44 protein-coding genes (2 of these 44 running past the window's edge) are annotated in these 57,671 nt (G+C 45.9%); 35 read left to right on the top strand and 9 right to left on the bottom strand.

What is annotated here, in order from left to right:
* On the top strand, positions 1–194 hold the 3' portion of the coding sequence (locus tag AAIH57_RS07705; RefSeq protein ID WP_430021166.1) for an MFS transporter. Its footprint begins 1,069 nt before the window's first position; 194 of the gene's 1,263 nt are visible here — the last part of the coding sequence; its start codon lies beyond the left edge, outside the window; it ends in the stop codon at positions 192–194.
* Between the two features lie 188 nt (positions 195–382).
* Entirely contained in the window at positions 383–1,663 is a 1,281-nt protein-coding gene (locus AAIH57_RS07700; protein ID WP_430021165.1) for a diguanylate cyclase domain-containing protein, read from the top strand.
* Positions 1,664–1,759: 96 nt separating this feature from the next.
* Here the strand turns inward: AAIH57_RS07700 and AAIH57_RS07695 are convergent, their stop codons facing one another.
* From AAIH57_RS07695 to AAIH57_RS07685, 3 genes are read right to left on the bottom strand one after another with little or no spacing between them, the layout of a single operon-like run.
* On the bottom strand, positions 1,760–2,797 hold the full coding sequence (locus AAIH57_RS07695; RefSeq protein ID WP_175399160.1) for a sensor histidine kinase: 1,038 nt from the start codon (positions 2,795–2,797) through the stop codon (positions 1,760–1,762).
* 55 nt (positions 2,798–2,852) lie between these two features.
* Positions 2,853–3,533 (bottom strand): response regulator transcription factor, encoded by a 681-nt coding sequence (locus AAIH57_RS07690; protein ID WP_175398925.1) that lies wholly within the window; start codon positions 3,531–3,533, stop codon positions 2,853–2,855.
* Between the two features lie 50 nt (positions 3,534–3,583).
* On the bottom strand, positions 3,584–4,165 hold the full coding sequence (locus AAIH57_RS07685; RefSeq protein ID WP_430021164.1) for a class I SAM-dependent methyltransferase: 582 nt from the start codon (positions 4,163–4,165) through the stop codon (positions 3,584–3,586).
* Between the two features lie 320 nt (positions 4,166–4,485).
* On the opposite strand from AAIH57_RS07685, the gene AAIH57_RS07680 reads away from it, so the two are divergent.
* The 6 genes from AAIH57_RS07680 to AAIH57_RS07655 all read left to right on the top strand — a co-directional run bounded on the left by AAIH57_RS07680 (position 4,486) and on the right by AAIH57_RS07655 (position 11,461).
* Positions 4,486–5,712, top strand: coding sequence for a sugar ABC transporter substrate-binding protein (locus AAIH57_RS07680; RefSeq protein WP_430021351.1), 1,227 nt, complete (start codon positions 4,486–4,488; stop codon positions 5,710–5,712).
* A 70-nt stretch (positions 5,713–5,782) separates the two neighbouring features.
* Positions 5,783–6,661, top strand: coding sequence for a carbohydrate ABC transporter permease (locus tag AAIH57_RS07675; RefSeq protein WP_430021163.1), 879 nt, complete (start codon positions 5,783–5,785; stop codon positions 6,659–6,661).
* 21 nt (positions 6,662–6,682) lie between these two features.
* Entirely contained in the window at positions 6,683–7,498 is an 816-nt protein-coding gene (locus AAIH57_RS07670; RefSeq protein ID WP_413032909.1) for a carbohydrate ABC transporter permease, read from the top strand.
* A complete protein-coding gene (locus AAIH57_RS07665) occupies positions 7,498–8,493 on the top strand; it encodes a LacI family DNA-binding transcriptional regulator (protein WP_430021162.1) in 996 nt (331 codons plus the stop codon). The genes AAIH57_RS07670 and AAIH57_RS07665 overlap by 1 nt, the downstream gene beginning before the upstream one ends.
* 94 nt (positions 8,494–8,587) lie before the next feature.
* Complete coding sequence (locus AAIH57_RS07660; RefSeq protein WP_430021161.1) at positions 8,588–10,732, top strand: LuxR C-terminal-related transcriptional regulator; 2,145 nt, start codon at positions 8,588–8,590, stop codon at positions 10,730–10,732.
* Between the two features lie 66 nt (positions 10,733–10,798).
* Positions 10,799–11,461: a DUF4386 domain-containing protein gene (locus AAIH57_RS07655; RefSeq protein ID WP_430021160.1), complete on the top strand. Its 663-nt coding sequence runs from the start codon at positions 10,799–10,801 to the stop codon at positions 11,459–11,461.
* Between the two features lie 293 nt (positions 11,462–11,754).
* Here the strand turns inward: AAIH57_RS07655 and AAIH57_RS07650 are convergent, their stop codons facing one another.
* On the bottom strand, positions 11,755–12,435 hold the full coding sequence (locus tag AAIH57_RS07650) for a class I SAM-dependent methyltransferase (RefSeq protein WP_430021159.1): 681 nt from the start codon (positions 12,433–12,435) through the stop codon (positions 11,755–11,757).
* Positions 12,436–12,743: 308 nt separating this feature from the next.
* Positions 12,744–13,232: a pyridoxamine 5'-phosphate oxidase family protein gene (locus AAIH57_RS07645; RefSeq protein WP_430021158.1), complete on the bottom strand. Its 489-nt coding sequence runs from the start codon at positions 13,230–13,232 to the stop codon at positions 12,744–12,746.
* 290 nt (positions 13,233–13,522) lie between these two features.
* Between AAIH57_RS07645 and AAIH57_RS07640 the strand changes: the two genes are divergently transcribed.
* The 4 genes from AAIH57_RS07640 to AAIH57_RS07625 all read left to right on the top strand — a co-directional run bounded on the left by AAIH57_RS07640 (position 13,523) and on the right by AAIH57_RS07625 (position 16,749).
* The gene (locus tag AAIH57_RS07640; protein WP_430021157.1) at positions 13,523–14,020 is read left to right on the top strand and encodes an arsinothricin resistance N-acetyltransferase ArsN1 family A; all 498 of its coding nucleotides are present in this window, start codon (positions 13,523–13,525) and stop codon (positions 14,018–14,020) included.
* A 46-nt stretch (positions 14,021–14,066) separates the two neighbouring features.
* Complete coding sequence (locus AAIH57_RS07635; protein WP_430021156.1) at positions 14,067–14,525, top strand: MarR family winged helix-turn-helix transcriptional regulator; 459 nt, start codon at positions 14,067–14,069, stop codon at positions 14,523–14,525.
* Between the two features lie 82 nt (positions 14,526–14,607).
* Entirely contained in the window at positions 14,608–16,008 is a 1,401-nt protein-coding gene (locus tag AAIH57_RS07630; RefSeq protein WP_430021155.1) for an NAD(P)-binding domain-containing protein, read from the top strand.
* 201 nt (positions 16,009–16,209) lie between these two features.
* Positions 16,210–16,749 carry an AAA family ATPase gene (locus AAIH57_RS07625; protein WP_430021154.1) on the top strand — a complete coding sequence of 180 codons (540 nt, stop codon included), beginning with the start codon at positions 16,210–16,212 and terminating at the stop codon, positions 16,747–16,749.
* A 248-nt stretch (positions 16,750–16,997) separates the two neighbouring features.
* Here AAIH57_RS07625 and AAIH57_RS07620 read toward each other — a convergent pair whose 3' ends face one another.
* Positions 16,998–18,074, bottom strand: a complete 1,077-nt coding sequence (locus AAIH57_RS07620; protein WP_430021153.1) for a LacI family DNA-binding transcriptional regulator — start codon at positions 18,072–18,074, stop codon at positions 16,998–17,000.
* A gap of 503 nt (positions 18,075–18,577) precedes the next feature.
* Between AAIH57_RS07620 and AAIH57_RS07615 the strand changes: the two genes are divergently transcribed.
* The 9 genes from AAIH57_RS07615 to AAIH57_RS07575 all read left to right on the top strand — a co-directional run bounded on the left by AAIH57_RS07615 (position 18,578) and on the right by AAIH57_RS07575 (position 33,950).
* The gene (locus tag AAIH57_RS07615; protein WP_430021350.1) at positions 18,578–19,471 is read left to right on the top strand and encodes an ABC transporter permease; all 894 of its coding nucleotides are present in this window, start codon (positions 18,578–18,580) and stop codon (positions 19,469–19,471) included.
* Positions 19,472–19,487: 16 nt separating this feature from the next.
* A complete protein-coding gene (locus AAIH57_RS07610) occupies positions 19,488–20,369 on the top strand; it encodes a carbohydrate ABC transporter permease (RefSeq protein WP_175398915.1) in 882 nt (293 codons plus the stop codon).
* 57 nt (positions 20,370–20,426) lie between these two features.
* Complete coding sequence (locus tag AAIH57_RS07605) at positions 20,427–22,034, top strand: ABC transporter substrate-binding protein (protein WP_430021152.1); 1,608 nt, start codon at positions 20,427–20,429, stop codon at positions 22,032–22,034.
* A gap of 96 nt (positions 22,035–22,130) precedes the next feature.
* Complete coding sequence (locus AAIH57_RS07600) at positions 22,131–23,612, top strand: glycoside hydrolase family 32 protein (protein WP_430021151.1); 1,482 nt, start codon at positions 22,131–22,133, stop codon at positions 23,610–23,612.
* Positions 23,613–23,631: 19 nt separating this feature from the next.
* A complete protein-coding gene (locus AAIH57_RS07595; RefSeq protein ID WP_430021150.1) occupies positions 23,632–24,522 on the top strand; it encodes an ROK family protein in 891 nt (296 codons plus the stop codon).
* A 120-nt stretch (positions 24,523–24,642) separates the two neighbouring features.
* Complete coding sequence (locus tag AAIH57_RS07590; RefSeq protein WP_430021149.1) at positions 24,643–28,473, top strand: GH32 C-terminal domain-containing protein; 3,831 nt, start codon at positions 24,643–24,645, stop codon at positions 28,471–28,473.
* Positions 28,474–29,741: 1,268 nt separating this feature from the next.
* Positions 29,742–30,482 (top strand): LytR/AlgR family response regulator transcription factor, encoded by a 741-nt coding sequence (locus AAIH57_RS07585; RefSeq protein ID WP_430021148.1) that lies wholly within the window; start codon positions 29,742–29,744, stop codon positions 30,480–30,482.
* A 1-nt stretch (position 30,483) separates the two neighbouring features.
* Complete coding sequence (locus AAIH57_RS07580) at positions 30,484–31,782, top strand: sensor histidine kinase (RefSeq protein ID WP_175398909.1); 1,299 nt, start codon at positions 30,484–30,486, stop codon at positions 31,780–31,782.
* 116 nt (positions 31,783–31,898) lie between these two features.
* Positions 31,899–33,950: a serine hydrolase domain-containing protein gene (locus AAIH57_RS07575; RefSeq protein ID WP_430021147.1), complete on the top strand. Its 2,052-nt coding sequence runs from the start codon at positions 31,899–31,901 to the stop codon at positions 33,948–33,950.
* A 105-nt stretch (positions 33,951–34,055) separates the two neighbouring features.
* On the opposite strand, the gene AAIH57_RS07570 is transcribed toward AAIH57_RS07575, so the two are convergent.
* Positions 34,056–35,210, bottom strand: coding sequence for a glycosyltransferase family 61 protein (locus tag AAIH57_RS07570; RefSeq protein WP_430021146.1), 1,155 nt, complete (start codon positions 35,208–35,210; stop codon positions 34,056–34,058).
* Positions 35,211–35,333: 123 nt separating this feature from the next.
* On the bottom strand, positions 35,334–36,107 hold the full coding sequence (locus AAIH57_RS07565) for a helix-turn-helix transcriptional regulator (RefSeq protein WP_430021145.1): 774 nt from the start codon (positions 36,105–36,107) through the stop codon (positions 35,334–35,336).
* Between the two features lie 311 nt (positions 36,108–36,418).
* Between AAIH57_RS07565 and AAIH57_RS07560 the strand changes: the two genes are divergently transcribed.
* The 4 genes from AAIH57_RS07560 (at position 36,419) to AAIH57_RS07545 (ending at position 43,221) form a co-directional block, all read left to right on the top strand.
* On the top strand, positions 36,419–37,969 hold the full coding sequence (locus AAIH57_RS07560; RefSeq protein WP_430021144.1) for a family 43 glycosylhydrolase: 1,551 nt from the start codon (positions 36,419–36,421) through the stop codon (positions 37,967–37,969).
* A gap of 248 nt (positions 37,970–38,217) precedes the next feature.
* On the top strand, positions 38,218–39,795 hold the full coding sequence (locus AAIH57_RS07555; RefSeq protein WP_175398904.1) for an extracellular solute-binding protein: 1,578 nt from the start codon (positions 38,218–38,220) through the stop codon (positions 39,793–39,795).
* 58 nt (positions 39,796–39,853) lie between these two features.
* Positions 39,854–41,611, top strand: coding sequence for a sensor histidine kinase (locus AAIH57_RS07550; RefSeq protein ID WP_430021143.1), 1,758 nt, complete (start codon positions 39,854–39,856; stop codon positions 41,609–41,611).
* Complete coding sequence (locus AAIH57_RS07545) at positions 41,596–43,221, top strand: response regulator transcription factor (RefSeq protein ID WP_430021142.1); 1,626 nt, start codon at positions 41,596–41,598, stop codon at positions 43,219–43,221. Before AAIH57_RS07550 ends, AAIH57_RS07545 begins: the two co-directional genes overlap by 16 nt.
* A 103-nt stretch (positions 43,222–43,324) precedes the next feature.
* Here the strand turns inward: AAIH57_RS07545 and AAIH57_RS07540 are convergent, their stop codons facing one another.
* Entirely contained in the window at positions 43,325–44,092 is a 768-nt protein-coding gene (locus AAIH57_RS07540; RefSeq protein ID WP_430021141.1) for a helix-turn-helix domain-containing protein, read from the bottom strand.
* A gap of 295 nt (positions 44,093–44,387) precedes the next feature.
* Here AAIH57_RS07540 and AAIH57_RS07535 point away from each other — a divergent pair, with 295 nt between their 5' ends.
* The 10 genes from AAIH57_RS07535 to AAIH57_RS07490 all read left to right on the top strand — a co-directional run.
* Entirely contained in the window at positions 44,388–45,743 is a 1,356-nt protein-coding gene (locus tag AAIH57_RS07535) for an extracellular solute-binding protein (protein WP_430021140.1), read from the top strand.
* Between the two features lie 114 nt (positions 45,744–45,857).
* A complete protein-coding gene (locus AAIH57_RS07530; protein ID WP_430021139.1) occupies positions 45,858–48,755 on the top strand; it encodes an extracellular solute-binding protein in 2,898 nt (965 codons plus the stop codon).
* A 58-nt stretch (positions 48,756–48,813) separates the two neighbouring features.
* Positions 48,814–49,731 (top strand): carbohydrate ABC transporter permease, encoded by a 918-nt coding sequence (locus AAIH57_RS07525; RefSeq protein WP_430021349.1) that lies wholly within the window; start codon positions 48,814–48,816, stop codon positions 49,729–49,731.
* A gap of 2 nt (positions 49,732–49,733) precedes the next feature.
* Positions 49,734–50,609: a carbohydrate ABC transporter permease gene (locus AAIH57_RS07520; RefSeq protein WP_062319293.1), complete on the top strand. Its 876-nt coding sequence runs from the start codon at positions 49,734–49,736 to the stop codon at positions 50,607–50,609.
* A 15-nt stretch (positions 50,610–50,624) separates the two neighbouring features.
* Positions 50,625–52,088: a hypothetical protein gene (locus AAIH57_RS07515; RefSeq protein WP_430021348.1), complete on the top strand. Its 1,464-nt coding sequence runs from the start codon at positions 50,625–50,627 to the stop codon at positions 52,086–52,088.
* The gene (locus tag AAIH57_RS07510) at positions 52,072–52,707 is read left to right on the top strand and encodes a Yip1 family protein (RefSeq protein WP_175398898.1); all 636 of its coding nucleotides are present in this window, start codon (positions 52,072–52,074) and stop codon (positions 52,705–52,707) included. The genes AAIH57_RS07515 and AAIH57_RS07510 overlap by 17 nt, the downstream gene beginning before the upstream one ends.
* Positions 52,708–52,722: 15 nt before the next feature.
* On the top strand, positions 52,723–55,293 hold the full coding sequence (locus AAIH57_RS07505) for a DUF5696 domain-containing protein (RefSeq protein ID WP_430021138.1): 2,571 nt from the start codon (positions 52,723–52,725) through the stop codon (positions 55,291–55,293).
* Complete coding sequence (locus AAIH57_RS07500; RefSeq protein WP_430021347.1) at positions 55,290–56,192, top strand: carbohydrate ABC transporter permease; 903 nt, start codon at positions 55,290–55,292, stop codon at positions 56,190–56,192. The genes AAIH57_RS07505 and AAIH57_RS07500 overlap by 4 nt, the downstream gene beginning before the upstream one ends.
* A gap of 16 nt (positions 56,193–56,208) precedes the next feature.
* Positions 56,209–57,153, top strand: a complete 945-nt coding sequence (locus AAIH57_RS07495) for a carbohydrate ABC transporter permease (RefSeq protein ID WP_175398896.1) — start codon at positions 56,209–56,211, stop codon at positions 57,151–57,153.
* A gap of 255 nt (positions 57,154–57,408) precedes the next feature.
* Positions 57,409–57,671, top strand: the start of a protein-coding gene (locus AAIH57_RS07490) for an RICIN domain-containing protein (protein WP_430021137.1). 1,432 nt of this gene lie beyond the right edge of the window; the window shows 263 of its 1,695 coding nt (coding positions 1–263); the start codon lies at positions 57,409–57,411; its stop codon lies off the right edge, out of view.

Raw genomic sequence — 57,671 nt, 5'->3', positions numbered from 1 at the left:
TTCAAGTATTGATCCTGATCGTTATTTCACCTTCTGGTATTATTGGAGGCTGGGCTTATGGAATTGACCCAAGAATTCCATTCCTGCTCGTAGCAGGAGCGTTTGCGATCAGTATTCCCCTGATGATGTTTTATGCAAAGCAACAGCATCAGGTTCCATCCGGTACAGACTTGAATAATAACCACAGTTTCTGATTCGACTTTCACATAAACGTATTCATAAGCCGCTATGCATTTAGCGGTTTTTTTAGGGATCTTAGTAAACGTGAATTAATGTAATTGGTTGATTTTGTCAATGTAAAACGAAGACAAAATTTGCTAAAGTAATGTGAAAGGTACTCTAACTAATTACAGCTATCCGGGTGGAGGATTGGACGAGAAGTATGAGAGAATTTTTAAGTGAGCAGTCCATTGAAGCATTTAGATCGATCATTAATTACAATCCGGATGCGATCTTCATTGTTTCCAACGAAGGAAAGATCGTAGAAGTAAATGAAGGGGTCACGGAATGCTTAGGGTATAAGAAAGAAGATATTATGGGTTCTTTATACAAAGAACTATTTTGTCCGCATCAGCTTGAGTTGATAAGCCAGTATTTTTCTGAGGTTTTAAAGGGGGCATCCTGTCAATATGTTGCCGAAGCCCATCATAACAACGGAGATATAGTGTATTTGCAAATTAAGCAAGTTCCCTTGTTTTATGAGGGAAAGGTGAATGGTGTTTTTGGAGTGGCTAAAAACATTACTGAGCATAAGTTGCTTCTCAAGGCATTGAAAGAAAGCGAAGAGCGCTATCGATTGCTAGCAGATAACTCCCTCGACCTGATCCAACTGATTAATCTGGACGGTATTGTGGAATACGCTTCTCCTTCTCACAAAATGGTGCTTGGGTTTGATCCCAAAGAATATATAGGCAAATGGGTATTCTATCAACCGAATGAAGAAATGGATGAGAAATTCCGCTCCGTTTTTATGAGTATGCTGCTATTGCAAAAGCCCTTTACCTACGAGATACAGCGGCAGCATGAGCAGGGTTATCCGGTATGGCTAGAGTTGAAAGGAACGCCGATGTTCGATGAGAACGGTGATTTTAGAAATATGATGCTTGTCGGAAGAGAGATAACAGAGCGGAAAAAGTATCAGGTACAACTGGAGCAATTGAGTTATCATGATGCCCTGACTGGGGCACCTAACCGAAGATGTCTAAATAAAATGTTAAATGATGCTTTACTTGAAACAGATGTTGGACAGCTAGCTGTCATGTTTGCAGATTTGGACAATTTTAAGCAGATTAATGATACATTAGGACATGATGCAGGCGATGAACTGCTTCGCCAATTTGTGAAGAGAGCAGGAGCTTGTCTTCAGGAACACGAGATTTTGGCCAGAATGGGTGGTGACGAATTCGTCTTTGTACTCCCTCGAATTAAAGACACTTCAGAAGCCAGTATTGCGGCTGAAAATATCTTAGAAGCGCTGCAGCAGCCTTGGCATTTAGGTGGGCAGGAGCTCAATACGACTTCAAGCATTGGCATTGCCTTTTATGAAAAAGACGATACCGTAAAAGAACTGCTTCAAAAAGCAGATGCAGCGCTCTATCTTGCTAAAGCGGAGGGGAAGAATACATATCGGATATTCTCCTTTGGTGATTCGTCAAATTCCTAACCGGACAACAAAAACCCGCCGAAGATAGCACTGAGATTGTGATAATCTGCGGCGGGTTTTGTGTATGAGGGATTCTTCGGAACGAATGGAAGGAGTTTAATCACTGGTAACTTCCGAAGGCAGAGTTAACTGAAAGATAAATATATTATCGGTATGTTTGAGCGATATGGAACCATGATGTAATTCGATGATGTTCTTTGTGATGGCCAAACCTAGCCCAGCCCCTGCTTGAATGCCCTCGTTGCTTCTGGAGTGATCCACCTTATAAAAACGATCAAAGAGTTGATCCTGTTGATCTTTCGTAAGAGGGATCCCTTTATTTTCGACCTCAATTACAATTTGATTGTGACTCGAGTTCAATCGAATGCTGATCGTTCCTGGTTTCAGGGAATATTTTAGAGCATTCATGAGAAGGTTATCGATGGCTCTGGCCATTTTGTCACTGTCTACGGACGTAATCATTGGTAAATCAGCGATTTCTTTTACGATTTGAATCCCCTGTTCTTGTGCAATGGGCTCAAATTCAAATGTTATTTGTTTTAATAGCTGTACAATGTCGATTCTTTTTAAATGGATATGAGCGTCCATTGAAGTAAGACGTGTGTATTCAAACAAGTCATCAAGCAATTTCTTCAAATGAAATGCTTTGTTATAGGTGTTTTGGACAAACCTGTTGTATTCATCTTCGTTTTGAAATGAATTGGATTTTAAGAGCTCGATGTATCCAATAATACTTGTTAGAGGTGTGCGTAAGTCATGTGAAATTCCTGTGATCATGTCCATTTTGGACTTTTCAATCTCTCGTTCCTTTGAAAGCTGCTGCTCTAAACGTTCTGTCATTCGATTAATGTTATGAGCGACCCGCCCGAGTTCATCCTGCCTTACAACAGGTACCCGATATTTCAAATTCCCTTCGGCAATCGTTTGCAGTCCTTCTTCCAGTGTAATTAAGTCTCGAACCATCTGACGTGTCAAAATCAAAAAAATCAATACAAAGGCTACAGTAAATAAGGGAGTAAGGATGTAAGGAAAAAAATCGCGAAACCAAAACCACTCCATAACCGTGCTTATTTTGAGAAAAAGCATGATACATAAATTGTTTATGACTGTAGCCATAATTAAACTTAATAACATCCTGATTAATATGTTGACCTGAATTTTCTTTTTTTGCTTTGGTCGATCTGCAGCTTCAGTCAATTTTGTAGCCAACTCCCCACACGGTCTTAATGTACTGAGGATCCCTTGGGAATTCCTCTATTTTCTCCCGTAAATTCCGAATGTGAACCATAACCGTATTATCCGAATACCCATAAGGCTCTTTCCAGACATTTTCGTAAATCTGTTGTGAACTGAAAACTTGTCCAGGGCGGCTGGCAAGCAGCACGAGGATGGAAAACTCCAGAGGCGTCAACGAAATGTCTCTTCCTTTCAGCCTCACCAGATGTTTGCTTTCATCAATAAGCAGATCCTTGATAATCATTAGGGAACTGAATTCTTCCTTGCCCAGTAAGGATTGACGCCGCAGCTGAGCCTTCACACGAGCAAGCAATTCGAGCGGGTTAAACGGTTTGATCATATAGTCGTCAGCCCCAGTGGTCAGACCGGTAATTTTATCAATATCTTCTTCCTTGGCTGACAACATGATGATGGGAGTGTTTGATATTTCCCTTATTTTGAGGCAGGTCTTGATTCCATCCATTTTAGGCATCATGATATCCAGGATTACCAGCTGAATGGATGATGTTTGAATGGCTTTAAGTGCTTCTTCACCGTCGGCGGCCTCAATGACCTGGTACCCTTCATTACGTAAATAGACATGAATGATATCTCGAATCTCCGATTCATCATCTACAACAAGAACAGTATTCATTATGACGCTCCTTCATTTTTTGCATGTTTATTATACATCCATAGTTTGAACTATAGTGTTTCCATCCTATTGATTTCCTTTTTTCGACAGACGTAAACGAAAGCGGGAGGGACGTTCCACGGTACGAAATCAATCTTTTCGATCATAAATTTCTCGGAAAGTTGCTTCTTCATCTGAAGTGAGTATTGAAATGCGATAAACAATCCCCCAGGTTTAAGTGCACTGTAGATCTGTTCAACCAACGTATCTCTGAACTCACGTTCAAAATTAAAAAAGGGAAGTCCGCTAAAGATGCAATCTAATTGTTGAATATGTTCTTGCTTCAATATATTAACAAGGTTAGCTGCGTCCGGGTAGCAGGCATACTCTGGATACTTTAGCTGTAAATCGTTCCTCATTGTATCATTCATTTCAAACAATACAACCTTGGCTGATTCACATATATGTTCGTGAATAGAATGGGTGATGGCACCCGTACCCGAACCGAGTTCTGCAACGGCACTCATCTCATGCCATGGAGCTTGCTCAACCATTTTTTTTGCCAGAAACCGAGAGCTTGGAATGATGCTTCCCACTCTTTTCGGACAGTGAATAAAGCTGCGTAAAAATAAGATGTTCTCATTAAGTTTCAATGGAATGTTCCTCCAATATCGTTGTTTCCTACAAACAATTGATTCTACGAGAATAATAACGAACAGAACTTAGGATTCACTGGGTATAAATCTGAAGAAATTCTAAAGAAGAATGGATTTTGGAGAAACGATGAAAACCGGGGGCAGGTCAGAATCAGCTGGAACTTAAACTGATGATTAGAAAAATAGTAAGTTGAAGGAATAGTTTACTATTATTTTACACCTGGTTTATCATTCATTAATTAAATTCTTTTATACTTCGTTTTAGGAAACCGGTTACCTAACTAAAATGTGCAGGGTGAGAGGGGTTTGAAGCGTTGATGAAAAGAAGGCTGAAAAGTGGCATACTCGCACTTTCTACAGTTTTTGCGATGGCTTTATCTGGTTGTTCGTCTCAGGCGGGGGCAGATCATACCATTCAAGTGTGGGCGATGGGCTCGGAAGGAAAACAAATGCAAGCGTTCGTAAAAGGGTTTGAAGAGGAACACAACATGAAGGTTGATGTACTCGCAATTCCGTGGGGAGATGCGCATGATAAGCTGCTTACGGCAGTTGCAGCAGGCAAAGGCCCTGATGTATTACAAGTAGGGAATACTTGGGTAGCAGAATTTGCTGAAGCCGGAGCTTTTCTTGACCTCACTGAACATTTAGACAAATATCCAAATCTTAATCCTGACAACTTCTTTGAAAGCGCTACGGCCACGACCATCTATGATGAAAAAACGTATGCAATTCCATACATCATTGATACTCGCATATTGTTCTATCGTTCAGATTTACTTGCTGAGGTAGGGTATCCCAACGGTCCGGAAACCTGGGATGACATGCTTGATGCGGCAAAAAAGTTGACAGCACGGGGGGAAGGGAATTTCGGATTTGATATCGACAAAGGCAGTCACCATATCCCGATGATGATGGCTTGGGAACATGGCTGGGTCTACGACACGGAGAAGGGAGCAGATAACTTTAAAGATCCAAAATTTAAGGAAGCAATGGAGCTTTACAGTACATTCTTTGCAGAAGGCTTGTCTCAACTGGAAGCCGGTAAAGAAACGGTTCAAGGGTTTAGCGATGGTACATATCCAATGTTTATCAGCGGCCCCTACATGGTCAACACCATCAAAGAACAGGCTGCCGATATTGAAGGGAAATGGAATGTGCGAGTAATGCCTAAGGCAGAACAGAATACATCGATGGCTGGCGGTTCTCATTTTACGGTATTTGAAGGTACGGATAAAGTGGACGAAGCGCTTACGTTCATTAACTACATGACTGATCCGGAGACTCAGGTGGAATGGTACAAAGCAGCATCTACGTTACCAACTACGAAAAGTGCTTGGGAAGATCCAATGTTCGCTAATGACCCTTTCATGAAAGTATTTGGAGAACAACTGAACTCAACTCAACCGTTCCCGGTGATTGCGGAATATGAATTTATCGCATCCGAATTGCTTAAAACGCTTGAACAAGTGATTCGTGGCGGGGAGGATATCGACAAGTCTCTGGAAAGTTACCAAGAGGAAGTCCGGAAAATTTTGTCTGATTAATGAATCCGTACTGGGCAGGGGTGATTGAAGCGTTTACCATCTGCCCAGTTCATTTTATGAGGGGGAAAAGATGTATCGGTTCAGAACAAAAATGATTCCGTATCTGTTCGTTGCTCCAGCCATTCTTCTTTTGGCCATTTTTTCAATTGTTCCAATTATCGTATCCACATTCATCAGCTTCACGGATATGGACCTTGTTGGTCTGGCGAATTGGTCGAAGATCCATTTTATAGGCATCGATAACTTCATCGAGCTGTTTAATGACAAAGTCTTCATCGTTTCAATGTTAAATACAATGTTCTATGTATGTATTGGCGTACCTGTGGTCGTTCTGTTATCGCTTGTCGTAGCACTGCTTCTTAATTATGGGAGCAATGCATTCTTCTCTGCTTTTCGAACCATTTATTACTTACCCACGATAACTAATATCGTAGCTATAGCTGTAATTTGGAGTTATCTCTACAATCAGCAGTATGGTTTATTTAATTATTTGTTGTCCCTCGCAGGAACAGATTCTATACCTTGGTTAGAGAAGCCTTTTGTAGCTAAGATTTCTTTGCTCATCCTGGCCGTATGGCAAGGACTTGGGGTCAATATGATTATTTTTCTAGCGGCTCTTAAATCTATTCCCGAGATGTACTATGAAGCAGCCGAAATAGATGGTGCCAATCGCTGGCAGCGCTTGTGGCATATTACGCTGCCGTCCATCCGCTATGCCATTTTCTTTGTCGTGGTTACCAAACTCATTGGATGGCTGCAATTCTTTGAAGAGCCTTTTGTTATGACCGGGGGCGGGCCTCTGAACGGTACAATTTCAATGGCTTTGTTCATTTATCAGGAAGGCTTCCAATACAGTAAATTCGGATACGCCGCAGCAGCATCTACGGTCTTGTTTGCCGTCATTATCGTCGTTACGATGATACAGTTTAAACTAAGAAGAGAAGAATAAAGACAGCTGAGGTGAAGAAGTATGAAAAAACAATGGGAGGTTTCCATTTCGGCAGTTCTTTTATCCATAGGAAGCATGGTGATGGCTTTCCCTTTTTTATGGATGATATTGAACTCATTCAAGACGGAAAGGGAAGCATTAGCCATTCCGCCGACATTATTTCCTGAAACGTTCAGCTTTCAAAGCTACATAAATCTCTTTCAACGACTTGATTTTGATGTTTACCTTATGAATACGATGATCATTGTTCTCTTTTCCATGTTGGGTCTCCTCCTTGATACGATGGCAGGATATGCATTCTCCAAGTTCCGGTTCCGAGGCAACCGCATATTGTTTATGATTGTACTGGCAACCATGATGATTCCCGGACAGGTCAAAATCATACCTATGTATATTATCATCAGCGAAATGAATTTGACGAATACGATGGCGGGTATTGTTCTACCAGGACTTGCATCCGCATTCAATATATTTTTGGTACGCCAGTTTATGAGCACCATTCCAGATGAACTCCTTGAAGCCGGTAGACTGGATGGGGCGGGAGAGTTTCGTATTTTTGGTCAGTTGGTGCTAACGATGTCGAAGCCCATTCTAGCTGTGCAGGCCATATTTACCTTTATTGGTGCTTGGAACAGTTTCCTATGGCCGCTGATTGTTGCCAATGATGATGCTTTGTTTACGTTATCCGTAGGCATGTCGCTGCTAAAAGGACAATATTCAACCGATTTTGCTCTGCAGATGGCAGGTGCCACATTTATGGTTATTCCTGTTCTCATTGTGTATGTCTGCTTCCAAAAATATATCGTTCAAGGCTTTAACTTTACGGGGATTAAATAATGGATAAAAAACATACCATTCGTGATATCGCGAAACTGGCAGGGGTCTCGGCTGCAACAGTATCCAAAATAATGAATAATACGGGTAACATAAGTGATCGGACGCGTCAAAGAGTGAAAAAAATCATTCAGGATACGGGTTATGTTCCAACGTTTTCAGCCAAAACACTGGCTACGAATCGTTCCAAGTTGATTGGGGTTATTATTGGTGGTCAATTTAACGTGGGCTTTACGCATCCATTTTTCAGTCTTATATTGAATAATTTTAAGGATTTTATTAGTGAAATGGGTTATGACTTTGTTTTTTTCTCGAAGGATAGGGATTATTTAGAAAGGTGTCACCACTACAATATTGACGGATGCCTGATTATGTCAGGTGATGAGACTGACGAAGGGAGCCGCCAGATAGATGAGAGTCACATTCCGGTCGTAGGTGTAGACATGATCCTCTCAGGTACAACATCGAGCTATATCATGACAGATAATTATATGATCGCGGAGAAAGTGGTCAGCCATGCTCATTTAAATGGGATACGTAAAATTGCTTTTATAGGCGGAAACGAATGCTCCTTTATAACTCAACAGAGAGAAAGCGGCTTTCGAAAGGCTCTACATCTTTATAATCTGGAGTGCAGGGAAGAATGGATCGTTTACGGAGATTATTTTGATCAAAGCGGATACGACTCCATGAACCAGATTTTGGACGGAGGAGATCTGCCGGAATTGGTCTTTGCTTGTTCGGACTTTATGGCATTTGGAGCCATAGAAGCTATCAAAGAACGAGGCATGCTTGTTCCGAATCGCATTGCGGTTATTGGCTGTGATGATATTGAAGCTTGTCGATTCACCACACCCAAGTTAACGACAGTTAGGCAGGATAAAAAAGGGATTGGCAGATTAGCAGGGCAGATGCTGATAGACTTGATCGAAAAAGGCGCATCGGGGCAAGCCATTATGGTGGAGCCCCAGCTTGTACTTCGCGAAAGCTGCAGGTGATTTTCATTCACTTATTCCTGCATATGAGTGATATTATCTGCACTATACATTGGAAATTCCATTCATTGATGGTGGGAAATTCTGGTGGTAAGATATGATTATGTCTACCTCCATCGTATCCACCAAATTTAATATACCGCCTTGTCGGCCAAGTACAATTCTTCGTCAACGATTGATCGATAAGCTTCATTATGGTTTGCATCATAAACTGACCCTAATCTCCGCGCCCGCCGGATATGGTAAAACGACATTGGTTAGCGAATGGCTCACCGATTGCGGGAGGCCTGCCGCATGGCTGTCCCTTGAGGAAGGAGACAACGAGCTTACCCGCTTTTTAACCTGTTTGATCGCCTCCCTGCACACAATTACGGAGAAAATCGGGGAAGGCGTGCTCGCTGTGCTTCAATCTCCTGAACCGCCGCCCATGGAGACAGTTATGGAGGCGCTTCTAAGGGAAGCCGCTGCCATGGCTCCTTTCATACTAGTCCTTGACGATTATCACATAGCGAAATCGAAGCCCATAGACGAAGCCATTTTCTTTCTGCTTAATCATCCTGCACAAATCCACCTGGTGATCATCACTCGCGAGGACCCGGTTATTCCATTGGCCAGGTTACGAGTACAAGACCAGTTGACAGAGTTACGCGAAGCAGACCTAAAATTTACTTCCACTGAAGTTGAGGCATTTCTAAACGAAGTCATGGGACTTAATCTGTCGAAGGACAAAATAAAAGCGTTGGCATCACGTACCGAAGGATGGATTGCCGGTTTACAGTTGGCCGCCCTCTCCATACAGGGCGATTATGGGAACGATCGGTTCGTTCAATCAATCGCTGGCAGCCATCATTTTGTTCTGGATTATTTGGTAGAAGAGGTCCTGCAGCGCCAACCGGAAGCCATTCAGACCTTTTTGGTACGGACTTCTATCCTGGGCCGCTTATGCGGTTCTTTATGCGATGCTATTCTGCCCGATCCCGCCATGTCAGGTAAGCAGCGGATAATTGATCTTGAGCGGCAGAACCTGTTCGTCATTCCCTTGGACCATGAACGACGGTGGTATCGCTACCATCACTTGTTTGCCGAATCTTTGCAAAGACGGTTAGAGGATAGTCTCGATAGAAGCGGTATCGCAGAACTGCATAAGCGGGCAAGTGACTGGTATGAAAACCAAGGGATCCAGATTGAAGCATTTCGTCATGCCGTAGAATCAGCTGATATAGAACGCGCCGCTCGACTGATTGAAGGCAATGGGATGCCGCTGCATCTTCGCGGCGCAGCAGATATTTCGCTGAAATGGTTGGAGTCGATGCCTGCGGCGGAACTGGACGCCAGACCTGCGTTGTGGGTAATGTATGGTTCAGTATTACTGATAACGGGTAAGCCGACGCATGTCGAAACAAAGCTTCGAGCGGCGGAGACAGCGCTGGAGGGCGTCGAACAGGACGTTCGTGTTAGAGACTTGATCGGGCTGATTGCTGCAACTCGGGCTGCCGTGGCTTCGTTAATGATGGCCGTAAAGCCCAGAGTGACGAATCAAAAATTACAGGCGGCCGAAGGGTTCATGCTAATGACGGAGCAAGACGATAAGAGCGACGACCTTATCAAGCTTATTGCCCCAGGAAAGGATGCTTCGGTGAATGCATGCTGCGAGATAGAACAAGTTGTTGCCCAGTCAAGCCGAGCGTTAGAATATCTCCGTCAGGATAACCTCTCTGTTCGGACGTCTGCAGCATGGATGCTGGGCGTCGCCAGCCAGCGGCGGGGAGATTATGCGAAAGCTCGAGCGGCCTATCATGAAGTCATTTCCTATAGTCACATGATGGGCCACAAACTGATGGCGATCATGTCACTTATTGGACTGGGGCAAATACAAGAAAAAGAAAATGAGCCCCGTTTGGCGGGGGAATGTTACGAAGAGGCTCTTCGGCTATCCGGTAATCTGCCGCTTCCTGCTCTTCGTGAAGCGCAAGCTGGTCTGGAGCGTATAAGGACGATTTCTCACCCTGATGTGAAGGGCAACCTGATTGAGTCGCTCAGTGCGCGTGAACTTGAGGTGCTGGCGCTCATCGCCAAGGGACTTTCCAATCGGGACATCGGTGCAAAACTCTTCTTGGCTGTGGACACGGTCAAAGGACACAATCGCAGGATTTTTGAGAAACTGCAAGTGCAAAGACGTACCGAAGCGATCGTGCGTGCACATGAGTTGGGCTTACTCCCGAACACCCATAAACCACACTAAAGTGTCTATCAGCACAATGCGCCCCTTAGCTATAATTTTTATAACATGAGCGAAGGGGAGATAAGCATGAACAATAGGATTGCAAGGGTGGTAGGGATACTTTTTCTGGTGTCAACGGTGGCCTACTTGTTAGGGAGTGGGATCCTGAATCCCGTTCTACAAAACCCGGATTTTCTCACGGGTTTACATTTGGAACGAACAAACGTAGTCGTGGGATTGCTGTTGGAGTTGATCAACGCCATAGCGGTGGTGGGAATTGCGATGCTACTGCATCCTATCTTAAAAAAACATAACGAGGCATTTGCACTAGGATACTTCGCTTCCAGGGTGATCGAGTCAGTGATTTTAATCATCAGTTTAGTGTGTCCGATTCTCCTTCTCGGGTTAAGCGAAGATTATTCAGCGGCGGAAGCTTCAGGTCATTTTCACTTCCAAACGATGGCACAGACAATCGTAGATGCACACTTTACGCTTTTTGAACTGGCTATGTTCATACTGAGCTTAGGTAGCTTGTTGTTTTGTTATGTCCTCTACCACTCTAGGTTGGTTCCGCGATTTTTGTCCATAATCGGCTTCATCGGATATGCCGGGTTGTTAACTAGCAGTTGTCTGGCGATCGCTGGTCATGACAGCGGAACCGTTCTGTATATTCCAGGGGCCATATTTGAAATAATGCTTCCGCTCTGGCTCATCTTTAAGGGATTTAATCTACATTCGGAGAAATCATGACTATCAACTAACGTTTAGAACAATTACCCTTTCATGCCATAAAAGCAGCTGGCCCAGAGAATCGGCTCATAGGAAAAACCGGAGGTAATGTAACAAGCTAAGAGTCGCTATTTTGGCGACTTTTTGTATAAGCCAAATAGTTAGTGAATCTATCTGCTCGTCGTATAAAGCGTGGGAAGCATAATTCGAAGGATCATGAAATTGGCCTACCTTTATATCGAGAACCTATTCGACCGGCATTTCGCCACCGAAGGATGACGTAAATACTGACTCCGGATATATACGCGATCTGACTATTTCTCTTTTTGAGCGTAAAACACGGCGAAATCCAAATATTTATACATACAATCCGCCACGCTAAAACCAGCTTCCTCCAACCACAGCAGCTGATCCTCCAACTTGGCATTGATATCAACTTTTCGACGTTGGATAGAATCCGAGATGGCTTCATCTGACAATCCGCTCTCATGAATGGCATCCAGCCAGCGTTCGCGGTAATAAGCGTCTGTCTTTGGAGTCCTTCCCTGAACCTGATCTGCGTTGATGAAGAGTCCACCGGGTTCAAGCATTTTGTATACAGTGCCAAACACATTCTTCTTGTCAGCGTGGGTCAGATGATGAATTGAGAGAGAAGAAATGATCATATCATATGAACTGGTAAATGCACGCTTGGTATAATCTCCAACCACATACTGCACTTGATCTGTATCAGCAAATCTTCGGCGTGCCATTTCAAGCATTTTTTCACTAATGTCCATTAACGTTAACCGTGCGTTAGGATATTTCTGCAATACCATTCCAGAGAGAAGTCCCGTTCCGGCACCGAGATCAAGAATATGGGGGGAATCCTTGGAGCTTTCCATAAGGTCCAGAGCGATTCCGTAAAAATCATTAAAACAAGGGATAAGCTGCTTTCGCTGCATATCATAGTCTTGGGCAACTTTATCAAATAAGTGCTTTACTGAAGAGTTCATGTGTTTATTCTCCTTGTTTTTTTTCAATATTTTACAGGAGAGAAATAAGAAGAGGAAATAGGGATTATGGATAAGTTCATAGGTCAGAACTATGAGAATATGCTTCGATTTCTAATTCGATCATGATAAGAGAATAGGTGAGGGAAATCCAATAGCGGCGTCTTCCGTAAGATATTGAAGCAACCTTGGAGGTTTTTGCGGGTTTATGTAACACACCGTAATGAATTACTTATAACGATTGATTTAAAAATGCCCATCACCTATAACATGATGGGCATTTATCTCGAAGACAGGATTTCTCAACGAATCTAATTTAATTCAACGATCTGATTGATATCCGTTCCCTCTGTATTTTTGCCGAGCAGCCTACGAAACAAGAACTTGGCCATTTTGAACTTGTTACCGGAATCCCAATACTCGGCAGTTTCGGCTGTGACCTTAATGAGAACGAGATTCGGATCGTCATATGTGGTTTCCAGCACTTTCTCGTAGGCCGGACTCCAGAATTCTTTTATCTTCTCGGAACTTTCCACGAGTTCGGCTTCACCGCGGATGGAGAGGAAAGACTTACCCACATATGCCACGTTGACTTGCTGATTGCGAAGCAGTTCATGAAATTTGCTGGTATCTTTCTTGGTCAGGAACCACAGGTTGCTGTCGAACTCGACATCCTGGGTTTTCATGGGGCGTGAAACGAGCCCTTCTTCTGATACCGTTGTTAGCATCGCAACGTCGATGTCTTTGATCAATTCCTGAATTTTCTTGATCGCTTCTTGGTGATCTGAGGTTGAATTCATCGTGTAATTCATCCTTTCGATGTGGATTATTATCAATATTTCCCACGCTAAGCTCAGCCAAACCTCTCGTAATCACTATCCATCTAGAAAGCAAGAAGTATGAAATGAATTCATAAGAAAAAAGGTCGGACCCTGGGGATATAAAAGACTTATACACTAGGTTAAGTTGAAATGAAACGAACAGTTTATTTAAGAGTAATACTTGTAATTTACAAATAAATAAATATAATAAGTGAATACATGCCAGTGCAAGAATGAAATCACTGGAATGAAGAGAGGAGGGGAGACAGATGCAGATTCGAAGAGCAACGGTAGAGGATGCATATGCTCTGGCGTCTATTTTCAACCAGGCTTTAGAAGAGCGAAATGCAACGTTTGAGACAGAACCACGGAGTGTGGAGGATCGAGAACAATGGATATTGAATCAAGGTCAGCGCCACCCCATTTTAGTCGCAGAATCTAATCATCAAGTACTGGGGTTTGCTTCCGTTTCGGCTTACCGGGCACGAAAATGTTATGATGGAGTTGGTGAGTTCTCCGTATACATAGAGCGTCACTCACGAGGTGAGGGCGTGGGTCGCAGGTTGCTTGAAGCATTAATACTCGAATGTGAGAATCTGGGTTACTGGAAGCTAATCTCACGTATTTTTGACTTTAATATAGCAAGCAGGACTCTCTGTAACAGATGTGGATTTCGGGAAGTAGGTATTTATGAAAAACATGGGCAATTAGATGGGCAATGGCTGAATTGTGTTATAGTAGAGAGAATTATAGATTTCGATAAATAGTTGCAATATACAAATAAATATGTATAATGATTTTCAAGAGGTGAAGATGTTGTCAGATAACCAAAGTCCAAGAGAGTTATTACAAATTATGGTTCGTCGTTTCGGCTTGCTGGATAAAAACTGTTGCACGGTTGGAGAGCAGGAAATCTCTCTGATTCAGAGCCATATCCTTTATGAGATTGATCATCAACATGAGCCGTCCATGCAACAAATAGCCGAATCGCTTGGGATGGATATTACCACATTTAGTCGTCAAATTCAGACGTTGGTTAAAAAGAATCTTGTTCGAAAAACACCCCTCCCTGATGATCGGAGAGTATACATCCTCAGTTTGACCTTAGAGGGGAAATTTGTAGCAACGTCCATTGATCATCGGATGAATAGTCATCTGGAAGAGGTTTTTTCTTTCATGACGGATACTGAAAAGGAAATCGTCATTCAATCTGTTAAACTGCTTAATGAGAGCATGTTAAAATCGAAAATGTGTTGTACGCCATTGGGGTGATGAACTGCATTACCCCTCAACATTTCTTAAATACTTGCAATTTGCAAATAAATATCCAACCGACTAATGGAGGTCTTTTGAAATGAAAAACATTGAATTCAAACAAGTCGAGTCCTGCTGTACTCCCATTTTGAAGGATAAGCGGCTTTCCCTTCGGGAGTCTGTAAACCAAGGAGAGTTACATCATTTACCTGTAGTAATTATTGGTGCCGGACCTATTGGTCTGGCAGCAGCAGCTCATCTGATCGAAGCAGGACAATCATTTATCATTCTTGAGTCGGGAACTAAAGTAGGCGAAAACCTTTCGAAATGGGGCCATGTCCGTTTGTTCTCACCTTGGCAGTATAACGTGGATAAAGCGGCTGTACGATTGTTAACCCAGAAGGGGTGGATTGCTCCATCGCCAGACGAATTACCGACGGGTCAAGAGCTGCGTGATTTGTATTTACTCCCGCTTGCAAAACTTCCGGAGATTCAGACTGTTCTTCATTTAAATACACATGTTGTCGGGATTAGTCGCAAAAATACAGACAAAATGAAAACAGCAGGCCGCGAAAAACAACCCTTTATGATCTACGTTGAACAGGAAGGAAAGTCCAAGCGGTATGAGGCCAGAGCTGTGATCGATGCTTCAGGAACGTGGGGGCATGCTAACCCTGTACTTTCCAGCGGCCTATGGACTCCTGGGGAGAAAGCTCTTCATGATCAAATATATTATGGCATTCCGGATGTATTAGGGGGGGATAAAGAGCGCTACACGAATAAACATATTGCTGTCGTAGGGGGCGGGCATTCTGCCTTGAATACGTTACTTGATTTAGCCAGACTGCAAGAATTGAATTCCGGTATAAAACTGACCTGGATTATGAGAAGAGACCGGGTGGAGGAAGCCTACGGTGGAGAATCGAATGATCAACTGCAAGCTAGAGGTGAACTGGGAAGACGAATTCATGAACTTGTTGATTCTGGAAAGGTCAACGTGGTTACGCCATTTCATATTCAGGAGTTAAAGCGGGAAGGAAAACGGGTTACCCTAGTTGGAGAGCAGCATGGCGTAATTCGTGAGATAGCACAAGTTGATGAGATTATCGTGAATGCGGGAAGCAGACCTGATTTTTCATTCCTGAGAGAGTTGCGACTCAGCATTGACCAGACTACAGAAAGTGTGGAAACCCTTGCTCCGTTAATTGATCCCAATGTTCACAGTTGCGGTACCGTTCGCCCCCACGGAGAGAAAGAGCTGCGTCACATGGAACAAGGTTTTTACATTGTAGGCATGAAAAGTTATGGGCGTGCTCCTACCTTTTTAATGGCTACCGGATATGAGCAGGTTCGATCGGTGGTTGCTTTTCTCGCGGGTGATCTGGAGGCAGCTGTAAAAGTAGAGCTGGAGCTACCTGAGACTGGCGTATGCATGGTGAATCGCCCTCAAGTACAGGCTGCCGATAAAAAAAGTGATTGTAGTTCTTCTTGTTCAAAATGAAATTGAAGAGATCACGAACAAATGAAGTGTTGGTCTATAAGGCAGTTTTTATGTAACTTTAGGGGGAGCTTCATTCCATAAGATGTATAATGACAACAAGGAATTGAATTCAAGGGTCCTAGTTGCAGAACATGATGGACAGTTAGTCGGATATTTAGCAGTCACTGGTGAAGATACAAGTAAGGAGGGAGGCAATCTGTTATGGAAGAAGTAATTTACTTAATCACAGGCGTTATGGCTTCCGGAAAGTCAACGGTGGCGGAGCTGCTGGCTTCCAAGCTGGGGAAAAGTGTTCATCTGCGAGGGGATGTGTTCCGTCGCATGATCGTATCCGGCCGTGAAGACATGTCCGCTGAACCTTCCGAAGAAGCAATCCGTCAATTACATTTGCGGTATCGATTAGCCGTAAATGCTGCAAAGACCTATTATGACAGCGGATTTTCTGTTGTTTTGCAGGATAATTACTATGGAGCGGAGTTAATCTATATGATGGAGCAATTAAAGGATTACCCGGTACAGGTCGTTGTGCTGTGTCCAAATGTAGAAGTGGTGAAAGAACGTGAAAAATTAAGAGGCAAGGTCGGTTATACTGGCTTTACGGTGGAAAATTTGTATTTAGAGTTCATGAAGGAAACACCTAAAATCGGGTTTTGGCTGGACAGCTCGGAGCAGACACCAGAGCAATCAGTAAATGATATCTTATTACACTCTGAAAAAAATGAACCTATTACAAATCTGTAGTGACACTTTTTTAATGATATATCGAAGGAAGCGTATAGTTCTATTCATAGTCGCTATTATAGCGGTTTTTTATCGGAATAAAATAGAAGGCGAAAAGGAATCAGTGATGCTGCACGTGAAGCGATAAAAAAAGAACAAGCGAGCTTGCGTATTGACGCACAGCTCGCTTGTTCTTTTATTAACCCATCCGCTAGAGGGAGAACTTAACGGTGGTATACAAATCTTGTCGGAATTATCCGCCAATTCATTTATTTTACGATTACATCAGCCAGATTAGAGTTGGCAGGCATAATGGTTGGTGTGGATTCTCTTATGATCGGTTTGGTCACGATGTGCGAAACCTGATAAGGTTGTGCAGGGTTGTCAATTCGGGATAACAGCATTTCCGCTGCCTTGATACCCATCTCGTTGCTATATATATGAACCGTCGTTAATGGAGGTTCAATAATTCGTGATTCGGGAGCGTTATCGAATCCGCATACAACCACATCCTGTGGAACGGATACATTTCTCAATTTCAAGGCCTTAATCAGTTCAACCGCGATGAAGTCATTGGCGCAGACATAGGCATCAGGTAACGATTTCAACTCAGACACTCGATCCCTCAACCAGCCGGGCTTCGAGAAGAACAGGCGGTCATCCTCCACAATGCATTGGGATAGATCGACCTGCAGCCCCGATTCCAGCATGGCCCGCTGATATCCTACCCAACGTTCATTGAAGCTTTTGCAGTGATTGTAATCCCCGGCAAATCCAATATTTTTGTAGCCGCTCTCAATTAATTTTTTGGTTAACTGGTAGATGCTATGTTCATTCTCCATCAACAGCAGATCAGCATGGAAATCAGGATAACATATGTTCGAAGCGCAATCGATGAAGATGGTGGGGATCCCCAGATTGGTAATAAGCTGAGTGTATTCAAGATTGAATAATTCAATACAAATGATGCCATCTACCTTCGAAAAATCAAAATTGTTGGGAAGTGTAAGTGAATTCTGATCAACCTCGCGCACAATATGGATGGAGAGATTGTATCCCTCCGCACTAATTCTTTTCTCCAAACCGCTGATCAATAACGAACCAAAGTGTGAAGTATTGGGCAGATTTTCTGTTAACAGGGCGATATTCCCTGGTGTTTTGGGTAAGACATGCTCACTCTCCATATAAGCGAACTGTTTGTATTTGAGTTCCATTGCTTTTTTAATTACACGATTCCGTGTCTCGTCCGGGATATTGCCAGAATCATTTAATGCCTTGGAAGCCGTATTCCTGGAGATGCCTAAAGCATCCGCGATGTCCTGAATCGTGACTCTTTCTTTTGCCATCTCGTGTTTCACCTCTAATGATCAAATGGTCATCCGTATAGCTATCTAACTCAAATGTATAATAGATTGAAGCAAATAGCAATCTCGACTTTACAAATGCACAATTTAGTTTACATTTTCCAAATTGAGGCAATCCACTTTGGTATGTATGTATTCTTTCTGCCATGACCGGAAAATAACAATCTCCCTACGATTTATGGGCTTAAGGCATAGAAAAGGGTAAGGGATATACTTTATACACGCAATTATATGGACGATCTATACTGTAAGCTCACAAAAAAGTAATCAAATGCACAATTATTTTTACATAATGTATTGACTAATGCCTAGATTACCTGTTAAATTGTAAATTATCAAATGAGCAATTGTAAATATTGAAAGCCCTTACCGGGTGCAATTGTAAACTTACAGTGATGAACGGAGGTAACATGTTGGATAACGCAGTGGATACCCAAAAAAGTTCGGGAAGGGCACTGAAAGAGAGGACATCGACCAGTCAAAGGATGCAGCAGCTCAAAAAGAATTACTTCTTGTATTTGTTACTCGCACCAGCTTTGATCCTGACCCTTGTCTTCAAATACATCCCGATGTATGGAGCCATTATTGCATTTAAGGATTTTAGCCCAATCAAAGGCATCATGGGCAGTGAATGGGTAGGGTTGAAGCATTTTGAGAAATTTTTGGCTTCCCCCAATTTTGATGTCATTTTTATGAATACGCTTAAACTCAGTTTTTTTGGATTGATCTTCAGCTTCCCGGTACCCATTTTGCTAGCTCTCATGCTCAATCAGGTGCGTAAAGCCGGAGTGAAGAAAAATATTCAGTTGTTTCTGTATGCACCAAACTTCATATCGGTTGTTGTCATTGTGGGTATGCTGTTTATCTTTTTATCACCGACAGGGCCGATTAACCAATTCGCCACATGGATTACCGGTCAGCCGATCATGTTCATGTCCGAGCCGGAATATTTCCGCTGGATATACATTTTGTCGGATATCTGGACCGGAGCGGGATGGGCTTCCATTATTTATGTCGCGGCGTTGGCCAATGTCGATCCGGAACTTCACAATGCAGCCAATCTCGATGGAGCGAATCTCATTCAGCGTATTCGTCACATTGACCTTCCGACGATTCGTCCAATTATGGCCATCGTATTTATTCTTGCCGCTGGCGGGATCATGTCCATTGGATTTGAGAAGGCTTACCTGATGCAGACGTCCATGAACCTGCCATCCTCCGAGATCATTGCCACGTATGTCTACAAGGTGGGCTTGCAGTCTGGAGATTATGCTTACTCTGCAGCTGTGGGATTGTTCAACTCGGTTATCAACGTGATTTTGCTGGTTACTGTGAATCTGATTGTCAAGAAATTGAATGAAGGCGAAGGCCTCTATTAGGAAAGGAGAGTTATTCATGGTTGTCAAACATACGGGACTGGATCGTCTGCTCCTCGTACTGAACGCGATCTTTCTCACTTGTGCTGTACTGGTTGTGGTCGTGCCCCTGATTTACATTGTTATCGCCTCATTCATGGACCCGACTGTGCTGCTGAACCGTGGCCTGTCTTTCAATGTGTCCGATTGGAGTTTGGATGGTTACCAGATGATTTTGTCGAATCCGGCCATGATTCGAGGTTTTGCCAATGCTGTGCTGTACTCGGTTTCCTTTGCACTCGTGACGGTGACTGTCTCGATATTTGCAGGTTATGCATTGTCTGATGATAGGCTGGCAGGACGAGGATTTTTCATGATTATATTTATCATTACCATGTTCTTCGGTGGCGGACTGATTCCCACCTATCTGCTCGTGCGTAATCTCGGCATGCTGGATACGGTATGGGCCATTATCATTCCAGGTGCAGTGAACGTATGGAACATCATTCTCTCCAGAACCTTTTTCAAAGGGGTACCGCGAGAATTGAAAGAAGCCGCCAATGTGGATGGTGCATCCGAGATGAAGATTTTCTTCCAGATCGTCATTCCATTGTCGAAACCCATCATTTTTGTACTGGCGTTGTACGCGTTTGTAGGGCAGTGGAATTCCTATTTTGATGCCATGATCTATCTGGATAATCCCAATCTCCACCCGTTACAGCTTGTACTGCGCTCTATTCTGATACAGAACCAGGCTGCACCAGGCATGATCAGTGATCAGCTTGCGATGGCGGAACTGAAACGGCTCTCGGAAATGATCAAATATTCAGCCATTGTCATTTCGAGCCTGCCACTCATCATTATGTATCCGTTCTTTCAGAAATATTTTGAAAAAGGTGTCATGGTAGGCTCACTTAAATAGTGAACGGCCTGATATACAGCAAGTTTGATCCAACTCAATTCCATGGAGGTCATGATCATGAAAAAAGCGAACAAGTCCAGAAAAGCCGTTACCACAGCATCCGTTTCCATGCTGTCTGCCATGCTATTGCTCTCGGCCTGTGGTGGGGGCGGAGGCGGTGCAGCGAGTGAAGCCCAATCACCTGATGGCAAAGTGTCATTGAATTTTATTACACAGAGCTCTCCGCTGGCGCCCGCTGATCCGAACGAGAAGCTGATCTACAAGAGACTTGAAGAGAAGACCAATGTGCATATCAACTGGAAAAACTATACGAGTGATGTGTTTGCCGAAAAAAGAAACCTGGCAGTAGCCAGCGGTGATTTGCCGGATGCCATTTTTGACGCAGGTTATGGGGATTATGATCTCCTGAAACTGGCGAAGGACGGGGCCATCATTCCACTGGAAGACCTGATTGAGCAATACATGCCCAATCTGCAAAAAGTGCTGGAGGAAGCTCCCGAATACAAGAGCATGATCACGGCTCCGGATGGACATATTTATTCATTTCCCTGGATTGAGGAACTTGGTAGTGGCAAACAACGGATTCAGGCAGTGGATAACTTGCCCTGGATCAATGTGGAATGGCTGAACAAGCTCGGACTAAAAATGCCGACGACAACCGAAGAACTGAAAGAAGTGCTGATTGCATTCAAAACTCAGGACCCGAACGGTAATGGTAAGGCTGACGAAATTCCGTTGTCTTTCATTAACAAGCCGGGCGGAGAAGATCTGACATTTCTCTTTGCGGCATTTGGACTCGGGGAGAACTGGGATCATACCGTGGTGACCGATGAAGGCAAGGTGGTCTTCACGGCAGCTGATGAAGGTTATAAGGAAGCGGTTAAATACATTCACGAACTGGTTCAGGAAGGTCTCGTGGATGTGGAAGCGTACCAGCAGGATTGGAATACGTATCTCGCCAAGGGCAAAGACAACAAGTATGGCATGTATTTCACTTGGGATAAAGCCAACATTACAGGCATGAATGATACCTATGATGTTCTGCCTCCGGTTGCTGGACCGAGTGGCGAGGTCAATGTGACAAGAACGAACGGTATCGGTCTCGACCGGGGACGTATGGTTATTACCAGCAGCAATAAAAATCTGGAATCCACAGCGAAGTGGGTGGACCAACTGTACGATCCGCTCCAATCTGTGCAGAACAACTGGGGAACGTACGGCGATGAGACACAGCAGAATATTTTTGAATTCGACGAAGCCAAGGGTATGCTGAAGCATCTTCCGCTGGAAGGCGCTGCACCTGTTGAGCTCAGACAGAAAACGAGCATTGCAGGACCGCTCGCAATTCTCGACAGTTACTACGACAAATACACGACCAAACCGGAAGACGCGGCATGGCGTATGGAGCTCCTTGACAAAGTTATGGTTCCGCATATGAAAGCGGAAAACGTCTATCCAAGCGTGTTCTTCTCCATTGATGAACTCGACCGCCTCTCCACGATTGAAACTGATCTGTTCGCCTATGTGCTGCGTATGCGCACGGAATGGTATCAGAACGGAAAGATCGACCAGGAGTGGGATGCTTATTTGAAAGAGTTGGATCGTCTTGGACTGCAGGAATGGCTTCAAATTAAACAAGCGGGATATGACCGCAATACCAAATAAACAAACGGATTGAGGAGATGCTGCTATTCATAGCCGCAGAATGCGAGTAAAGCTGCGTCTCCCCATGATCAGTTTGATCCAAAGGAGTTAACCAATATGTCTACAATAACAACATCCGATTTCCGGGGAATCTATCATTTCACACCTAAGAAGAATTGGATCAATGATCCGAATGGCATGGTATTTTTCAAAGGCGAGTATCACTTGTTCTATCAGCATCATCCGTTTGGCACAACATGGGGACCGATGCATTGGGGACACGCGGTGACCAGGGATCTGGTCAACTGGGAAGAGCTCCCCGTGGCTTTGGCACCGGATGAACATGGCACGATATTCTCTGGCAGTGCTGTGGTGGATTGGAATAATACTTCCGGATTCTTTGACGATGAGCCTGGATTGGTGGCTATTTTCACCCACCATCTGGAAGTGCCAAACGATCATCCGATTCAGCGACAGAGTCTCGCTTACAGCAAGGATAACGGCAGAACATGGATTAAATACGAGGACAATCCGGTACTGGAAGATAAAATGTTCGTGGATTTCCGTGATCCCAAAGTATTCTGGCACGAGCAGACCGCGAAATGGATTATGATTATTGCTTGTGGTCAAACGGTATGTTTGTATCATTCACCCAATCTGAAGGATTGGACACTTGGCAGTGAGTTCGGCGCAGGAATCGGTTCGCATGATGGCGTCTGGGAGTGCCCTGACCTGTTCCCGCTTGCCGTTGATGGAGATGCGAGTCAGGAGAAATGGGTGATGCTCGTCAGCATTGGTGCAGATCCGGCCTTCAAGGAAGGCTCCAGAACGCAGTACTTCACCGGAGATTTTAATGGCATTTCATTTGTTCCTGATGAAGCTTCCCATGCTGTTCGCTGGGTTGATCATGGTCGGGATAACTACGCAGGGGTCAGTTGGTCTGATATTCCGGCAGAAGACGGCAGACGCCTGTTTGTAGGCTGGATGAGTAACTGGATGTATGCCAATCAGACGCCAACGGAAGGGTATCGCGGCGCGATGACCATTGCGAGAGAGCTGACATTGGAGACAAGGGACGGAGAAATCCTGCTGGTTCAGCGTCCTGCGCGCGAGCTGGAACAAGCCCGCAAGCCGGTGTTGTCCCTACAGAATGCTTCCGTCAAACAAGTGAGCGAACAGCTTGAGGCACTGCAGTTGGTGAATTATGAACTCCGTGCAGAATGGGCTTCTGATCTATCCATTCAATTTGCATTACGAAGTGGTGCGGAGAACGAAACGCTCATAGGCGTGGACGCTACCGAGAATGAAGTATACGTCGATCGCAGCCGGTCAGGTATTACCGATTTCCATGAACATTTCCTGGGTCGTCATGCAGCTGAATTAAAAGGAGTAGACGGCAGCCAGCGTTTGTGTATCTTTGTGGATCATTCATCCGTAGAGGTATTTGCTAATGACGGTCAGGCGGTGATTACCGATCTGATCTATCCGGATGCGGGTTCCAAGGGAATCTCGGTTCATACGGATCATAGCGATCTGGTATTTTCTTCGGTTCATATCTATGAACTATCCCCTGTCCAAGCAGAAGGTCAATCGGAATGAGCGCTAGGAGGATAGGGAAATGCGTATAGGAGCCATAGAAGCGGGAGGAACAAAGTTTGTATGTGGTGTAGGCAATGAGCATGGTAGAATTGAAGATTGGTGCAGCTTTCCAACCGAGCATCCCGAGACCACACTTTCGAAAGTTATCGAGTATTTCAGGGATAAGGGAGTGGCGGCCATCGGAATCGGCTCCTTTGGTCCGATTGATCTGCAACCGGATAGTTCCACTTATGGCTCTATCACAACAACACCCAAGCCAGGTTGGGGGAACTGCAATGTTATTGAAACCTTGAAGAGTGAACTCCCGGTTCCCTTCGGATGGGATACGGATGTGAATGCAGCGGCCCTTGGAGAAGTTACTTGGGGAGCAGCGCAGGGGCTGGACAACTGTGTGTATTATACGATCGGCACCGGTGTTGGAATTGGACTTGTGGCGGGAGGCAAACGTGTACATGGATTGCTGCATCCAGAGGGTGGACACATGCGGACGAGGCGGCACCCGGATGATCATTTTACCGGATTATGTCCGTATCACGGCGATTGCCTGGAGGGGATGGCAGCAGGGCCAGCCATTCAAGCACGCTGGCAAAGCCCTGGCAGCGAACTGCCGGCAGACCATCCCGCGTGGGAGATCGAGTCCTTTTACATTGCGGAGTCCATCACGACGGCCATTCTGCTTCACTCTCCGCAAAAGGTCATCTTGGGCGGTGGGGTAATGCAGCAAAGTCATCTATTTCCGATGATTCGGGAGCGGGTTGTACGAAATCTGAATGGTTATGTGAATGCAGCGCCATTAACACATCATATCGATCAATATATTGTTCAGCCGGGATTGGGCCAGCATGCAGGACTATGCGGTGCCCTCGCATTGGGTTTGGAAGCACTGGAACGTGTCACGTCTGCTTCATAGCTTTTGATCTTCATTAACGTCCCGGAAAGGACGGATGCATGTTCACTTATTTTGCTAAGAGAATGCACCGTCCTTTGTGGGATTTTTGCTTATTCATTTATACGAAAAGAGGGAAGGCTCATGAAATTTATCATCCGGTCCATCGGCTGTGTTCTATTATCATGTTTCCTTGTTTTTTCTTCTGCAGAAGCTTATGCCACAGCATCTACTACGGAGACAGACGACACGCAATGGAAAGAGCAGCCATTCGAGGGATCAGCGAAACAACGCGGGGAGGCGGTTCAAACGTTAACCAAAGTGTCTAAGGCTGTAACGAATTTGTCGGATTGGACAGTACAGGGCAGAGGCAGTCTGGAAGATACAGACGAAGGACTCCGTCTGGCTTCGGAAGCCGGGGAGAATGTGATGGCCATTTCCGCCACACGAGCCGATAATTTTATCTATGAAGCTGATTTAATGGTTCAGGATATGAAAGCGGATACAAGTCTTATTTTTCGATCTAATGATACAGGCTGGTCTTCATATATGCTGCAAGTGGTTCCTCAGGCTGGTGTGATACGTCTAAGAGATGCAAGTGGGCAGCCGGGAACGTTATATGTCGAACATAAAGCAAGCCTTGAATCCGGAGGCATCTATCATCTGAAAGTGAAAGCGGACGGGGATAGACTTCAGGTGTTTTGGGATAATCGCTACGATCCGGTAATTGATGTGAAGGACAGTGCCTACTCATCAGGGAAGCTGGGGCTCCATGTTTGGGATGGGTCCGCTTTATTCCAGAATGTGCAGGTTAGTACCATGAATGGAAATGTAGGCAAATCGATAAGCAGCGTAGGCGAATGGCAGCCGGATTTGAAAGGTTATAGAGGGAAGGGAAATGCCAAGGACACCGGAATGATTGTATACGAAAAGACAGCGGCAGATTTTGTGTTTGAGGGGAATATAACACTGTCCAATACAAATGCGGGTTCCTCGGGGGCACTGTTATTCAGGGCGAGTACAGACGGAACGAGGGGATATGAAGCAGTCCTGATCAGGGAAGGAGCAGAAGTAGGAGTTCAGCTTCGAAAGGCAGACGGGACCGTGCTCGCCAGCTCGAATCGCAAGGTTCCAAGTCAACCGGGAGCGAGGCATCACATCGAAGTTATAGCCTCGGGCAGCCTGCTTCAGGTCTATGTGGATGGTTACACCCCTCCGGCTGTTGAGGTCACAGACACAAGTTACGCGAATGGAAATGTCGGTCTTGTGGTTCAACAAGGTATGGCTTATTTTCAGGATATCTATGTGACGGAAGAGTCTGCGTACTACAAGGAAAACTATCGACCCCAGTACCATTATTCTCCGATTCGGGGATCGGCAAGCGATCCGAATGGCCTGGTCTATTACGAAGGAGAATATCATCTGTTTCATCAGGATGGAGGCACCTGGGCTCATGCAGTCAGTACTGATCTTATAAATTGGAAGCGGTTACCCATTGCCTTGCCATGGAATGATCAGGGTCATATATGGTCGGGATCAGCAATTGCTGATTTGAACAATTCAACCGGTCTGTTCACGGATTCAGGCGGAAAAGGTCTGATTGCGTACTACACTTCCTATCACCCGGATAAGCCTGGCGGCAATCAGCGCATCGGTCTTGCCTACAGTACCGATCAAGGTCGGAACTGGCATTACGCTGAAGATCGTCCGATTGTTATTGAAAACCCTGGCAAGAATGGTGATGATCCGGGAAGCTGGGATTTCCGTGATCCGAAGGTCGTTCGGGATGAAGAACACAACCGATGGATGATGGTCGTGTCCGGAGGGGATCACATTCGGTTCTTCACTTCAACGAATCTGCTTGATTGGACGTTAACCGATAATTTCGGATATGGTGATTACGTGCGTGGTGGTGTGTGGGAGTGTCCCGATCTGATGCAGCTGCCTATAGATGGAACGGATCAGCTGAAGTGGGTGCTAATGATCAGTACAGGAGCCAATCCGAAAACCCAAGGATCTGATGCGGAATACTTTGTAGGCGAGCTGACAGCAGAAGGGAAATTCCTGAACGAACATCCGGTTGGGCAGGTGTTGAGAACGGACTTTGGCAAGGAGTTCTACGCATCGATGTCCTTCGCAAATATGCCCGATCAGCGGAAAGTCATGCTTGCATGGATGACGAATTGGGATTATCCGTTTGAATTCCCAACCTCATCTTGGAAAGGGCAGCTGACCATTCCGAGAGAAGTCTCTCTTCGAACCACGGATGAAGGAGTGCGGTTGGTACAAACACCAATTGCTGAACTCCAGACGCTGCGGCATGATCTATATAATGCACAACAATTGATGGTTGGACCCAAAACAAAAAATCCGCTTGATGGCCTCACGGCGGGGGCATATGAGATTGAAGCTGAGGTGGAAATTCCAGCTAACAGTTCCGTAACCGAGTTTGGTTTTCAACTGCGACAAAAGGAGGGGCAGCAAACCACAGTAGGATACAGAGTGGATACACAGAACATGTTCGTGGATCGCTCCACTTCGGGTGACGTGACCTTCTCCGACTTATTCACCAAGGTCCATGAGGCACCGTTACAACCGGAAAATCAGAAGGTGAAGCTGCGCATATTTGTCGATGAATCCTCTGTTGAGGTCTTCGGCAATGATGGTAAGGTTGTTTTCTCGGAAGTCATTTTTCCAGACCCGGCCGGAAGGGCAATGGCGTTCTATAGCCTCGGTGGAGAAGTAAAGGTGAACTCTTTAAAGGTGCACGCCTTGGATAACATCTGGAGAGAGAACACATCTTCTCAGACACAAGTCATTGCAGACACCCACAGAAGAACGGCAAATATAGGGCAGACTCAAACCTTGTATGCGACGGTTGAGGGCGGAAGGGGAAAAGGTGCTCAACCGTTGAAATGGCAAGTAAGCAATCCCAAAGTGGTGCAAATCGTTCATTCTGAAAAGACGGAAGCGACGGTTCGAGCCGTGGGTGGAGGTGAGGCTATCGTAACGGTATCAACGGCAAACGGCAAAGCTTCTGCCAAAATACCGATTACGGTATCCAGCGGCATATTCCAAACCAACTTGTCTGGCTGGAAATCGGATAAATCAACTGCCCAATGGTTTGTTTCCGAACAAGGTATACAGGGGAGCTCTAGTGGAGATTCACAGTATATCGCACAGGAAACGGCGGGCGATTTTCAATATGAAGCTGATCTAACGCTAGGTGCACAGAGTGGAGCGGGGTCCATTGTATTCCGTGCGAGCGAGGATGGACGAAGTGGTTACTACTTGAACATTGATCCTAATCTGAAATCTGTCCGACTTTTTTACAAAGTGAACGGGAAATTCGAAACTCGGCAGGTCCTTACCCAGATTCCGAGATTCATAGGTAAGGATCAAACGTATCACATCAAGATTCAGGCGGATGGTCCTCGGATCCAGGTTGTTTTGGATGGCAAGCGAATAATGGATCTTAAGGATGGAACATTTGCTGAAGGACATTTTGGTGTTCATGTTTTTGGTGGGAGTGCTTCCTTTCAGAATGTGAACGTGAACAATACGAAAAAAGTGGAATTGGAGACGGTGATAATTCGGAACGCAGGACATCCCGCTGTCATGCAAGCTGTTCAATCAGAAGAAGGCGAAGTTATAACGGTTGATGGCGGGGCAGAGAATGCAAGTGAAGGTTTCAAATGGGTACTTGTTCCGACTGGAGATGATTCCGGCTCCTACTCCATCAGGACCTTGAGCGGAATGGCATTGGATTGGGATGTAGGACAGAATCGCGTCCAGCTCTACTCATATCTTGGGTATGCCAATCAACGCTGGCTAATTTCTGAAAATGATGATGGGAGTATACACATCACAAATATGCATAACGGAAACGCACTCGGTATATCCGCGGATGGGTCAGAACTTGTGGTGAATGAGCTTCGCGATGAAAATGAGAATCAAAAATGGTTTTTCAGGTAGGTGATCCCCAATCAAATTGAGTGAAAATACGATAAGGTAACAAGGATACATTCCCATTGAAAGTCGCTATTAGCGGCTTTTTTTGTTTCCATGAACCCATTTCTTGTTCCGATCCGAGGGTGAGAATTTGCTCCGGTTACCGATTACGTCGTTGCCTGGACATTAAAATTATTCAACAAAATGTGACCAAATCAGAAGGCATGGTTGATTCGGGTCATCACCAATCATTACGAATCCTTATTAGGCAGAGGATGGCGTAAACGGGAGGTCAAGCTGGAAGGAGTCGATCCCCTTACAACGGACCCTGAAGATCACGCATTGATCGAACTCGTGCTGTCACTGCCCGTTAAGTATAGATCGGTGGTTCATCTGTATTCTCGAGGTTGAGGATGGAGCGTTTCAAACGTTCTGGAACAGCCTGGGCGAGTAAGGCGCGGAACGCACTACGAATGCATCAAGAAGAGCGAACAGGGCACGCAGGTGCATTTGTTCGCTTTTTTATGTTTGCCTAAACGAGGTATTGCCGAGGGGGTCATGGCATTATTTAATAATATTCTGATGTAAGAAGTGCAGAAAATCACTTTGCATCGAGCCAAGAGTAACTATTTTTTTGATTATTCTGAAATTCCAATATTGGCCGTTGACTTTGAATGACCATATGGCGGAAAGCAGAGTTCCAGAACGATACTTTTGTTCTTCTAAATCAGATACTTCAAATTCAACTTTGTGTACGACTTTGGAAGAAAACAGATTGAGAAAAAGGATAATCATCCGATCCTCATTTACGAGTAATATGGCCCGACTTGTACGAGCCGAGAAACTTTGGGGAGTTGAGTAGCAGATATGCATGTTAGATTCCCTATGGGATTCAGTCAGCTTATCGATTGTTTTTTTGTTAATGAATATCATCGCCAGTTACCTTTCTATTTGGACGTTATTCATGCAATAACTTGTTAAACCATATGTACAGAAAGAATGAGAAACCCATAGCGAATTCTTAAAAGACATTAGTATTGGTATTGCTGTATGAATTCAAACCACTACAAATTCCAATTTTTATGATAAGAGCAAATCTATTCTATACTACCACAAGTAAACGTTCTCAAGTAAGACCAGCTTCCCAGCATTTTACCGATTCCATCCGCCAAGTGCACTTCAGGGCCTGAATAGTGCATTTCACCCAAATTCAGCTCCGAAACCTGTGATAAAATAGTATATTCGAGAGTGAAATTCAGAGTCGATGTCAATGGAAAGGCGGATGTTCCCTCATGTTCAATGTAGCAATCTGTGATGACGAGGAGAAACAAAGAGAACAAGTGAAAAATATGCTGATCTCCTTGTCACTAAAAACAAATATTGATTTCCAAATTACCTTATTTGCTTCGGGCGAACAGCTGGTTTCTCATTATAAAAACGTTGGGGATACGTTCCATATTCTGATCATGGATGTGGAGATGAGCGGAATGAACGGAATCCAGACGGCCAAACAAATCAGAACTATGAAGCATATGGATGTGCAGATCATGTTTCTGACCAGCTACCCGGAGTATATGGTGGAGAGCTTTGATGTGGTCACCTTTCAATATTTGATCAAACCGATCCAGCCCCATATCTTCGAGGAGAAGATGATTAAACTGTGCCAGTACTTTAAAGCGATGGACAAAAAGTATGTGCTGATCAAGTCAGACTATGAAGAAATTCTGTTGAAATACGATGATATTTTCTGGATTGAGGTCGTTAAGAGTTTAACGATCAAAAACAAACTGAATTTTGTTACAAAAGAAAACACACATGAGAGCAAAGGCATTTTATCCTGTTATGCTGCCGCCTTGAAAGACCATGGTTTTTTGCAAATTCATCGCTCGATTATCATCAACCTGCTGCATGTCCAAAAGTTTTCCGGCGCTCAGGTGGTCATGTTAAATGGTACCGAATTGCCTATTGGTCGTTCAAAAGTCAAGGAAGTCAAGGATGCTTACACCAAATTTATGATTATGAGGATTCAATGATATGGATACATATGTGATCTGGTCCGTCATCGTGGTTACCTTGCTTATGGCGTTCCAAGTGAATTTTTATTTTGATTCTGTACTTGGCAAGTTCAGGCGAAAAAGGCATCGAGCAATCTATTTTGTCCTGTTTATCGTATTGGGTTATTTCTACTTGGCATCATCATTACCTCCAATCGTTTCTTCTGTCGTTGCTTTGTTATTCATCTTCAGTCTGGCGCAATCCTATGAAGTGGAGTTCAAAATCAAACTTGTCTTCACGGTCCTGTATGCGGTTCTGATCACAACGGTGAATTTCATTGCGGTATATATCATAGGGGTACTGGATTCTACAGATTATAGTTCATTGGATCATTTTAACGAGGAACATCAATGGGTGTTCTCCAAGGTGATGCTGCTCGGCTGCAGCATGATGTTCATTGTCATTCAGATTGTCCGCCTTATTGCCAAACGGAGGAGTTTCACAGTACATTATCGCTATTACTTCTTGTTTCTGATTGTACCTACCATTACGATCTACCAGATCAATGTGGCTTCAGTGTACAGTGAAAAAAACATATTTTATGTCGTTTCCGTGCTAGGCTCCCTTTTTCTCAATGTGTTCATTGTTTATGTATTCGATAGTATGGTCGAAAAGGTCCAACTCGCTCATGAAAATGCCCAGCTGCAGCGTCAGATGGATTATCAGGATGCCAACTACGAGAAGACGGTGCACAGTTTCAAAAATGTGAAAAGCATCATTCATGATATCAATCAGCAGTTTTTGTACATTGAAGAATGTATCAAGCAAAACAAGCTTGAAGCGGCGGGGGATCATATTAAACTCACGTTGAATAAGATTGAAGGATCGTACCAGCGGGTGAACTCCGGCAATCTCGTGATTGATGCTCTTGTAACAAATACCATCGCCCTGGGGCAGGCAAATGGAATCAAAATCGACACCCGAATTGGACTTCACTCTCAACATATTCACATTGATCGATACGATCTGTGCGTAGTGCTCGGCAACATGCTGGATAACGCCATCGAGGCTTCCAAGCAGGTCAGACATGCGGAAGACAGATATATCCTGGTTTCGATTCACTCCACAGCGTCTGCACTCGCTATCCAGATTATGAATCATGTGGAGCAAAAATTGACTCACTTGAAGAGTGAAAAGCCCAATCCGGAGTATCATGGAATAGGCCTAACCAATATAGCGAGAATGTGCGAGAAATATGGTGGACATATGAGCATCGAGAATCATCATCGTACCTTCAATAACATGGTCGTGCTCCCGTTTGATCCAAACCATCTCTGAACATACCGTTCGGGGATTGTTTTTTTCCATTCAGGGTCCATTCTCGTTCGATATGCCTCTTCCCGGATATGATGAAAGCAATCATACAAACAGCATCATAAGGGAGGAAGTATTCAATGAAGAAACTGATCAGCATGTTATGTGCGGCAGTGCTCGTGGTCATTCCGATGACCGATGTCAGGGCAGAGGCAAACAGGATGGGAGCGATCGAGAATCAGGCGGAGCGACTTGCGGCACAGATAGTGCAAAATTATGGGGTTACAGGTCTGCAATATGCCATCATGGACGAAGGGGAAATCATTTTGTCGGACGGTGTAGGATTCCACGACAAGGCATCCCAGAAACCAGTCGACAAGGATAGCATGTTTGGTATAGGTTCTGTAAGCAAGATGGTTGTAACAGCAGCTACCATGATGCTGGTCGATTCCGGTAAAGTGGACCTGGATCAGCCCCTCACTTCGTATATTAAAGACTTTGAGATGGCGGATGACCGGTACACTCAAATCACCCCGCGCATGCTGATGAACCATTCTTCCGGTCTCTATGGCACACATTATGGAAACAGCATGTTGTTTGACGATAATGACACTCGCAATCATGATGAATTATTACTCAAACTGAAGTCTGAAAAGCTTAAGTCAAAACCGGGAGCCTATTCCGTCTATTGCAATGATGGTTTCCAACTACTTGAGATATTGGTTGAACGGGTGAGCGGATTAAGCTACAGCGAATATATCGCCAAGTTCATCAGCAATCCGTTACACTTGGAAGCAACCAAAACACCACTGGATTCTTTTGATAGAGAACAATTGTCTGAAACATACTGGCCTACGATGGAAACGAAACTGCCTGTCGAAAATGCCAATATCCTCGGTACAGGTGGAATCTACTCGACTGCAGAGGAATTGAGCCGATTTGCTGAGGTGTTGATAGGGAACAGACCCGACATTCTGTCCGAATCCTCGGCAAAGTCCATGCAAAATCATGAATATCGTCAAGGAATATGGGTATCCGAAGAGAGAAATACCTTTAACTACGGTCTCGGATGGGATGCCGTTGCGCTGGCACCGTTCAGCGATTACGGCATTACTGCACTTACCAAGGGTGGAGACACCATGTTGTATCATGCATCGTTAATCACCATACCTGAACATGATATTTCGATGGCGGTTCTTTCTTCTGGCGGGTCATCCATCTATAACCAGATGTTTGCCAGTAAAGTTCTGCTGGAGGTTCTTGAGGATCAAGGCATTATTGAAGAGATTCAACCTGATCAGAAATTCTCAACACCCGACAAAGTGAAGATGCCGACGGAGTTGACTGCCTATTCCGGTCTTTATGGTACGGTAGGTACAACGCTGGATATAGACATTAAAAACAGTGAGATCAAGCTGCCTGCTTTGCAGGGAGGACTTATCCCGGAGCAGACCTATGTGTACACAGGTGAAGGACAATTTACGAGTCCCGATGGAAGTGTGAAGGTCAGTTTCGAGAAAGAACGTAATGACAAGGTGTATGTTAAAGTTCTGGCAAACATCACGTTACCCGGTTTAGGCCAAACGGTGATGAACACCTATGATTTCCAAAAACTGGAGCATAACACGCTCGATACAGCAACGAAAGAGAAGTGGGCAGCTCGCAATGGCTCGAAGTATTACGCATTGGATGAAAAGATAACATCGATCTTCTATCTGCTTCCTTCAATGCTGATCAAAAATCTATCCGTAGATGCGGAGAACGGTTATGCGAATGGTACCCGAGTTGTTGATCCAGACCACGCAGTGAATGTCGCCGAGATTCCTGTTATGAATGGAAGAGATGCATTCGATTTGCAGCTCTACTCGAAGAATGGCGCAGAGTTTTTGATTCAGGATGGTCAGGAATATATCGCAGAGGATGCCATTACACCGATCTTTGCCGGGAAAACAGGAGTCACCACCATCCCATCCAACGGGCAAGCCCGGTGGTATGCCATCGGCTCCAGCTCGGCGAACAAATCGTTAACGGTGGATTCTCCGGGAAACGGCGGTTATGCCGTGTATAACGAGAAAGGTGAAGTGGTTCACTTTTCCGTAGCAACCAATCAACAATCGACACAGCTCCCGAAAGGTGGTTTTATCGTTTTTGGTGGTGAAGCCGGGGATGTCTTCAAAATCCATCTAAAGTAAATGAATTGAACAATGAGTTCAAAGGAGCATATTGGATCCCGAGCATAGGCTGCCCGTGATCCGGTATGTTCCTTTTTTTCGTGCCCAGATAGCCTGAACGGCTGCTCATGTATGCTGTGTTTTCAGTCCTGCTAAACGAAGAGTTTGCTCCAGCCGATCCAGATCCACGGAGAAGTCCTCCAATCCCGGAAAGCGGTCCTGTGTTGTTCCGGCATCCTGCCCATACATCATATAATAATCAAGTTTGTTATGGTTGCTGATCATCCAGTAAGTAGGCACTACATGCCGGGTATGAAAAATTTCGACGACAAGGGTTCCCTCCATGCAGAAAGCAAGATTGGCCAGCCCGGCTCCATGTGGTGAAACAATTGCTTTTGAGGAAGAAAAGAGCTGAACTTGCTGGGCAACGGTCAAATCCTCTAGACATACAGGAGTGAACCCATACGGCTCCAAATGCCGGATTACTTCGTCCTCGTTAGCGATCCGTCGGGCAGAGGCTTTGCTCCGAGAAATGAAAATGCGATCAGGAGAATGCAGCGTTGTATCGCATCCGGGTAGCATAAACGTCCGAAGGATAGCTGTGGCCCAAGGAGGATAATGGGAATTCATCATGAGGGAAGGTACGACCAACCCGTCGGCCTGAATTTCCAGATCATCTTCAGTACGAATTACGGACGATTCGGATACGCCAAACATACATAACGTTTCTTTCACAAAAGATCCATGAGGATTCGGATTCATGACCAGTGATTGAAAAGGAATATTTAAAACCCGAAGCATACCCAGCCGCGGCAGCACATCATATAACCAATGAAAATAATTATGACTCCCACAAAAAGTTAAAACGGCCGCTGTCCCCTCGAGATGCTGATGCTCTTGAGCCTTCCTTCGATGCAAAGCGGGGTGTTCTTCCAGTGTCAGCATTCTGTTTTGTTGTCCATCATACTCAGGGGAAAGTTCGAAAATCAGTTTTCCGTCCGATGTCAGGATAGAACCTGTTGATCCCCAAACACGCCCATTCGGTATGCAGGCAACATATCCGCCTTCGGGATGAAGGGTGTAGGGCATCAAATAACGATGTATCTCCGTTTCAGGGGTTTTCGGAGCCTCGAATTTGGCGACTCCGCCAAAATGAAAAGGGGAAACCATTTCATCGCCGCCGGGGGAAACGGAGGCTATCCATTCCCAGATGTCTCTATAGAAACCGTATTTATTTGGATTGGTGTCTGTCGATTTAGCATTGCCGCACATTTCATTCATTCTTCGCCCTCCAGCACCATGGTTACTTATGAAGCTAATTTATGCAGGTAGGCCATAAAGGGCACGAAGAGAACGGACTTTATATGATGCCAAACTTTAATTTCAGATTTTTGCAAGACACCATCAAGACGTAGAAGTGATGGATTTGCGGTAAGCACGCGGTGTACAGCCAACCACTTGTCTGAATTGCCTGGAGAAATGCTCGACATTCCGATAACCGCAAAGTTCACTGATGTCTGAAATTCTGGACTGGCCATGAATCAGTCTTTCTTTGGCCAGACGAATTCTGGATTGAATGACATCTTCCATGCAGGAGATGCCAAATGTAGTTTTATATATCGTTTGCAGATAGCCCGGACTAAGATGGACACAATCGGCCATGACAGCAACGCTCCATTCTTGTCCCGGGTTGTGGTTAATGGCTTTGCGCAAATTCAAAAGATCCTGATAATGAGGCTTGTTTTCGGCGGACTGAGAGGCTTCGAGAAGCTTGTTAAACATAATTCGAAACAAATAATCAATGGAGAGCTCACGGTAATCACACTGAAGAAAATTTTCGGTAGCCATCAATTGGAACAACTGATGACAATAACCAGGATCCGGAAGAAGAATGGGAGTGCCGAGCGGAAGAGCTGTCTCCAGTACATACGCTTCATCGGAAAGAAATCGCACCCAGTCATTTACGTATTGATCAGAGCACGCACGATACATGATTTTCTGATAAGGCGGGTATAGGACGGCACAATTGGCCGGATACGCTTTTATTTCGCCATTCACCCAGAATTCTGCCGGAGTCTGTGTAAGAATAAGCAACCAGAAGTCATGACCTTCCGGTATGTCATAAATGAAATCAGCAGGATGAGCGGCATCATAACCGACATAAAAGATCGTATTCATAGGATTCTCCAATCTTGGGATAGATCAATTTTGCGTTAGTATATATCATTCTTTGAGATGCACTTCTACTTTATAATTTTAAGGGAAAAACGCTAGGAAATCACTCATTAATCGATAAATTTCGAGAGGTTTATCGTCGGGTAAGTCTTTGAAATCATCAATAACGGAGACGTAATTTTGCCGGTTCTATCTTGATAACGATGGACTTCCGGTCATGGATTTAACCGAGGATCGTGATCTGTAACAAGAATTCGTTAATGTATCTGTTGAGGTTGTGATGAAACATGAATAGAAAGGGGAGAACGAAAAGTATGTATGCAAACCCGATTATTTGGGCTGATTATCCGGATCTAGATGTGATTCGGGTCGAAGATACCTATTATATGGTCAGTACAACCATGCATATGATGCCGGGCTGCGTCATCCTGCGGTCCTATGATTTGATCCATTGGGAGACTGCAACTCATGTGTACGATAGACTTGATGATACACCAGCCCAGTGTTTGGAGGAAGGCAAGCAGATTTACGGCAAAGGCATGTGGGCTGCCTCGCTTCGGTATCACAAGAACAGGTTCTACGTTATTTTCGTTGCCAATGATACGCATAAGACATATCTGTACACTGCCCAGGAAATAACCGGTCCCTGGACCAAACAGTATGTGGAAGGGTTTTATCATGATTGTTCTCTGTTTTTTGACGAGGATGATCGAACCTACCTGATACATGGCAACACCGAGATATATCTGACGGAATTAAGTTCTGATCTGTCCGGACCTAAGCCTGGTGGAGTACAGCGAATGATCGTAAAAGATAAGCAGCCTCATTTCCTCGGCTATGAAGGTGCCCATTTCTACAAAATTAACGGAAAGTACTATGTGTTCCTAATCCATATATCCAAGGCTTCTGGCAGAAGAACACAGGCGTTCTATATGGCCGATTCGTTGGACAGTGAGTTTGTTGGCGGTGAAGCATTCAATGATGACATGGGATATTTTAATGCAGGGGTAGCTCAGGGGGGAATCGTGGATACACCGGATGGAGACTGGTATGCCATGCTGTTTCAGGATCATGGTGCCATCGGACGTATACCTGTGCTGGTCCCGCTGCACTTCGAGAACGATATACCGGTGTTTGCCGAGAAAGCTCCGAAACAAATCCTGATTCAGAGTACAAGACCCAATTATACATATAAACCTCTGATTGGGAGCGACGCATTTCATTATGAAGCCGATGAAACAGGGAAGGTAAGACTGAACGATTTTTGGCAGTGGAACCATACCCCACACGATGGCCTCTGGTCCGTGACCGACAAACCGGGCGTTTATCGGATTCAATCCGGACATATTCGTCCCAACCTGACCTTTGCCGTTAATACACTGACACAGCGTGCAATGGGTCCCGTTTGTGAAGCGACGGTCACATTGGATGGAAGCGGGCTAAAGGATGGCGACTATGCCGGTTTGAGTTTTCTGATTGGCACATATGGGTTGATTGCACTCACGAGGAATGAAGGTCGTTTAGAATTAGTCATGCTGGCAAGAAACAGCGAGGATTCATCCATCTTCGGTAACCTGATCGATGCGGAGCCAGCTACCGAATACGCAAGAATTCCGATGGTGGAATCCGTAGTTACGCTTAAGGCTATTGGAAATTTCGTGGACAACCAGGATGAGTGTTCATTTTTTTATCTGGAAGGATCGCAGTGGAAGCCGCTCGGAATTACCCACAAAATGGTTTATAAATTGGATCATTTTATGGGATGCCGGATCGGATTGTTTTTATATTCGACAAGCATGATCGGAGGAATCGCTGATTTTTCGAATTTTGAATATCAGGTGATGCTTGCGCATAACGGGAAATAACGGAATGAAGTCGCCGAGCCGGCGGCTTTTTTTTCTATCAACAACTAATCTGGTTCTGCTCAGCTGAAGCGAATTCATGTACAATAAGAACAGGTTTGAAGATCAGGGGACAAACCATCCATTTCGGCCGAATCGGGGTGCATACTTTGCGCATTACTGCGTTAACCAAAACCAAATTAGTTATGATCCTCCTGCTTAGTGCATGCATACCAACAGGACATACAAGCGGATATTCGGAACAGGACTTAATGAATATCGACGTTCAGGCTGCGGAAAATGAGCCGCATATTAGCAAATACAGCTCTCCGGTACAGGTATCCTTTGTCAGAGAGGTAGGGGACGATCTGGAACAAATGATCAGCCAGCTGCCTGGAGAGAGTCTGCTCGACAATCGATGGACCCGGTTGTATGAGGAGAAGCTGGGGATTCAGCTTCAATACGACTGGATTGCGAGAGGGGACGTTTATGGACAGAAGTTGGGTGTTTCTCTTGCTGCCGGTCGTATTCCTGACATTGTCAGGGTAAATCCGTACCAGCTAAGACAGTTGAGTAATGCAGGTCTGATTCAGGATCTGTCAGAAGTGTACCAAACCTATGCCTCTCCGCTTACGAAGAGCATATTGGAGGCAGAAGGAAGCGGCCCGTTTGACGCGGCAACCATTGATGGCAAATTGATGGCCATTCCTGAAACGGCATCCTCCATAGAATCTGCCCAGTACTTGTGGATTAGGACCGACTGGCTAGAACACCTGCAGCTTGATCGGCCTGAAACCATGGAAGACGTGCTTGAAATTTCTAAAGCGTTTACAGAGAGAGACCCGGACGGCAACGGTCAACGGGATACGTACGGACTTGCCCTAACGAATCATTTGTGGGACCCGGTCATGGGGGCTGTCGGCCTGATGGCCGGGTATGGCGCATATCCGAATATATGGATTAAGGATGAGGATGGCAGACTTGTATATGGCGGCATACAACCCGAAGTCCGAAAAGCACTGCAAGTGCTGCAAACCATGTACCTGGAAGGTCAGCTTGACCCCGATTTCAGCTACAAAAAAGGAACGAACGAAGCAAGACTGATCCAGAACGGAAACATTGGCATGCTTTATGGTGAACAATGGACTCCTTTTAAGATCCAGTCAAGCCGGGAGAACGATCCAAAAGCAGAGTGGCAGGCTTTTCCCATCCTTGCTGAATCCGGAAAATTGGCGAAGGTGCAGCTTCGCACCAATACTTGGCAATATTTCGCTGTTAGAAAAGACTACGCTCACCCTGAAGTCATCATGAAACTCATGAACTTGCATTTGGAAACCAACTGGGGTGAGCACGCACAGTACGAAACATACTACAATGACGATTCCAAGGCCGTATGGATGCTCTCGCCGGTCACCCCTTTTCCGGGGACCAAAAACCTGGACGCTTACCGCCAAATTCAGGAAGCGAACCGCTCGGGTAATCTTTCCGTTCTCCAAGAGGAAGCATCGGCTATTCAGAAGAGAATTGAGGCGTATACCGAGGAGAACGTGGAGAGCGGTTGGGGATGGAAGCAAACCTATGGACCGTCAGGTGCGCTCAGTATAGCTGATGGCTACGAAAGAAACGGACAACTACTGTACGATCAATTCACGGGTGGAATTACTGAAACAATGGTTGATCGGCAAATCATACTAAATGATCTTCAGCTTGAAGCCTATCTGAATATTATTCTGGGCAGACCCATAGAAGAGTTCGACCTGTTTGTGGATAATTGGCTAAAGCTGGGTGGAGATCAGATCACTGCGGAGGTTAATGCGTGGCTCAATACAAAAACGGCAATGGAGCATTAAATGGATCCTTTAGAGTTCATTCATGCAAGAAAGCGAACCACATGCTGGAGGGGATGAGTTGATTAAATTCCCGGCCCAATCATGGCGCAGCAGCATCTTCGCACGACTGGTCGTAACCTATCTGATCTTTGTTCTTCCACTGATTCTCTTGGGGATATATCTGTACAACTGGAGTTACGACAATGCCAGCCAGGAAATATCGTCTTCAACGGAAAGAAGGCTTGATCGTTATCTCGAAGAATTGAACCGGGAAATCGAATGGATGGAGCTGCAGCAGTTTGACATTGTGGAGGACAGGAAGCTAAACAGGCTTGCCGTACTATGGGAGATGATGGATCAGGTAGATCGCCGCGAGACATTGAACTACCTGTCCGATCGGCTTGCGACGTTTAAGAACAGCAGTGTCTACATCAAAAACGTTCATGTGCATATTCGCACGATTGGCAAAAGCATCTCCGCCACGCATGGAATTGACGATTACAACAGAGATTCCTATGAATACTTCAGCTCAGGCAAGGAGGGAAAGGGAACTCGTTTCATGGTGAAAGAGGGTGTAATGAACCTGAGTGCCGTGCGGCTGACTGGCAAAAAGGGAGAGGCTCCGCTGTTCGTGGTTCAGGTCGAACTGGATACGGATCAATTTCAACATGCGCTGACCCAGCTTAATCTGTACCCTGATAGCGGGTCCTTCCTGCTGGAGGAAAAAACGGGACAGATCATCACCGACTTTTCGCAGCGTGATTTTATCCTTTCTGATTATCGTAAACAGATTGTCAGTGGCGAACATGGTGCATTTCAGGTGAAGGTAGACGGCACAAGTTATTATGTCAGCCAGAGCCGTATGGAACCGCTGGGCTTGTCGATCGTAACGTACTTGCCGGAGAAAAGTGTAAAAAGACCACTTACCAAGTTCTATCATTGGGCCTGGTTGTTTGCAATTACATCATTTGTTGCCATTTCGGTCTTCTTATATTCAAGTTATAAGCTCATCCACATTCCTCTGTTTTTGCTCGTCAAGAGGTTCAAAAAAATGGAAACCGGCGTACTGGATATCCCTATCGTGCACAAGCGGAAGGATGAGTTCGGTTTCCTGTATACCCGGTTTAATCAGATGCTTGAGAAGCTTCAGCTGCTTATTGATCGGGATTTCAAACAAACGATGATGATGCAGCGCGCTGAATTGAAGCAGCTCCAATCTCAGATCAATCCCCATTTTTTATATAATAGTTTCTTTATTCTCAATTCACTTGCAAGAACAGGGGATACGGAGCGGATTGAACAATTCACCAACATGCTTGGCGAATATTTCAGGTTTATTTCCCGGAACGAAACCGATCAGATCAGGCTGGAAGAAGAAGCGGCCCATTCGCGTACATATACCGAAATTCAAAAGCTGCGCTTCTCCAGACGCATACACGCAGACTTCGGAGATTTGCCAGCATCGATGGAACACATTCGTGTCCCCCGATTAATCATACAGCCCATCATTGAGAATGCTTATGAACACAGTCTGGAAAAAATGACCGCTCAGGGCATGCTTCGAGTCCGGTTTGGCATGACGGAGCAGATCGCAGAGATTACGGTGGAGGACAATGGGCATGAATTGGAGGACGGTCAAATCGCTGCGCTTCAACAACGTTTGCATGAAAAAAGTGACACGGAGGAAATGACCGGATTAATGAATATTCATCGTCGGCTGATGCTGACCTATGGGGAAGATAGCGGCTTGTTTTTGACGAGAAGTGAACTGTCGGGATTAAAGGTCACAATCCGAATTCATATGGAAGGAAGGGAAGACGGATGTATCGACTTTTGATTGTGGATGATGAGGAAATCATTACGGATGCTCTTTATGAAACCTTTGCAAGATATATGCCGGACCGTCTGGATGTATACAAGGCTTATTCTGCGAGTGAGGCATTGGCCTGGATGGAACGCTCAAGGATTGATATCGTTTTGATAGATATTCGCATGCCGGGTATGAATGGTCTTGAGCTGACAGAGCAGGTTCAGGTCTATTGGTCGCACTGCCGTGTTATTTTTCTGACAGGTTACAGTGACTTTAACTATGCTTACAAGGCTTTTCAGATGCCCAATGTCCGTTACTTGCTCAAAACGGAAGGGTATGACAAGGTTATGGCTGTAGTGGAGGAAGTGATGGAAGAGATTAGGCAGAGTCACGACATGCATGAGTTGCTGGAGAAATCATCTGAGATCACTTGCAAGTTGGCGCTCCTTCAACAGGAAGAGTTTCTGCGGAATCAGCTTCAGAACGGCACTGCATATACGGATTCCACTTTTGAGATTCAGAAAGAATTGGATCGCTGGGAGCTTGGTCTGCATGCTTCTTCTTCTGTATATGTCGTACTGGGCCGGTTCCATTCCAAGGATAAACTTACCCATTTGGAACGCGCACAGATTCAGGCACAGACGCAATTAATTGTTTCCTCGTTGTTGGAGGAGCACATAGTTCACGTTAGCGTGCCGGACCATTACGGGGATATGGTATGGCTCATTCAACCCCGGTCGGATACAGAGCCAGGCAGTTCTTTTGTCCGATACCTGGAGGGAACATTGGAATTGATCCAGGAAGCATGTATGACTTCACTTGGCATATCTGTGGCTTTTGCGTTGGGCGGGAAGAGCTGTCAGTGGTCAGAGATTCCCCGGCAATATGAGCGGTTGAGGCAGCTTCACTGGATGAAGATTGGAGATGGCATATCCATGGTGCTTAAAGATTATGATGATGTTCTTTCCAATCAGGGCCAGAGGGAGTTTACACGGGTCAGTAACCGAATTGAAGTGATGTCAGGGTATTTGGAAACAGGGCGAATCCAGCAATTTTATGAAGTGTTTGAGGAATTGGTCAATGAACTGATTCAACAGGATGTGAATCTGGAAAGAACCATGGAAACCTACTATAATCTTGCGCTGCATCTGTATTCAGTCATCAATCGATGGGATTTGAATCAGGATATACCGGATCAACGCAGACTGCTGCATCTCAACGAGTATACGTGTATGAAAGATGCCGTGCAGTTTTTGTATCAGGCAGCCGACCAACTGGTGCGCTTCAAAAGTTCGAATGAACAGGAGCGGGCAAATGCCGTAATTCACTCGCTCTGTACTTACATCACCGAGCATCTGGAAGAAGACCTTTCTCTTGTAAGGCTTGCCGAGCTTTATCATTTCAATCCATCGTACCTGTCGCGTTTCTTCAAACAGGAGATGGGAATCAACCTTTCCGAATTTATTGACGAGCTGCGAATCCGCAGAGCGAAGGATCTGCTTCGGAATGCGGATCTCATGGTTCGTGAGGTTGCTCTCCAGGTCGGCTATGAGGCAGCTCATTCCTTCACCCGTTTTTTCAAAAAGGTGACAGGCATGACTCCCCAGGAATTCAGGGAATCTTTGATGGTCCGTTAATTGGAAAGATAACGAAGCGAAATAAGGTCACAGGCTCGAATGTCCTGTGACCTTATTTCGCTATTGGTTTAACGGCTCGCCCAAGGAAGGCTAATCTCTTGCTTTATGCGGTGAACGCTTTTTGTTTTCGATAGGCATTGGGACTTACGCCTGTGGTTGCCCTGAATTTTTTATAAAACCAGTCTGTGTCCGTATACCCTACCTCTGCTGCAATTTCATAAATCCGCAAGTCTGTGGACTTCAGCAGAAGTTTGGCTTTTTCCATTCGCTGCTGAAGCAAATAATCATTGAAGGACATGTTTTCTTCCATTTTGAATTTTTGCCCAAGGTATGCGCAGTTAAAATGAACCATATCGGCAATTTTCTTCAATGTGATATCCCCATTCAGATGATCGAGGACATAAGCTTTGATGATCTTAATCACCTGGGCGGAATGGACCTGCTGACCCTCAAGTTGAATGAGTGATCTGAATGAGGGCAGATTTCGTTTTGGTCTATCAGGTTCAAGCCGGGACTGGAGTCTGTTGAGACTATGAAGGAGGGAAGAGCCATTGAACCTGCCGGGCAGATAATCGCTTACTTGATAGGCTAGTGCTTTGCGGACAAGCTGAAAATGATCATTGCCTCCCATGATCAGAATGGGAATCTGGCTCCTCTTTCGAATGTGATGACATACCCACAAACCTGCAGCAGTACATCCTCCGGTGCTTATGAGCACTACTGTAAACTCCCTCTCAGACAATGCCGATAAAGCACACTGGGCAGAAACGACTCGTTTTCCAATAGTATATTCAGATTTGCTGCGGTGCAGCAGCTTTTGCATTTCCCCGAATACACAGCGACTGAAATCCACAAGCAGGATGTTATGCATGAAGCAATCTCTCCCTCTCAATTGATATAAACCGAATCAGGTCCTCTTCATATCCGGATAACAGATGTCTTAATTTCATTATGAGAAGAAAAGAAAGCGCATACAATGTGCATTTATTTGTAGAGGGAGCATTTATTTACCACTTAACTACGTAAATGCTCTAATCTGCATTCAATTTGCCAAAACCTATAGTTTGCCAGGGTAAACACCTGTAATTACACATGTTGTTTGCGCTTTCATTTAAACGCTACACTTTGATGGCAAACGATAAAACCACATTCAGGGGGGACAACGAATGAGAAAAAGCATGTTCATGCTAACGAGTTTGATCCTTGCAGTCATGCTCTTGTTGAGCGCATGCAGCTCCGGCTCCAGCGCTCAAACAGAGCCAGAAACAAAGGCACCGCAGGAAGAGCAGGCAACCAATGAAACAGAACCAAAGAATGAGAAATCCACCCCAGAGATGGACTTTGACATGGGGGGAAGAACCATCAAGGTGGTTGCTTGGTGGGATATGGAAATGACTGATAGCAACCCGGATAACATTCAGCGAATCGAGAACCTGGAGGCACTGAAAAAGAAGCATAACTTTGACATCGAATACATTTCGATTGATTTTGGTGAGTATCAGGAGAAGGTCGTGGCTTCCTTAATGGCAGGTGAACCGCTGGGCGACATTGTGCGGCTGGGCAAAGACTATGCCATCCCGGCACTGACCAAGCAGGACCTGTTATGGCCCATTGATGAATACACCAAGAATGATCAGGTATTCAATCAGAAAACGACGAACGAATACTTTCAGTATGAAGGCAGAGGTTATGGTTTCACCGAAGATCAATCTTCATTTATCAGTGGGATCTTTTACAACCGGACACTCATGCAGGAGCTTGGCATGAAGCCATTACAGGAATACGTGGACGCAGATCAATGGAACTGGGATACGTTTATTGAAGTAGCCAAACAAGCAAACAAGGACCGCAACAACGATGGAAAGCTCGACACATGGGGATTGGCTCAAACGGGACTGCTTGAGCCTGTCCTCTATTCCAACGAAGCGTCTCTGACCAAGGATGACAAACAAAATCTGGAGGACCCAAAAACAAAAGAAGCACTGAGTTTTCTTTCCAAATTGGCGACAGAGAAGATAGGAAGACCTACGGAGGGCGGGGATTGGACGGAACCAGCGACCTTTTTCCGTCAGGGGAATACACTCATGTACTCGGGAGCCATGTATGAAATTGAAGGCATTCGAACAGATATGAAGGACTACGACATCGGTTTTGTTCCTTTCCCAAAAGGACCAAGTGCTACAGCATACCATTCCGGGGAATCGCGTTATCAGGCACTGACGATTCCTAAGGCAGTAGAGCATCCGGAACAGCTGATGTATATCTGGGAAAAAATCAATGAAATTGAATCCATCTACGATTACCCTAGCCAGTCCACCCTGGAGACTCATCTGACGGATGAGGCCGATATTGAAAATGCCAAAACCGTTGCTGAGGGTATGCTGGTGCTGGATCACAATACGTTCCCGTCTCTGCCATTCTGGGATTTCAACGGTGAACTGCTTGAAGGGGTGTCCGTATCAACGGTCATTGAAAAATATAAGGCACCTTTCCAAGCTTCCATTGATGAGGTCTACAAATAAGCATACTTAATCTGCTCTCTCGGGACGAAAAGGGGTCTATGGCTTAGGTCCCGAGAGGCCATTCCGTGCTAACCATCATACTCCACGGCAGAAGGAAGGGGGACGTATTCGAACATGCGGTCACGAAAGAAAAAGGCACTGATCCTGCTGCTGGCCATGGTGATGATCCTCTCATTATGGAGCATTTACCTTACAAGGGATCGTGGTCCGGGCATCGTTCAGGCGCGCGAGGATTTCGAAGCGGTATCCGGTACAGAAGACTCTCGCAGCTATGAGCATTACCTCTCTGTTCACGCTGACGCAGACAAGCCAGAGCAGACCATACGGATTGAGGGAGAGTCATTCACCCAGGCGGTGAACGGGGAGTTCGAGATCGTCAATGCGTATGCCGGTTTGGACGGGAAAGCCGTCATCACTCCGGAATCCGGAACCATCAACTGGGAGGTTCCTGTTCCAGCCAGCGGGTTATACCAGATGCGCATACATTATTATCCTGCTGCAGGCAAAAGCTCCGGGATTGAGCGGCAGTTGGAGCTGAATGGAGAGGTTCCGTTCAGAGGAGCCGATGTACTGTTATTTGACAGGGTATGGGGGAATCGCGATGACCATGTTCGCAGGGATGATCGCGGGAACGACCTTCGGCCACGGCAGGTGGAGCAACCAGCTTGGCAGCTGGCCTCTTTTAAGGACAGTGCGGGTTACTTCGAAGAACCATATCAATTTTATTTTGAAAAGGGAACACAGATACTGTCGCTGATTTCCCTGCGCGAAAGCATGGCGATCGATTATATCGAGCTGTACCGGGAAGAGAGCATTCCAGCCTACACAGAGCTGCAGGCCGATTATGAAGCAGCAGGTTTGATGCCGGCTGATCCTGTCTCGATCAAAGTACAGGGAGAGGAGGCAGTGAGTAAATCCTCGCCAACCCTTGCCCCCATCTCGGATCGCTCAAGCCCGTCTCTGGAACCGTATGATGTATCCAAAATCCGTGTTAACGCCATTGGGGGCATCAACTGGAAGCTTCCTGGTGAATGGATCGAATGGAATGTGGATGTACCGGAAGACGGCCTGTACCAGATTGGGCTCAAAGTAAAGCAGGATCAGCTGCGCGGCGTTTATGCCACACGTAGTCTGACGATCGATGGCAAAATTCCTTTTGAAGAAATGAAGCGTATTCGATTCAACTACAGCCCGGATTGGCAGACACAGGTGCTGGGCACAAGTGAGAGTGAGCCTTACCTGTTTCATTTGGAGAAAGGAATTCACCGCTTGCGTATGACCGTTACGCTGGGGGATATCGCTCCACTGCTGCGTACAGTGGAATCAAGCGTGCTGGAGTTGAACGAGATGTATCGTAAAATTCTGATGATTACCTCCAATAAACCGGACCCCATGAGGGATTATCAGCTGGAAACGCGCATTCCAGAGATGGTTGAGGTATTCAAGCGGCAGGCAGACATTCTTCGATCGGTTGCTGACTACCTGGAGAAGGCGACAGGTGAACAGAGCGATAAGGTCGCCATTCTCCATGCCATGGTGATTCAGTTAGAGGACATGGCGGCTAGACCGGAAACTGTGCCCAAGCGTCTGGACACCTTTAAGATCAATGTAGGCGGGTTAGGGACCTGGATTCTTTCCGTCCGTGAGCAGCCGATCTCACTGGATTACGTCCTGGTATCCTCACCGGATCAGAAGATGCCGAAGGCAGAGGCGACGATGCTGCAGCAGATGAAACATGAAATGGGCGCTTATGTCGCTTCGTATACGGAGGATTATGACAGCATCGGAAATGTTGAACAGAATAAGGATTCCATTACGGTGTGGATTACAACAGGACGCGATCAGGCACAGGTTCTGAAAGGTCTGATTGATGTTTCCTTTACACCGGAAACCGATATATCCGTTCAATTGCGCCTCGTTCCGCCTAATATTTTGCTGCCTGCCACGCTTGCCGGGGAAGGACCGGACGTTGCCATGCAAATGGGCGAAGATATTCCAGTGAATTACGCCATGCGGAATGCAGCGGCAGATCTGAGTACATTCCCGGATTTTGAACAGGTTGCGAGCCGATTTCGCGCAAGTGGATTGACGCCATACCAATTCAACAACGGAGTGTATGCACTTCCGGAGCAGCAGCATTTTCCAATGTTGTTTTATCGAAAGGATATTCTGAAGGAGCTTGGCCTGGAGCCGCCAAAAACGTGGCAGGATGTGTATAATGCCATTTCGGTGCTGCAAAAGCACAACATGGAGTTCTACCTGCCCATTGAGGATACGACGAACAATGCCAACATGGTACCCAACGCAACCTTTGCCATGCTGCTCTATCAGAACGATGGCGAATTTTATTCCGCAGATCAGAAGGAAAGCGCGCTCAATTCGGAGATCTCCATGGACGCATTCAAGCGTTGGACCCAATTTTATACCAATTACAAATTCCCTCTGAAGGCTGATTTTCCAAACCGTTTCCGTACCGGGGAGATGCCGATTGGTATTGCGGATTACACCACCTACAACATGCTGACGGTCATGGCACCGGAAATTCGAAACCTTTGGGATTTTACGATCGTTCCTGGCACGCAGCTGGAGGACGGGACTATAAGGCATGAGGTGGCAAGTGCCACAAGTGCGGTCATGATGCTGGAAAACGCAAAGAACAAGGAAGCTGCCTGGGAGTTCATGAAGTGGTGGACCGACAAGCAGACTCAGATCGAATATGGCAGAGAGATGGAAGGGTTGATGGGGGCAGCGGCGCGCTACCCGACTGCCAATATTGAAGCGCTGGAGCAGCTGCCATGGCCAGTTAAGGATTATCAAAACCTGAAGAAACAGTGGGAGTGGGTAGAGGGCATTCCTCAGGTTCCCGGCGGATACTTTACGGGCCGACATCTGGACAACGCATTCCGCAAAGTGGTCAATGCCAATGAGAATCCACGTGAAGCCTTGGCTGATTATGTCCTGTACATTGATGATGAAATCGAGCTCAAGCGCAAGGAATTTAATCTGAAGTAGAGAGAAGGGAGGGTAACGGTTGCACGCAGAAACCACCAAGTCATCCACTGCTCCTGCCATCACCACAAGGCAGAGCAGCTGGTGGTCCCTTTTGAAAAGGGATTTATACCGAAGCAGGCACTATTATGTGCTGATGGCACCGTTTATGCTGATCTTTTTCCTGTTTACTGTCATTCCGGTGGGCATCTCGCTGGGGCTCAGCTTTTTTCACTTCAATATGCTGGAGCTGCCCCGATTTGTCGGCTGGCAAAATTATTCACGGCTGTTTTTGAACGATGATGTTTTTTTGATTGCACTTAAAAATACGCTGCTGTTTGCCGTGATTACGGGACCTGTCAGCTATATTGCCTGTTTTTTGTTTGCCTGGATTATCAATGAGCTGTCACCCAAAATCCGTGCAGTCATGACACTTGTATTCTATGCACCTTCCATTTCAGGGAACGTTTTTTTTATCTGGTTAATCGTGTTCTCGGGAGACAGCTACGGATACATGAACGGTTTCCTGATGCGTCTCGGCGTTATTCTTGAACCGATTCAATGGCTGTCGAATGAGAAGTACGTGCTGGCCATTGTTATCATCGTACAGCTGTGGCTCAGTCTCGGAACGAGTTTCCTTGCCTTTATTGCCGGACTACAGACCATCGATCGGTCCCTGGTGGAAGCGGGTACGGTGGACGGTATCAAAAATCGGTGGCAGGAGCTTTGGTATATTACGCTGCCTTCCATGAGACCCCAGTTGATGTTTGGTGCGGTCATGCAGATTACAGCTTCATTTGCCGTGGCCGAAATCTCCATCGCACTGGCTGGTTTCCCGAGCGTTAACTATGCAGCACATACCGTTGTAACCCATTTGATGGATTTTGGAACCATTCGGTTCGAGATGGGCTATGCGTCGGCGATAGCGACCGTTTTGTTCGCCCTCATGCTGGGAACGAACGTGCTGACACAAAAAATGCTTAGAAAGATAGGTGAATGACAATGACCAGCAAGGTACGTGCCGTTTTCGGCATGCCAAGAAGACTCAATCGGTCATTTACCGTCAGTCTGATGCTGTTTGTACTGCTGGGTCTGTTCGGCTCATTTATGGTATTGCCGCTGATCTATACGGTCAACAATGCCTTTAAACCTCTGGATGAGCTGTTTATTTTTCCGCCGCGATTCTGGGTGAACAATCCGACGATGGAAAATTTCGCGGATCTGATCAATCTGATGGGCAACTCCTGGGTTCCTTTATCCAGATACATTGCCAATACGCTGTTAATTACGCTGCTGGGAACGGCAGGACATATCCTTCTCGCTTCCGCAGCAGCTTATCCGTTGGCGAAATACCGATTTCCCGGTTCAAATGTACTGTTTACGATCGTGATCCTGTCGCTGATGTTCTCACCACACGTCACGGCAATTCCAAACTACATGGTGATGTCCTGGCTTGGATGGATCAACACCCATGCATCCATCATTGTGCCTTCTCTCGCATTCTCTCTAGGTCTGTTCCTGATGAAGCAGTTCATGGAGCAGATTCCGGATGCGCTGCTGGAGGCAGCCAAAATCGACGGGGCGAACGAATACCGTATATTCTGGAGCATCGTCATGCCTAACGTGAAGCCCGCTTGGCTCACGCTTATGATTTTACAATTTCCAGCATTATGGGGAACAGACGGCGGAAGCTTCATTTACAGTGAAAACCTGAAAACGCTGCATTATGCGCTCAGTCAGATTACTCAGGGTGGTATCGCCCGGGCAGGTGTCGGTGCTGCGGTAGCACTGCTGCTCATGATTGTACCGATTACCCTGTTTATCATCTCCCAGAGCAGTGTTATGCAGACGATGGCAACTTCCGGGATGAAAGAGTAGAAGGGGGGCAGCAACATATTGAACAGCGTGTGGAAAAAATGCGGATGGCTCACCCTGGGCCTTGCCTGCCTCCTGGGCTTGGGAAGCGCAGCGTCAACGGCTTTCGCCGATGGTCAGACGAGTGCGTACAATTATTCCTACTGGGGAGATGCGGTTCGTTCTCCTGCTGCATATGAGGCGACAGGAATTGTTACGGGCAAGGAACTGGATATTGGTATGTTCAAAGAACCGAACGATATGCACGTCACTGCTGATCAGCGGGTGTATGTGCTGGATTCCGGCAACAGCCGTATTGTCGAGCTGAATCAAGAGATGAAGCTGACAAGGGTTATCGATTCTTTTGATCATGATGGAACGAAAGACAAGTTCAAACTTCCACAGGGATTATACGTATCGGACAACGGGCAGCTGCTCATAGCGGATACGGGTAACCAGCGGGTAGTGCATCTGGATAAGCAAGGTCAACTGATCAAAATGGTGGAACAGCCACAATCGGAGCTGCTGAAGCCAGACTTTCAGTTCAAACCACTGCGGGTGGTTATGGATAAAGGCGAACGAATCTATGTCATGGCTGAAGGTGTCTTCGATGGCTTTATGGAGTTTAATTCCGATGGAACTTTTGCTTCCTTCATTGGAGCCAACAGAGTCCAGGTTGACCCGGTGGAGTATTTGTGGAAACAGTTTGCAACTCGTCAGCAGCGCAGCCAGATGGTCATGTTCACACCAACCGAGTTCACCAATATGGACATGGACGGAGAGGGCTTCATTTATGCAACGAGTGGAGACAAGACCGGATTACCGATCAAAAAACTGAATGCACAGGGCTTGGACATTCTGAGAAGGGAAGGATATTATCCACCTCAGGGTGATTTGCTGTACAGCAATGAGAAGGGGCCTTCACGTCTCATTGATGTCGACGTTGGAGACAGCGATATGTATTCCGTGCTGGATGCCAATATGGGACGGATCTTCACCTATAACGGGGACGGATATTTGCTACACATGTTCGGAGGTATCGGAAATCGGCTTGGACAATTCAACACTCCTATTTCTCTGGAACGTGTGGGGGATCGCATGCTTGTCCTGGACAAAGCGCTCGGGGAAATCACCCTATTCCAAACCACTGAATACGGACGTACGCTTCATGAAGCTGTACGCAGTTATTTCAATGGAGACGAAGAGGGTTCTGCCGCGAACTTTGCCAAAGCCGCAGATATGAATGCCAATCTTGAATATGCCTACGCAGGTATCGGAAAAGCGCTGTTGCGTCAGAAGGAGTATGCGCAATCCACGCAATACTTTAAGCGAAGCATGGAGAGAGAAGGGTATTCCAAAGCGTTTCTCCTGTATCGAAAAGAACTGCTCCGCGAGCATTTTTCATGGATCATGTCCGGACTGTTATTGGTCGTTATCGTGCTAGTGATCACGTTCCTAGTCCGCAGGCAGAGAAGGGGGAGCACACATGCAAGCATCAAGTAAACAGCTGATCCAATATCCGCTCCATCTCATTTTCCATCCATTTGACGGATATTGGGAGCTGAAATATGAACGAAATCAGAGAACAACGCTGATGATCGCATGGATCATTCTTGCTGTACTCATGGTGACAACGATTCTCCAGTCCCAATACAGCGGTTTCCTGGTGAACTTCAACAATCCGAAACGACTGAACAGTCTGATGGAAATGGTGTACGTCATTGTCCCGGTGCTGTTCTGGTGCACAGCAAACTGGTCGTTGACTACCCTTATGGACGGTGAAGGCAAATTTTCTGAAATCTTCATGTCCACCTGCTTCGCATTGGTTCCGCTGATTTTGATACAGTTTCCATGGATTTGGCTCAGTCTGATCATTTCCAGTCAGGAAACCGCCTTTTATTATTTCTTTAACATGGCTGCCACGGCCTGGACGGTATACCTGCTATTTGTCGGCAATATGACGGTGCATCAATACTCACCCGCCAAAACAGTGCTGACCATGCTTTTGACGCTGGTTGCCATGGCATTCATGGCCTTTCTCTGCCTGCTGTTCTTCAGTCTGGTGCAGCAGATTGTGTCCTTTGCAGCCACCATCTATCAGGAACTTGTACTTCGGGGCTAAGGAAGGAGAATGGAGATGAACTATGACGTGGTCAAAAAAATGATCGTAATCCTGCTCGTATTCGGCCTGTTTCTTAGCGGATGTCAGTCTGGTTCTGCGCCTGTAACCAGGATGTCAGCGAATGCAGATGAGCAAGCGGAAGTGCCTGTGCTGCCACCTGGAGAGAAGCTGGTATCGTCTTTCAGGGATGCCCGTCTCCCGGATATGCTCGGGCTCGTTCAGAATGACGAATTACAGCTACTCATTCAGGAGGATACAGCCGAAATCGCGGTGGTTCACAAGCGAAGCGGGCAGGTCTGGCGCAGCAATCCCGAGGAGCGGAATCTGGATGCGCTCGCTGCAGGAATTAATAAGGACCTGCTGTCGGCGCAGGCCAAACTCACCTTTTACAACAGCTTGGGACAGAGCAGCTCGGTCAATTCCTATACCGATAGTGTAGCTCATCAACAGATAAGCTACGAATTGTTGCCAAACGGCGTTCGGGTGAATTACCAGTTTGGAAGCGATGAGAGTTCGATTGATGATCTGCCTGTAAAGATCAGCAAAGAGCGATTCGAGCAGAAGCTGCTTGCTTCGCTCGACAAGGCCGGGCAGCGGGCTTTGAAGATTGGATATGCGCAAGATAAGGGAGAGGACGTCTACGTAAGGAATGACAAAGCGCTGCAAGGGCTTCAGCTGACGCGTGCCCTGAAGGCTTTTGAAACAGCCGGATACACCTCTGAGGACCTTGAACTGGACAATGCCGAGCATGGCATAGAACAGGAGAAGAGCGGCCCCCGCATGTTTATGGTTTCCATCGAATACGAGCTGGACGGGGAATCATTGGTTGTACGTGTTCCAGCAGCAGACATCCATTTTCCTGAGCAATACCCGATTAACAGCATTTCTGTACTGGATTACTTTGGGGCAGGTACAGCGGAACAGGAAGGATCTCTGTTTGTTCCTGACGGTTCAGGAGCGCTCATTCATTTTAATAATGGAAAAGTTCAATACCCTTCCTATCAGCAGGACATTTATGGACCGGATCTAACCATGAAGCTTCGGGAAGTGGATTCCTCCGAGGAAAGAGCCAGGCTGCCGGTATTCGGTCTCATTCGCGAGGGCGGCGCATTTCTTGGCATCATTGAAGAGGGTGCAGCAGCAGCCGTTGTAAATGCCGATATCAGCGGAAAGCTGAATAGCTACAACAATGTGTATCCAAGCTTTTACGTTGTAAACAAGAGTGATGTAACTCTTCAGGCCAGCGACATGGTACGCACACTTCCCAAGTTCCAGAAGAAGCCGACCGCATCCGATTTTGTCGTTCGTTATGCTTTTGCTGGGGCAGAGAAAGCCTCTTATTCCGGTCTGGCTTCCTTATATCGTGACTATTTAACCCAGACGAACGGTCTTCCAGCGAAGCAAACGACTGAGGCTGATAAAGACATTCCATTTTACTTGAAGCTTATCGGCGGAATGACGACCAAGAAACATATGCTGGGCATACCTTACGACTCCACTGAAGCCTTGACCACCTTTGATGAAGCCCGGCATATCTTGTCGACCCTGAAAGGAAAACAAGTGTCCAACATCCAGGTTCGTTATGCAGGTTGGTTCAACGGGGGACTTCAACATCAGGTGCCGGATTCCATCCATGTGGATGGAGCGATTGGAGGAAGAAAAGGCATGCAAGCATTCAGTGAGTATACCCGTGAAGAGGGAATTGGATTTTATCCCGATGTGGCTGTTCTGAATGTACACTCCAAGAAAGGATTCAGTCCTTCCAAGGAGGCTTCACGTACCCTTACGCAGGAACCTGCGCTTCTGTATCCTATGGATCCCGCAAGACTGCGGCGTGACCGGGATCGACTCCCGTCCTATATCCTCTCTCCACATTTGCTGGATGATGTGACTCAAGACATGTTGAAAGCGCTGCAACCTTTTGAGCTAGGTGGACTGTCTCTGCGTGATCTCGCAGAGCAATTGAACAGTGACATGAATCCCAAAAAATTGATGGATCGTACAGGCGCGCAAACCGCGGCCACCGAAACCTTGAAGCAGATTGCACAGCAAGGTATACCCGTTGTCGCTGAAGGAGGGAATGCTTATTCCCTGCCATATGTGACAGGTCTGACGGATGTACCGATGTCCAGCAGCCGCTTCAAATTGGAGGATGAAGAAATTCCGTTTTTCCAACTGGTTACACATGGGGGGATCAGCTATACAGGTGCTGCTTATAATCTGTCTACGTATACCGATGCGAGAGAGTACGTGCTGAAGCTCGTGGAGTACGGCGCAAGTCCTTATTTCACTTGGTTTAACGCACCGAATCATGTCGTTAAGGAAACGGATTATGACTATCTGTATGCTGCACATTATGAACAATGGATGGATCTGGCAGCCGAAATGTATGAAGAGGTCAATCTGGCCAATCGTGCATTTGCAGGATCTCACATGGTATCCCATGAGAAGCTTGCTGAAGGCGTGTTCCAGACGACCTACGAAAACGGCGGGTTTGCGATAGTGAATTATAACGACTTCCCGGTACAGGCAGCAGGCCAGACCGTGGAAGCCAAAAGTTATGTGACAGGTGGTGAGCAGCTCTGAAAGCGCTATTGAGAGGGAAGTGGGGACGACGGACCTATGCCCAGCAGAAGGCTGCCTGGGGAGTCATCTACGTGCTTCCTTGGCTCATCGGGTTTGTACTGTTCTTCTTTGTTCCATTGCTGGCTTCTCTTCGTTACAGCATGAGCACCATCCAGGCAAACGCGGAGGGCATATCCATTCAGTTCACGGGTCTTGCCAACTACGTCCAGGCATTGACGGTAAATACCAGCTTCAACCGGGCACTCATTGAATCCATAACGGATGTAGTAGTCAATGTGCCGTTAATCGTTATTTTCAGTTTGTTTCTGGCTGTGATTCTCAATCAGAAGTTCCCGGGTCGGGCGATCGCGCGGTCCATCTTTTTCCTTCCGGTTATTCTGGCATCAGGGGTCATTATGTCATTGGAAAGCACTAGCCTGATCGAGGCTGTAAATCAGAACAGTACTGGCGGCAGTGCCTTGGGTACATTTGAGCTGGAAAGCCTGATGCTGGACGCCGGGCTGAGTGAGTGGGTTGTGACGTATTTGAGCGGGGCTGTAGACCGCATTTATCAGATCGTTAGTCAGTCAGGTGTCCAGATTCTAATCTTCCTGGCTGGCATCCAGACCATATCACCTCAACTGTATGAGGCATCCAAAATGGAAGGTGCTACGGGATATGAAGCCTTCTGGAAAATTACATTTCCGATGGTCAGCCCGCTTATTTTTGTCAACGTCATCTATACCATTGTGGATTCGTTTGCCAACAATGCCATGACAACGCTTATTCGGGACACGGGTTTTGTGAAATTTGATTTTGGATTAAGTTCAGCCATGGCGTGGGTGTATTTCGTGGCCATTGCTATCATATTGGTGCTCGTATCCCTCATTTTCTCCAAACGTGTCTTCTATCAAGATTAGAAAGGGGGTTGTTCGGATGATAATGTCCAGACTGTTTTCACTTGAGCAGTGGAAAAGCTGGCTCTGGTCCATCGTGCGATTCACACTGATTGCCGGGCTATCCTTCGTGATTCTGTTTCCCATATTTCAGAAAATATCAACGTCCATCAAGGATAAGAGTGATTTGTATTCAGCCGTTGTGGTCTGGATTCCACAGAATTTCTCCTTCGATAATTTCCGGGAGGCTATTCGTGTCATGGATTACTGGGCAACGCTGCTCAATACGTTTGCGTTATCCGCAACCACGACCATCTTGACAACGCTTTCCTGTGCACTCGCTGGATACGGTTTTGCCCGTTTGAAATTTAAAGGCAGCAACCTGTTATTTGCCGGGGTCATCCTAACGATTCTGGTTCCACCCACCACGATTCTCATTCCGGTGTATCTGAATCTAAAAAGCTTCGATCTCATGGGAGCCATGACACTGATTTTCGGCAAACCCATGAATTTGCTGAATACGTACTGGCCGTTTATCCTGACCGCCCTTACAGCGAATTCGCTAAAAGCAGGCTTGTATATCTTCATCTTCCGCCAGTTTTTCAGAGGTATTCCCAAAGAGGTAGAGGAGGCGGCTTACGTCGATGGTGCAGGCATCAGCCGTACATTTGCACGCATTATGCTGCCTAACGCCATTCCGTCGATCGTTACAGTGCTGCTTTTTTCCTTTGTATGGCAGTGGAATGACAGCTTCTATACGACAACATATCTGACATCCAGTAAAGTCATGTCAACCCAGCTTTCTTCCCTTCCTTACAATCTGGCCCAGCAGGTAAGCGACGGAGCATCCAAAGCCGATCCATTCTATCTAAGCATGATTCAGGATACAGGTATTTTGCTGGCGATCTTGCCTTTGATCATCATTTACCTGTTTGTACAGCGTTATTTCGTTGAAAGTGTAGAACGTACCGGAATCGTTGGATGATATATAGTCCAACTAGAGGATATTTACACTGGCACTCCGCTTGACAGAAGAACCTTCCGATCGCTGTTATCCCCAGATTTTTTTGATTCCCTTCTCCAAAGGGAAAATCCGGGGATAAAGGCGACCTCTTCGCTTCTCCAGGTTTCTTCAGTCCTCTCCGTTATTGTGTAAATGTTTAGTTGAACATATATAGGAGAGGAGGTGATGGCGTCTGTTTCAACGATTAACAATTTGATGATACAGGAGGGATAATATTTGAAAAGATTGTTGATCCCATTTAAATGCATGCTCGTTCTTGCTTTGCTGTTGTCCATTACACCACTCGGACCGGGACGCGCGGAAGCTTGGGTCGGCATGCCAATGGGCAAGCTTCACGTTAATGGAAAGAACCTGGTTAACAGTAATAATCAACCCGTCGTACTGAGTGGTTGGCATCAGCCCTCAGGTGCTTATTGGACTTACCAGAACAGTAACTATTATCTGAATCTACATGGCAATAACCGCCATGCTGCCACATT

Origin of the sequence: Paenibacillus sp. MABNR03 (genome assembly GCF_050455445.1) — a bacterium.
GTDB lineage: Bacteria > Bacillota > Bacilli > Paenibacillales > Paenibacillaceae > Paenibacillus > Paenibacillus xylanilyticus.
This window is presented reverse-complemented; position numbering and strand designations above follow the sequence as displayed.

Excerpts from the sequence above, each read along its gene's own strand:
- AAIH57_RS07650 (WP_430021159.1), bottom strand. The coding sequence starts at position 12,435 with ATGAACTCTTCAGTAAAGCACTTATTTGATAAAGTTGCCCAAGACTAT.
- AAIH57_RS07570 (WP_430021146.1), bottom strand. The coding sequence starts at position 35,210 with ATGAATGAAATGTGCGGCAATGCTAAATCGACAGACACCAATCCAAAT.
- AAIH57_RS07640 (WP_430021157.1), top strand. The coding sequence starts at position 13,523 with ATGCAGATTCGAAGAGCAACGGTAGAGGATGCATATGCTCTGGCGTCT.
- AAIH57_RS07565 (WP_430021145.1), bottom strand. The coding sequence starts at position 36,107 with ATGAATACGATCTTTTATGTCGGTTATGATGCCGCTCATCCTGCTGAT.
- AAIH57_RS07630 (WP_430021155.1), top strand. The coding sequence starts at position 14,608 with ATGAAAAACATTGAATTCAAACAAGTCGAGTCCTGCTGTACTCCCATT.
- AAIH57_RS07700 (WP_430021165.1), top strand. The coding sequence starts at position 383 with ATGAGAGAATTTTTAAGTGAGCAGTCCATTGAAGCATTTAGATCGATC.
- AAIH57_RS07675 (WP_430021163.1), top strand. The coding sequence starts at position 5,783 with ATGTATCGGTTCAGAACAAAAATGATTCCGTATCTGTTCGTTGCTCCA.
- AAIH57_RS07690 (WP_175398925.1), bottom strand. The coding sequence starts at position 3,533 with ATGAATACTGTTCTTGTTGTAGATGATGAATCGGAGATTCGAGATATC.
- AAIH57_RS07535 (WP_430021140.1), top strand. The coding sequence starts at position 44,388 with ATGAGAAAAAGCATGTTCATGCTAACGAGTTTGATCCTTGCAGTCATG.
- AAIH57_RS07595 (WP_430021150.1), top strand. The coding sequence starts at position 23,632 with ATGCGTATAGGAGCCATAGAAGCGGGAGGAACAAAGTTTGTATGTGGT.
- AAIH57_RS07560 (WP_430021144.1), top strand. The coding sequence starts at position 36,419 with ATGTATGCAAACCCGATTATTTGGGCTGATTATCCGGATCTAGATGTG.
- AAIH57_RS07665 (WP_430021162.1), top strand. The coding sequence starts at position 7,498 with ATGGATAAAAAACATACCATTCGTGATATCGCGAAACTGGCAGGGGTC.
- AAIH57_RS07660 (WP_430021161.1), top strand. The coding sequence starts at position 8,588 with ATGATTATGTCTACCTCCATCGTATCCACCAAATTTAATATACCGCCT.
- AAIH57_RS07520 (WP_062319293.1), top strand. The coding sequence starts at position 49,734 with ATGACCAGCAAGGTACGTGCCGTTTTCGGCATGCCAAGAAGACTCAAT.
- AAIH57_RS07530 (WP_430021139.1), top strand. The coding sequence starts at position 45,858 with ATGCGGTCACGAAAGAAAAAGGCACTGATCCTGCTGCTGGCCATGGTG.
- AAIH57_RS07590 (WP_430021149.1), top strand. The coding sequence starts at position 24,643 with ATGAAATTTATCATCCGGTCCATCGGCTGTGTTCTATTATCATGTTTC.
- AAIH57_RS07555 (WP_175398904.1), top strand. The coding sequence starts at position 38,218 with ATGAATATCGACGTTCAGGCTGCGGAAAATGAGCCGCATATTAGCAAA.
- AAIH57_RS07645 (WP_430021158.1), bottom strand. The coding sequence starts at position 13,232 with ATGAATTCAACCTCAGATCACCAAGAAGCGATCAAGAAAATTCAGGAA.
- AAIH57_RS07625 (WP_430021154.1), top strand. The coding sequence starts at position 16,210 with ATGGAAGAAGTAATTTACTTAATCACAGGCGTTATGGCTTCCGGAAAG.
- AAIH57_RS07605 (WP_430021152.1), top strand. The coding sequence starts at position 20,427 with ATGAAAAAAGCGAACAAGTCCAGAAAAGCCGTTACCACAGCATCCGTT.
- AAIH57_RS07505 (WP_430021138.1), top strand. The coding sequence starts at position 52,723 with ATGAACTATGACGTGGTCAAAAAAATGATCGTAATCCTGCTCGTATTC.
- AAIH57_RS07620 (WP_430021153.1), bottom strand. The coding sequence starts at position 18,074 with ATGGCAAAAGAAAGAGTCACGATTCAGGACATCGCGGATGCTTTAGGC.
- AAIH57_RS07545 (WP_430021142.1), top strand. The coding sequence starts at position 41,596 with ATGTATCGACTTTTGATTGTGGATGATGAGGAAATCATTACGGATGCT.
- AAIH57_RS07495 (WP_175398896.1), top strand. The coding sequence starts at position 56,209 with ATGATAATGTCCAGACTGTTTTCACTTGAGCAGTGGAAAAGCTGGCTC.
- AAIH57_RS07615 (WP_430021350.1), top strand. The coding sequence starts at position 18,578 with ATGCAGCAGCTCAAAAAGAATTACTTCTTGTATTTGTTACTCGCACCA.
- AAIH57_RS07610 (WP_175398915.1), top strand. The coding sequence starts at position 19,488 with ATGGTTGTCAAACATACGGGACTGGATCGTCTGCTCCTCGTACTGAAC.
- AAIH57_RS07695 (WP_175399160.1), bottom strand. The coding sequence starts at position 2,797 with ATGTTATTAAGTTTAATTATGGCTACAGTCATAAACAATTTATGTATC.
- AAIH57_RS07635 (WP_430021156.1), top strand. The coding sequence starts at position 14,067 with ATGTTGTCAGATAACCAAAGTCCAAGAGAGTTATTACAAATTATGGTT.
- AAIH57_RS07510 (WP_175398898.1), top strand. The coding sequence starts at position 52,072 with ATGCAAGCATCAAGTAAACAGCTGATCCAATATCCGCTCCATCTCATT.
- AAIH57_RS07580 (WP_175398909.1), top strand. The coding sequence starts at position 30,484 with ATGGATACATATGTGATCTGGTCCGTCATCGTGGTTACCTTGCTTATG.
- AAIH57_RS07540 (WP_430021141.1), bottom strand. The coding sequence starts at position 44,092 with ATGCATAACATCCTGCTTGTGGATTTCAGTCGCTGTGTATTCGGGGAA.
- AAIH57_RS07575 (WP_430021147.1), top strand. The coding sequence starts at position 31,899 with ATGAAGAAACTGATCAGCATGTTATGTGCGGCAGTGCTCGTGGTCATT.
- AAIH57_RS07655 (WP_430021160.1), top strand. The coding sequence starts at position 10,799 with ATGAACAATAGGATTGCAAGGGTGGTAGGGATACTTTTTCTGGTGTCA.
- AAIH57_RS07585 (WP_430021148.1), top strand. The coding sequence starts at position 29,742 with ATGTTCAATGTAGCAATCTGTGATGACGAGGAGAAACAAAGAGAACAA.
- AAIH57_RS07680 (WP_430021351.1), top strand. The coding sequence starts at position 4,486 with ATGAAAAGAAGGCTGAAAAGTGGCATACTCGCACTTTCTACAGTTTTT.
- AAIH57_RS07670 (WP_413032909.1), top strand. The coding sequence starts at position 6,683 with ATGAAAAAACAATGGGAGGTTTCCATTTCGGCAGTTCTTTTATCCATA.
- AAIH57_RS07600 (WP_430021151.1), top strand. The coding sequence starts at position 22,131 with ATGTCTACAATAACAACATCCGATTTCCGGGGAATCTATCATTTCACA.